This window comes from Chitinophaga pinensis, assembly GCF_007896845.1.
GTDB lineage: Bacteria > Bacteroidota > Bacteroidia > Chitinophagales > Chitinophagaceae > Chitinophaga > Chitinophaga pinensis_C.
Map to the genome: position 1 here is coordinate 173,015 of NZ_VOHS01000001.1, position 57,671 is coordinate 230,685.

43 protein-coding genes, 1 tRNA gene and 1 pseudogene (1 of these 45 cut by a window edge) are annotated in these 57,671 nt (G+C 42.9%); 17 read left to right on the forward strand and 28 right to left on the reverse strand.

Annotated elements, in window-relative coordinates; genetic code table 11:
• The 3 genes in view from FEF09_RS00730 to FEF09_RS00740 are tightly spaced (at most 58 nt apart) and all read left to right on the forward strand, a layout consistent with a single transcriptional unit that may run on beyond the window.
• Positions 1–2,187, forward strand: the 3' portion of a protein-coding gene (locus FEF09_RS00730; RefSeq protein ID WP_146302925.1) for a translocation/assembly module TamB. Its footprint begins 2,886 nt before the window's first position; the window shows 2,187 of its 5,073 coding nt (coding positions 2,887–5,073); the start codon falls outside the window, past its left edge; its stop codon occupies positions 2,185–2,187.
• 1 nt (position 2,188) lies between these two features.
• Positions 2,189–4,492, forward strand: a complete 2,304-nt coding sequence (locus tag FEF09_RS00735) for a BamA/TamA family outer membrane protein (protein ID WP_146302927.1) — start codon at positions 2,189–2,191, stop codon at positions 4,490–4,492.
• Between the two features lie 58 nt (positions 4,493–4,550).
• The gene (locus FEF09_RS00740) at positions 4,551–4,916 is read left to right on the forward strand and encodes a septal ring lytic transglycosylase RlpA family protein (protein WP_261387274.1); all 366 of its coding nucleotides are present in this window, start codon (positions 4,551–4,553) and stop codon (positions 4,914–4,916) included.
• A gap of 74 nt (positions 4,917–4,990) precedes the next feature.
• Here the strand turns inward: FEF09_RS00740 and FEF09_RS00745 are convergent, their stop codons facing one another.
• Both FEF09_RS00745 and FEF09_RS00750 read right to left on the reverse strand, forming a co-directional pair.
• On the reverse strand, positions 4,991–5,542 hold the full coding sequence (locus tag FEF09_RS00745) for a type 1 glutamine amidotransferase domain-containing protein (RefSeq protein ID WP_146302930.1): 552 nt from the start codon (positions 5,540–5,542) through the stop codon (positions 4,991–4,993).
• A 570-nt stretch (positions 5,543–6,112) separates the two neighbouring features.
• Positions 6,113–7,120 (reverse strand): hypothetical protein, encoded by a 1,008-nt coding sequence (locus tag FEF09_RS00750; protein WP_146302932.1) that lies wholly within the window; start codon positions 7,118–7,120, stop codon positions 6,113–6,115.
• A 243-nt stretch (positions 7,121–7,363) separates the two neighbouring features.
• Between FEF09_RS00750 and corA the strand changes: the two genes are divergently transcribed.
• Positions 7,364–8,488: a magnesium/cobalt transporter CorA gene (gene corA, locus FEF09_RS00755; protein WP_146302934.1), complete on the forward strand. Its 1,125-nt coding sequence runs from the start codon at positions 7,364–7,366 to the stop codon at positions 8,486–8,488.
• A gap of 3 nt (positions 8,489–8,491) precedes the next feature.
• Here corA and FEF09_RS00760 read toward each other — a convergent pair whose 3' ends face one another.
• On the reverse strand, positions 8,492–8,995 hold the full coding sequence (locus FEF09_RS00760) for a DUF2480 family protein (RefSeq protein ID WP_146302936.1): 504 nt from the start codon (positions 8,993–8,995) through the stop codon (positions 8,492–8,494).
• 144 nt (positions 8,996–9,139) lie between these two features.
• Positions 9,140–11,248 (reverse strand): peptidylprolyl isomerase, encoded by a 2,109-nt coding sequence (locus FEF09_RS00765; protein ID WP_146302938.1) that lies wholly within the window; start codon positions 11,246–11,248, stop codon positions 9,140–9,142.
• 770 nt (positions 11,249–12,018) lie between these two features.
• Here FEF09_RS00765 and nadA point away from each other — a divergent pair.
• The gene (gene nadA / locus FEF09_RS00770; RefSeq protein ID WP_146303377.1) at positions 12,019–13,023 is read left to right on the forward strand and encodes a quinolinate synthase NadA; all 1,005 of its coding nucleotides are present in this window, start codon (positions 12,019–12,021) and stop codon (positions 13,021–13,023) included.
• A gap of 2,613 nt (positions 13,024–15,636) precedes the next feature.
• On the opposite strand, the gene FEF09_RS00775 is transcribed toward nadA, so the two are convergent.
• Positions 15,637–15,876: a ferrous iron transport protein A gene (locus FEF09_RS00775; RefSeq protein WP_089810480.1), complete on the reverse strand. Its 240-nt coding sequence runs from the start codon at positions 15,874–15,876 to the stop codon at positions 15,637–15,639.
• Positions 15,877–16,061: 185 nt separating this feature from the next.
• Here FEF09_RS00775 and ybeY point away from each other — a divergent pair, with 185 nt between their 5' ends.
• From ybeY to FEF09_RS00795, 4 genes are all read left to right on the forward strand, one after another.
• Positions 16,062–16,484 carry an rRNA maturation RNase YbeY gene (gene ybeY, locus FEF09_RS00780; protein ID WP_146302940.1) on the forward strand — a complete coding sequence of 141 codons (423 nt, stop codon included), beginning with the start codon at positions 16,062–16,064 and terminating at the stop codon, positions 16,482–16,484.
• Between the two features lie 2,864 nt (positions 16,485–19,348).
• The gene (gene mnmG / locus FEF09_RS00785) at positions 19,349–21,217 is read left to right on the forward strand and encodes a tRNA uridine-5-carboxymethylaminomethyl(34) synthesis enzyme MnmG (protein ID WP_146302942.1); all 1,869 of its coding nucleotides are present in this window, start codon (positions 19,349–19,351) and stop codon (positions 21,215–21,217) included.
• Positions 21,218–21,856: 639 nt separating this feature from the next.
• Positions 21,857–22,987 (forward strand): lactonase family protein, encoded by a 1,131-nt coding sequence (locus FEF09_RS00790; protein WP_146302944.1) that lies wholly within the window; start codon positions 21,857–21,859, stop codon positions 22,985–22,987.
• Between the two features lie 67 nt (positions 22,988–23,054).
• Positions 23,055–23,396 (forward strand): hypothetical protein, encoded by a 342-nt coding sequence (locus FEF09_RS00795; protein ID WP_146302946.1) that lies wholly within the window; start codon positions 23,055–23,057, stop codon positions 23,394–23,396.
• A gap of 16 nt (positions 23,397–23,412) precedes the next feature.
• On the opposite strand, the gene cls is transcribed toward FEF09_RS00795, so the two are convergent.
• On the reverse strand, positions 23,413–24,891 hold the full coding sequence (gene cls / locus FEF09_RS00800; RefSeq protein ID WP_186774140.1) for a cardiolipin synthase: 1,479 nt from the start codon (positions 24,889–24,891) through the stop codon (positions 23,413–23,415).
• 116 nt (positions 24,892–25,007) lie between these two features.
• Here cls and FEF09_RS00805 point away from each other — a divergent pair, with 116 nt between their 5' ends.
• Positions 25,008–29,684: a DUF3320 domain-containing protein gene (locus tag FEF09_RS00805; RefSeq protein WP_146302950.1), complete on the forward strand. Its 4,677-nt coding sequence runs from the start codon at positions 25,008–25,010 to the stop codon at positions 29,682–29,684.
• On the opposite strand, the gene FEF09_RS00810 is transcribed toward FEF09_RS00805, so the two are convergent.
• Genes FEF09_RS00810 through FEF09_RS00845 form a run of 8 tightly spaced genes read right to left on the reverse strand, consistent with a single transcriptional unit; the run spans position 29,685 to position 39,655 of the window.
• A complete protein-coding gene (locus FEF09_RS00810; protein ID WP_146302952.1) occupies positions 29,685–30,815 on the reverse strand; it encodes a VWA domain-containing protein in 1,131 nt (376 codons plus the stop codon). It lies immediately after the preceding gene.
• 7 nt (positions 30,816–30,822) lie between these two features.
• Entirely contained in the window at positions 30,823–33,069 is a 2,247-nt protein-coding gene (locus tag FEF09_RS00815; protein WP_146302954.1) for a DUF5682 family protein, read from the reverse strand.
• Between the two features lie 9 nt (positions 33,070–33,078).
• On the reverse strand, positions 33,079–34,155 hold the full coding sequence (locus FEF09_RS00820; protein WP_146302956.1) for an ATP-binding protein: 1,077 nt from the start codon (positions 34,153–34,155) through the stop codon (positions 33,079–33,081).
• A gap of 42 nt (positions 34,156–34,197) precedes the next feature.
• Positions 34,198–35,646, reverse strand: coding sequence for a DUF5691 domain-containing protein (locus FEF09_RS00825; RefSeq protein WP_146302958.1), 1,449 nt, complete (start codon positions 35,644–35,646; stop codon positions 34,198–34,200).
• Positions 35,647–35,651: 5 nt separating this feature from the next.
• The gene (locus FEF09_RS00830; protein WP_146302960.1) at positions 35,652–36,956 is read right to left on the reverse strand and encodes an SWIM zinc finger family protein; all 1,305 of its coding nucleotides are present in this window, start codon (positions 36,954–36,956) and stop codon (positions 35,652–35,654) included.
• Positions 36,957–36,995: 39 nt separating this feature from the next.
• Entirely contained in the window at positions 36,996–37,337 is a 342-nt protein-coding gene (locus FEF09_RS00835; protein ID WP_146302963.1) for a hypothetical protein, read from the reverse strand.
• A gap of 52 nt (positions 37,338–37,389) precedes the next feature.
• A complete protein-coding gene (locus tag FEF09_RS00840) occupies positions 37,390–38,352 on the reverse strand; it encodes a carotenoid biosynthesis protein (protein WP_146302965.1) in 963 nt (320 codons plus the stop codon).
• A gap of 10 nt (positions 38,353–38,362) precedes the next feature.
• Positions 38,363–39,655: an MFS transporter gene (locus tag FEF09_RS00845; RefSeq protein ID WP_146302967.1), complete on the reverse strand. Its 1,293-nt coding sequence runs from the start codon at positions 39,653–39,655 to the stop codon at positions 38,363–38,365.
• A gap of 78 nt (positions 39,656–39,733) precedes the next feature.
• Between FEF09_RS00845 and rpiA the strand changes: the two genes are divergently transcribed.
• From rpiA to FEF09_RS00860, 3 genes are read left to right on the forward strand one after another with little or no spacing between them, the layout of a single operon-like run.
• Positions 39,734–40,408 carry a ribose-5-phosphate isomerase RpiA gene (gene rpiA / locus FEF09_RS00850; RefSeq protein ID WP_146302969.1) on the forward strand — a complete coding sequence of 225 codons (675 nt, stop codon included), beginning with the start codon at positions 39,734–39,736 and terminating at the stop codon, positions 40,406–40,408.
• A gap of 18 nt (positions 40,409–40,426) precedes the next feature.
• Entirely contained in the window at positions 40,427–40,993 is a 567-nt protein-coding gene (locus FEF09_RS00855) for a methyltransferase family protein (protein WP_146302971.1), read from the forward strand.
• A 45-nt stretch (positions 40,994–41,038) separates the two neighbouring features.
• Entirely contained in the window at positions 41,039–41,884 is an 846-nt protein-coding gene (locus FEF09_RS00860; RefSeq protein ID WP_146302973.1) for a sulfurtransferase, read from the forward strand.
• 73 nt (positions 41,885–41,957) lie between these two features.
• Here FEF09_RS00860 and FEF09_RS00865 read toward each other — a convergent pair whose 3' ends face one another.
• The 11 genes and pseudogenes from FEF09_RS00865 to recQ form a co-directional block, all read right to left on the reverse strand.
• Entirely contained in the window at positions 41,958–43,079 is a 1,122-nt protein-coding gene (locus FEF09_RS00865) for a zinc finger domain-containing protein (RefSeq protein WP_146302975.1), read from the reverse strand.
• Between the two features lie 6 nt (positions 43,080–43,085).
• Positions 43,086–44,192 carry an SPFH domain-containing protein gene (locus tag FEF09_RS00870; protein ID WP_146302977.1) on the reverse strand — a complete coding sequence of 369 codons (1,107 nt, stop codon included), beginning with the start codon at positions 44,190–44,192 and terminating at the stop codon, positions 43,086–43,088.
• 274 nt (positions 44,193–44,466) lie between these two features.
• Positions 44,467–45,993 (reverse strand): DUF885 domain-containing protein, encoded by a 1,527-nt coding sequence (locus tag FEF09_RS00875; protein ID WP_146302979.1) that lies wholly within the window; start codon positions 45,991–45,993, stop codon positions 44,467–44,469.
• A gap of 38 nt (positions 45,994–46,031) precedes the next feature.
• Complete coding sequence (locus FEF09_RS00880; RefSeq protein ID WP_146302981.1) at positions 46,032–46,247, reverse strand: hypothetical protein; 216 nt, start codon at positions 46,245–46,247, stop codon at positions 46,032–46,034.
• A 101-nt stretch (positions 46,248–46,348) separates the two neighbouring features.
• The gene (locus FEF09_RS00885) at positions 46,349–47,149 is read right to left on the reverse strand and encodes a helix-turn-helix domain-containing protein (protein ID WP_146302983.1); all 801 of its coding nucleotides are present in this window, start codon (positions 47,147–47,149) and stop codon (positions 46,349–46,351) included.
• 110 nt (positions 47,150–47,259) lie between these two features.
• The gene (locus FEF09_RS31330) at positions 47,260–47,526 is read right to left on the reverse strand and encodes a hypothetical protein (protein ID WP_222596902.1); all 267 of its coding nucleotides are present in this window, start codon (positions 47,524–47,526) and stop codon (positions 47,260–47,262) included.
• Entirely contained in the window at positions 47,526–48,116 is a 591-nt protein-coding gene (locus tag FEF09_RS00890; RefSeq protein ID WP_222596903.1) for a hypothetical protein, read from the reverse strand. The genes FEF09_RS31330 and FEF09_RS00890 overlap by 1 nt, the downstream gene beginning before the upstream one ends.
• 6 nt (positions 48,117–48,122) lie before the next feature.
• A complete protein-coding gene (locus tag FEF09_RS00895; RefSeq protein ID WP_146302985.1) occupies positions 48,123–49,007 on the reverse strand; it encodes a DUF488 family protein in 885 nt (294 codons plus the stop codon).
• A 383-nt stretch (positions 49,008–49,390) separates the two neighbouring features.
• Positions 49,391–49,463 (reverse strand) — tRNA-Phe (locus tag FEF09_RS00900).
• Between the two features lie 72 nt (positions 49,464–49,535).
• Positions 49,536–50,305, reverse strand: a pseudogene (locus FEF09_RS00905) (DUF3050 domain-containing protein).
• 20 nt (positions 50,306–50,325) lie between these two features.
• Positions 50,326–52,527, reverse strand: a complete 2,202-nt coding sequence (gene recQ / locus FEF09_RS00910; protein ID WP_146302987.1) for a DNA helicase RecQ — start codon at positions 52,525–52,527, stop codon at positions 50,326–50,328.
• 302 nt (positions 52,528–52,829) lie between these two features.
• Between recQ and FEF09_RS00915 the strand changes: the two genes are divergently transcribed.
• The 4 genes from FEF09_RS00915 to FEF09_RS00925 all read left to right on the forward strand — a co-directional run bounded on the left by FEF09_RS00915 (position 52,830) and on the right by FEF09_RS00925 (position 56,114).
• Entirely contained in the window at positions 52,830–53,804 is a 975-nt protein-coding gene (locus tag FEF09_RS00915; protein WP_146302989.1) for an SIS domain-containing protein, read from the forward strand.
• Between the two features lie 10 nt (positions 53,805–53,814).
• Positions 53,815–54,717 carry a mannose-1-phosphate guanylyltransferase gene (locus FEF09_RS00920; RefSeq protein WP_261387278.1) on the forward strand — a complete coding sequence of 301 codons (903 nt, stop codon included), beginning with the start codon at positions 53,815–53,817 and terminating at the stop codon, positions 54,715–54,717.
• On the forward strand, positions 54,708–54,896 hold the full coding sequence (locus FEF09_RS32625; RefSeq protein WP_261387279.1) for a hypothetical protein: 189 nt from the start codon (positions 54,708–54,710) through the stop codon (positions 54,894–54,896). Before FEF09_RS00920 ends, FEF09_RS32625 begins: the two co-directional genes overlap by 10 nt.
• A gap of 84 nt (positions 54,897–54,980) precedes the next feature.
• On the forward strand, positions 54,981–56,114 hold the full coding sequence (locus tag FEF09_RS00925; protein ID WP_261387280.1) for a methionine aminotransferase: 1,134 nt from the start codon (positions 54,981–54,983) through the stop codon (positions 56,112–56,114).
• A 124-nt stretch (positions 56,115–56,238) separates the two neighbouring features.
• On the opposite strand, the gene FEF09_RS00930 is transcribed toward FEF09_RS00925, so the two are convergent.
• Genes FEF09_RS00930 through FEF09_RS00940 form a run of 3 tightly spaced genes read right to left on the reverse strand, consistent with a single transcriptional unit; the run spans position 56,239 to position 57,580 of the window.
• Positions 56,239–56,838: an IS3 family transposase gene (locus FEF09_RS00930; protein ID WP_315898142.1), complete on the reverse strand. Its 600-nt coding sequence runs from the start codon at positions 56,836–56,838 to the stop codon at positions 56,239–56,241.
• Positions 56,835–57,149 (reverse strand): hypothetical protein, encoded by a 315-nt coding sequence (locus FEF09_RS00935; RefSeq protein WP_146302995.1) that lies wholly within the window; start codon positions 57,147–57,149, stop codon positions 56,835–56,837. Before FEF09_RS00935 ends, FEF09_RS00930 begins: the two co-directional genes overlap by 4 nt.
• Before the next feature lie 23 nt (positions 57,150–57,172).
• Complete coding sequence (locus FEF09_RS00940) at positions 57,173–57,580, reverse strand: hypothetical protein (RefSeq protein WP_146302997.1); 408 nt, start codon at positions 57,578–57,580, stop codon at positions 57,173–57,175.
• Between the last annotated feature and the right edge of the window lie 91 nt (positions 57,581–57,671).

Sequence of the window (57,671 nt, forward strand, 5' to 3'; positions counted from 1 at the left end):
AAAACAGACCTGCTGCTGAACAAACAGCAATGGAAAGTAGATGAGGGCAATCATATCCGACTGGTGAATGGCGGCCCTGATACTGCCCAGATGACGCTTTCTTATCAGAATCAGTCTATTCAGGTGCAGACACTGAGAGATAGCAGTCAGGGTACACTGCCTCCATTGAGAGCTACTATCAAAGATTTTAAATTGTCCACTATTACAGCATTGCTCTCCGCCGACACATTGCTGGCAAACGGTATCTTAAATGCAGAAGCAAATGTGAGCAACCTTGATAAATCTCCATTGGTGAAGAGCCAGTTGAAAATAGATTCACTGGTATTCAGAGGAACCTCTGTAGGTACTCTGGACGCTAATGTAGAAACCCCACAGCCCGGACAGTATAAACTGGCTGCAAATCTGACTGGTAATCAGAATGATGTGAATGTAGACGGCACCTACGATTCCACAATCAACGCCACTGTTAATATCAATAACCTGAACATGGCCTCTATCGAGGCATTTACCTTCGGAAATGTGAGCCGTATGCACGGTAGCGCAGATGGTAAGTTTACGGTTACCGGTACAACAGACAAGCCTAAAGTATTGGGCAACATTCACTTCAATAATGCAGGTGGTACGATCACTTATGTAGGCACACCGCTTACCCTGCCGGATGAAAATATCCTGCTGGATGACAGAGGCATACAATTCAACCAGTTTGTTGTAGCGGACAGCCTTGGTAATGAAATGGTTGTCAACGGTCGTGTCAATACCCGGGATTTTACCAAATACAATTTCAACCTTACCGTGAACTCCGACAATTTCATGGTGTTGGGCGAACAACAAGATCCTGATCAGTTATATTATGGTCCGGCGTTTATTGATACACGTATCTCCGTAAGAGGCAATATGGATCTTCCAAGAGTAGACGCGAACGTCAAACTCAAAGACAAGTCAAAAGTTACAATCACCCTGCCATCTGAAGAACCGGGCGTAGCTAACAGGGAAGGGGTGATGGTTTTTGTAGATAAATCTAATCCGGTAGATTCTGCGATGATCAGAATGGCGGATAGCCTTCGCTTCCAGAATCCTCGTCTGACAGGCATCAACCTTTCCGGTAATGCAGAGATTACACCGGAGTCAATTATTAAGATCATCATCGATCCGGTGAACGGCGATTATGTACAGGCACAGGGTACAGCAAGTATCAATGCCACTCTGGACGCCAGTCAGAAAATGAGTCTGACCGGACGTTATGAGATCTCAGAGGGTAAATACGAAATGTCCCTCAATCAGCTGATCAAACGTTCTTTCAGCATTGAAAAAGGAAGCACCATTACCTTCAGTGGTGACGCTATGGATGCTGATCTGAATATCACGGCCCGTTATACGGTTAATGCAACAGCCGCCGATCTCGTACAGGACCAGTTATCCAATCCAAATATGTCTGAGACTGACAGAAACCGGTACAGACAGAAGCTACCATTCTACGTATACCTCCGTATCAAGGGGCAGATGATGAAACCGGAAATCTCCTTCGAACTGGATATGCCGGAATCTGAACAGAATGCATTTAGTGGAAGTGTATACAACCGTCTCAAACAGATCAACCAGATACCATCTGAACTGAATAAACAGGTGATGGGCTTACTGGTACTCAACAGTTTCATTCCTGAAGATCCATTAGCCGGTGATGGTGGTGGTAGTGGAGACTTTGGTGTAAGCAATATGGCCCGCCAGAGTGTGAGCAAAATCCTGTCACAACAACTGAACAACCTTGCTGGTAACCTGATTAAAGGAGTGGATCTGAACTTTGATGTGGAATCAAGAGAAGACTATTCTTCCGGCTCCGCACAGGAAACAACCAACCTGAAAGTGGGCGCCTCCAAAAAACTGTTCAATGAACGCCTGTCTGTGTCTGTGGGTTCGAATGTGATGTTGCAAGGTGAAAATCAAGCTAATCCATCTTCACTCGTCGGGGATATTTCTATCGAATATAAACTCACAAAAGATGGTCGTTACCGTGTAAGAGTATATCAGCGTAATGACAACAGTACTGTGATAGAAGGACAGGTGGTAGAAACAGGCGTTGCCTTTGCTTTGATCATGGATTACGATGAGTTCCGGGAAATATTCCACAGAGCGAAATCGCAACAGAAAACCGAAAGACTCCGCAATAAGAAAACCGTGACCAAAAAATAAAATGATCAAAGGATACAACCATATATCATCCACTGTTATTGCAGCTCTGGTTGCCCTGTGCATCAGCGCCTGTAGCACGACTAAGTCCGTCCCCGAAAACGATCGCCTGTATACAGGCGCCACGATAAAATGGGAGGGAAAGAAGCCAAGAGACTATGGCACCCTATCCGCAGAAATGAGCGGTCAGACCAGACCAAAGACAAACCGGAAGTTTGCCGGTATGCCCTTCAGGCTCTGGTTCTATAATCTTGGAAAAGAGCCTAAAGGAAAAGGGCTGAACTATCTGTTGCGGAAAAAGTGGGGAGAACCGCCTGTATTATTAAGTAGTGCGAAACCAGATTATACATCCAATGTATTGGAACAGTATCTGGTTGATAATGGCTTCTTCCAGTCTGCGGTAGCTTCCGAGATCAAATACAGCGGAAAGAAAAAAGCATCTATTACTTATACCGTTACACCGAATCACCGGTACCGTATCAAGAGCGTGACTTACGAAACGGATAGCAGTGATCTGGGTAAAGCAGTGGCTGCAGCAAAGGAGGGAAGCTCCCTGAAATTGAACCGTCCGTACCGGCTGGATAGTGTCGTAGCAGAACGAAACCGTGTACATAATATATTAAAGGAGCAGGGCTACTATTACTTTACACCTGATCACCTGCTGGTAGAAGTGGATAGTACCAACAATGGCATGGTTGACCTCTATCTCAAGGTCAAAGACGAAACCCCTATAGCTGCACGAAAGCAATACAGGATGAAGAATATAACATTGTATCCTAACTACTCTCTGGATAATGACTCTCTCAGTCGCAGAGGTACCCCGGTACAATATCATCATATCAGGATCGTCGATTCTACTAAGAAATTCAGACCCAGTGTCTTTGACCGTTCCGTGTTCCTGAAACCGGATAGTCTGTACAGACTAAGTGATCACAGCACAACCCTGCGTCGTCTGACAGACCTTGGCACTTTTAAATTTGTTAAAGGGCAATTCCGTACGGTAAGAGGAGATAGTTCAAAGCTGAATGCCAGCTTCTTCCTGACACCTTACCCACGCAGAAGTTTATCCGCCGAGTTAAGAGGAACCTCAAAATCAAACAACTTTGCCGGTTCTGAAGTCAGGATCACTGCACGCAACCGTAACTGGCTGCATGCTGCCAATCTGTTGGAAATCACTTTGGCAGGTGGTCTGGAATGGCAGGTAGGCGGACGTACTACGGCCAACAATACAACACTGAGAGGTGGTAACTCTTACAATATCAAAGCAGAAGCAGCGGTAACGATTCCACGTTTCTGGCAACCTTTGTTCAATTTTAATGTAAAGACACCTTATGTGCCCCGCACCCGTATCAGCCTGAGTTATGAGCTGTTCAGCCGTAGCCAGCTGTATAACCTGAACGCCTATTCATTCCAGTTCCAGTATATCTGGCGGCAAACACAATATCTGGAACATAAGTGGTCGCCGGTAGCCATTACCTACGTACTGCCTACCAGTACTACAACAGGTTATGATAGTATATTATTGAATGATCCCAGCCAGCGGGCAGCTATTGAAAAACAGTTCATACTGGGAGGAAATTACAGTATCACTTTCAACAATCAGGCGGACAATCGTGTGCATAGTTTTTATCTGAATGGTGATCTGGATTATTCCGGTAATCTGGCAGGTTTGATCATACCAAAGAAAGACAGCGCTAAGACAATCATCGGTGCTCCTTTTGCACAATATGTGAGACTGACAGCCGATCTGCGTCATTACTGGAAACTGAACCGGAAACTCACATGGGTAAATCGCCTGTATGCCGGTTTTGGTATGCCATATGGTAACTCTACCACACTACCTTTTGTAAAACAATACTTTATTGGAGGTAGTAGCAGTCTTCGTGGCTTCCGTGCCAGAACATTGGGTCCGGGTTCATACAGAGATAGTACCAGTCAGTACCTCGCGAATGAAGCAGGGGATATCAGGTTGGAATATAACTCCGAGTTACGCGCAAAACTGACAGGCATTTTTAATGCAGCTGTATTCATAGATGCAGGTAATATCTGGCTCAAACAGGATGTACCGACTAAACCGGGCAGTAAGTTTAAGGCAAGCACTTTTGGTAATCAGATAGCGGTAGATGCAGGTGCCGGTCTTCGTGTAGATGCCTCTATTATAGTGGTAAGACTGGATCTCGCATTCCCCTTGCGTAAACCATGGCTGCCATCTGATGAAAGATGGGTCATAAAAGATATTAAGTTCGGCGATCCTGACTGGCGAAAAGAAAATCTCATTCTGAATATTGCGATTGGATATCCTTTCTGATTTCTTTACCTTGGGCGGGGATACCCCGCCCTTTTTTTTAAAATGACCTATGATGACAATGAAATATACACGCAACACAATGCTCCTGCTCAGTGCATTATTTTTATTAGCCTCCTGCAGCAGGAAGATCACAGAAACAGGCAAAGCATCTTATTATGCTGACAAGTTTGAAGGCCGCAAAACTGCCAGCGGAGAGGTATTCAAACAGGGTGGGCTGACAGCTGCACATCGCACTCTGCCATTTGGAACCAAAGTGACTGTTATCAATGTGGCTAATGGTCGCTCGGTAAAAGTTCGTATCAATGACCGTGGACCATTTGCTGAAGGTAGAGTGATAGATCTGTCAAAGAAAGCAGCAAAGCGTATCGGCATGCTTACAACAGGCGTAGCTCCTGTGGAGATAAAATACAAGAAGAAGAAATAACGAAGGCATTCATAAATGAGAAAGGCGACACCATCATCTGGTATCGCCTTTTTTTATTGGAAACCTAAAACATATCAGGCGTGTACGCCTTCACCTATTTCTTCCACCATCTTTCTGCAGAAGGCCGGTAAATCGTTCGGATTACGGCTGGTCACCAGTCCATTATCCACAACTACTTCCTGGTCAACCCAGTTAGCGCCTGCATTTGTCAGATCTGTTTTCAGGGAAGGGTAAGAAGTAACCGTTCTGCCTTTCAGTTCACCTGTTTCTATCAATGTCCATGGACCGTGACAGATAGCAGCAATCGGTTTACTATCATCAAAAAAGCCGGAAACAAAATTAACTGCGTCCTGATTTTCTCTCAGGTGATCAGGATTCATTACACCACCCGGCAGGACCAGCGCATCATAATCTTTCGCATTTGCCTGATTAACTGTTTTGTCAACAGGATAAGTATTACCCCAGTCTTTTTCAGCCCAGGCTTTCACTTCTCCATCATGTAGCGAAATTACATCTATCTGCGCACCCGCCTCTTGCAATGCCTCACGTGGCTGTGTAAATTCAACTTCTTCAAAGCCGTCAGCCACAAGAATGGCGACCTTCTTATTACTGAGTTTGTTTTCCATAATCTTTCCGTTTTATGGTTTTTTAGGTAATAATACTTGTTCGGACTACTATCTATCAACAACAAAAACGGTTCCTATTGGGAAATCCGCGCCAGCAAAGGAATTAACTCATATAGGTGTATGAACATCAACTTGCTCGTTGTGCATTTATTTACTCAGAGTAATGTTTAGATTACTCATTTAACTCACATTTATCGCCTGATTGTTCTATTTTTTTTGGAATTATTATACGGCTAATGTTACTTGCATCGCAATCAGTTTTACCTTATTCTCATTAAAAGACGCGACACTTGCTATAACGCATCTGAGAATGCATATTTAGATCAGAGGTTTACTGCAAATGGTTTTTGTGAATGTAAAGTAATGTGAGAGAAAGCTGAGTAATTGTTATATATCCAATCTCTATTAATTCCCTTTTTTGTACAACATAGTTAGCTTCGTAAGCATTTACGGAGTGTATTTTTTGCGCGGTCTGCTAACGCTGACCACAACATTATTACATCGTCTTCCATATCCTAGTCTTAAATAGCCAATCTGCTGCCGGTGAGTTCTTCGCCGGCAGTTTCTCTTTTATCTGTTATCAACAGCGACTGTATTCAGTGCACCATTCTGCTGCAGCAAATTGTACATATAACTGGCTCTGAATTGCTGTCCGTTTATTTCATACAACGGATCATTACTACCCATTGAATCCTGCACAGCATCTGCAGATACATACAATGGATGCACAGCATCTCTTGCAAAAATATTGGAAGCTGCAGGGTCCAGAACGTAGGTATCATCATCATAAGGAATAGACAACGCTTCTCTTGACAGTTTGAGATTGATCGACAGATGATTCATGTAATCGCTGATAAACAACTGTCTGTTGAAATGATTCCGGTCTCCGTGAGATAATTGCCGGGCGGCAGCCGTCATCAATTCTTCTGTATATTTTACCAATGAGGGATTATAGATATTCACACGATCTGCATACAGGTTCCACAGATGTCTGACCCCTTCTAATGAAGCCGCAGCTTCTTTCATACTTTCACATGCTTCCGGAGAATCAAAACCACTGATTCCCAGTGAGATGATTCTTACAAGTTCCAGACGCATTGCGTCAAATAATTGTGCATCTGTAGGAGCGGGGCGCTCATTTTCCTGTACAAGCGTATTCACAGCAGCTGCGAGTTTACGCGCTTCCACATAAGCCATTTGTGTATCTGCAATCTGTAATGAAGGATATAAAAGACGCTCTATCTGCTGAAAGGCTTTGCCTTCTTTATTGGCAGTAGTATCATCACTTTTGCCATTGATCAGTTGTACTGTAAATGGGTTAAAATATTCTGCAAGTACTTCTATCTCCTTATAAGCCAGTCGTGATTCACAGAAAGCCTGTTGTACAGTTGCTGATGACTGATGGGTAGCCAGTGCATTACATAGGTTATCCACTTTCGTTTTCAGTTTGTTGACGCCGGGTACATACCATGACAGCACATTTTGAGATGGAGCACCAGGTTTCTGTCTGCATTCGTAGATACTAAATACACAAATGGCAATCAATAAAGTGGCAATCACAATAATTAATACACGCATATACCTTTTATTTCACCAGTTATTTAAAGCATTCTAATTTTATCCATATAAACTGATGTCAGCATAATAGCATGGCATTACCGGTGGGCTGGCTAACAAGCGGAGCAGTTATCCCTGATAATCATTATTATGTGAACAGTTGTAGGTAGTCTTATTTTTTCTAAGATAAAGACAACTTGTTAAATCAGCGTTACGCCTATTTTAAGTTAACTTTAAAATAGCGCAGCATAAATCAGTCCATAAATGCCAAGGTCAAATAGAATACTACCCATCCAGCCTATTCAGGATGTATTAGAAACACTGAACCCTTTCAAGGTCAGGAAGCAACGGTTGATGAACTATAATCCGGTGACCGGTCCGCTGACCAGAAAACCGTCTGTTTGTGAGAAGATCACCATATTTAACTACAGTCATACACATTTCGAGGAGGTGACCTTAGCAGGGAACGAAGTGGACGAGATCTTCAAACATATTGATAGTAAGAATACGGTGTGGATCAATGTAGATGGTATTAACAAAGAGACCGTACACAGGATCTGTATTGAATTGGGCGTTCACATCCTGCTGGAGGACGATATTATGAGTGTGGGACAGCGGGCTAAGATGGATGAAATAGGAGATCACCTGTTTTGTTTACTTCCCATGATGTATTTCAACGCGGAGAACTGTACCGTTGATCAGGAACAGGTCAGCATTGTATTGGGAAAGAACTTCGTTATCTCATTTCAGGAGGAAGTCGAAAAAGATGTATTTAATCATGTGAGGGAGAAACTCCGGATCAATAACTCACGAATGCGGTCAGTAGGCGCAGATTATCTCTGCTATTCACTGATAGACACCATTGTAGACAGTTATTATCTCATTATAGAGAAATTGGGAGAAAGGATCGAGTTGATGGAAGACGCTGTACAACATCAGGCCAATACCCGTGCACAGGCCAGAATAAACTTCCTGCGCAAGGAGTTACTGCTGTTCAAACGGGCAATTGCACCTGTGAGAGAGTTGGTAAACGGGTTTCTGAAAAGTGACAGCGATTTATTGGAGGAGCGGACCACCAAGTATTTCAAAGACGTATACGATCATATTATTCAGGCGAATGATCTTGCGGAGAACTATCGTGATATGATACTGAACGTACAGGATTTGTATCATACCCAGCTCAACCTCAAGATGAACGAGATCATGAAGGTACTGGCAGTCGTTACAACCATCATGGCGCCCCTGACTTTCATAGCGGGGATCTATGGTATGAACTTCGACAATATGCCGGAGCTGCATACCAGAAATGGGTATTACTACACCATGGGTTTCATGCTGGTCATGTTGATTGGAATGATTCTGTTATTCAAGAAGAAGCGTTGGTTTTAAGAATTATTTCTTCTTATAGATAGGTACGGTAGAGCAGGGTTCGCCGTACATCAGGCTTTTTACCACAGGTTTCAGCAGACGGGTGATTTCCACATAGGCTGCTTCACCGGCACCTTTATCCCCACAGCCTTTGATTACGACACGTTTATCCACGTATTCGTTCACATCAATAGCACCCAGGCTTTTCATGAACTGCGTCTGGTGAATCTGCTTTTTATCACCGAAAGCGGCGAAATGAGCGACAGATTCAAGGTAGGTCATTACGAGCATATAAGCCCAGAAAGGTATAACGGCATCTGCAGAGCAGAAGATGGCGACATTTTTATTGCGGTATTGTTCCCAGTCGAGTTCCTGTAATGCGGTACGGAAGTCTTTCTCTTTCAGGATCATCTCCATAAATAGGTATGGTTTCAGATCAAACTCCACTATTTCTTCCTTTGGATAGTAATCTTCCAGATCCAGTGTAATGATTCCACTCTGTGCTACCTTATTTACAATCTCTTCCATAGTAAATCACTTTTTACAAATTTACTAAAAAATGGAGCTACGATCCGAAACTATATTGATGACTTTCGATGTATAAGGTCTATAAACAAAAAACCCCGGGCTTAGACCCGGGGCTTTTGTTATAATCAGTTATTTGAAGATTCCTTAAAAGAATTTGCTACGGTTGTCTTCGATTTTGCTCAGTTTTTTCAGCACTGTGAATAACTGGCCATCCAGTGAAGACAGCATGCTTTGTTCGTAAGCACGGCTAACGCTTGCAGGATCCTGACCACCCGGAGTTGCCTGATAGCTATCAACTTTCAGTACATACACACCAGCGTTACCTTCAATTGGAGCGCTAACTTTAGCAGTACCCCATGCTTTATTGAAAGCAGCACCTACAACGCGGGGTTCGAAGCCCATGCTGGCAACGAATGGCGTGCCGAAGCCAATACCATCAGCTTTCTGTTCTGGCTGACTGGTAGCTTTAGATACATCAGCCAGGGAAGCAGGAGATTTGATTTTTTCGATGATCTGAGCAGCTTTCTTCTGTTTTCTAACCTCAGCTTCAACTGAAGGTCTTACATCTTCCAGCGGAGCAGTACCTTCAGCACGAACGGCAGTCAGTACAGCTACAACATAAGTATTGTCGAAAGTGAATACGTTGCTTACAGCACCTTTATCAGAATCATAAGCCCAACGAACGAGTTCACGTGCCTGACCGATACCTGGGATTACGAAATCCATAGGGCGGAGGTTATCAGCGATACGTTTGTTAAGACCTTTTTCCTGAATAGTTTTTTCGAAAGTTTTAGCGTCACGGTTTTTAGAAGCGAATTCGTTTGCTTCAGCGTAAGCTCTGCTATCTGTTTCACGGCTGGGAGATACTGGTTTAGCGAGGTAAGCCAGTTTCACTGCAGAACCGATATTTTTCTGTTCCAGTACTTCAATCAGATGGTAACCAGCAGCAGTTTTTACTACGCCGATAGAACCTTTACCTTTTTCCAGTGCGAAATCTTTGAATTCTTTCAGGAAGTCGGTAGAAGGAGTTACATCATATTCACCACCGGTAGGTTTGCTTCTAACGTCATCAGTATACTGCTCAACCAGTGCTTTGAAGTCAGCACCACCTTTTACAGCAGCTTCGATACTGTCGATACGTACTTTAGCCAGTGAATCAGGTAAGCCACCGCCTTGTTGATTCTGGGTAGCAATTAATATATGACGTACTTTAACGCTATCCGGTAAAGTTTTACGATCGATCATCTTAGCATAAACGATCAGGTTATTATCATAATAAGGACCGAATACGGCGCCAACCGGCAAAGTAACCAGTGTATCTTTCTGCGGAACCATCAGTGCGCTTTTAGATACATAACTATCATAATAAGGCAGGTCTGAGTTACGGTTGATGAAAGCTGCGATATCGGTATTGCTGATAGTGTCCAGTTCCTGTTTTGCATCCACGAGGACTTTCAGGGTGGCAGCTGTATCAGCAGCAGAAGGGATCACGTTGAAAGCGAGGTAATCAACTTTACGGGATTCTTCTACTTTGAACAGTTCTTTATGACTGTTGATGAAGCTATTCAGATCGCTGTCAGATACTTTAATAGTGGAGTCAGCGATAGAGGCGTATGGTACAGATACATAAGATATAGATGCAGTCTGTCCGTTATCCTGGATTTGCTTTTCAGCTAACCATTTAGGATAATATACGGCCTGTTTGATCAGGGAAAGATATTTCTCAGATACTCTTGACTGAGCAATGTATTCTTCCAGCTGGAGGAGTCCTGCACGCATCTGACCGGTTTTATCCTGGCTGATGCTGGCAAGTACCTGCTGCATACGCGCGCGGTCAAACTGTCCGGTTTTCTCATCAGTGAACTGCTGAGTAATAATAGGACTAGGATTTTTGCCGGTGAACTGGTCTTTAATTTCTTCTTCGGTAACAGCCAGACCCAGTTTTTCGTACTGAGCGCTCAGGATGTTATCGCTGAGGAATTTAGTCCATGCTGATTCACGGGCCTGCTGAGTGATCTGTTCGTTCAGAGCGCCGTTAGACATGCGCATTCTGTCCTCAGCATTTTTAATCATCTGCTGATACTCGGTGAATTCGAGTTCCTTGCCATTTACTTTACCAACAGTTGTGGAGCGGCGAATAAGAGAGTTTTTGCCGAAAAAGGCGTCCTGCAACAGGAAACTAACAATAGCCAGGCAGATCACTACTACGATCACCACAGCATATTTATCCCTGATCTTCTGAATAACTGACATATATTATATAGTCTAAATTTTTTAAGGAAAGCAAAAATATAATAAAATAACTGTAACTACAAAAAGGTTTTTATTGACCGAAACCCAATACAGTAAAGGGTTTGCGCCATGTTATGGTGAATTTTGGTTCAGAGGTCATTCACAGGTTATCCACATTTGTCATGATTTTTGTACCAGGTTGTTTGTTGGACCCAGGAATTTTTTAATACGGCTACAGACCATTATTTCAGGAAAACGGCTGCTCAGGAAACATGTGTTTGGTTATTCACAATTCACAGGCAGGCAAAATCTTCATTCACATAAAATTGTGTAAAAAGATTCATGTAAAGCTAAAAAAGCAAATTCAACCTGTGATAACTTTTTAGTTGTAGTTTATCCACATTGGCTGTTAAAAAACTGGCAAAAGTTGTCCAATATCTTCTTAAAAACCCTCGTTCGGCTACCTGAAAACTAATTTTGTTATTTCGGAAGAAAATGGTCCGGTTCGCAAAAGTGGATTTTTGGGGATTGTTTTACCCCGCTATTAACATTTTCTTAATACAGGTCACGCTAAGAAATTATTCACGGAAAACGATATCCACGGGTGTGGATTAAAATAGGGTTTTTCAGGACTATGGCCAATCTCGACTGTTAATTTATTGTGGATAGCCGTGGCAAAAAGAATAACAACTACATTTGTACACGACGGTCAAAATTTGTTTTCACATATTCACAGCCCTAATAGTAGTGGGTTTTTCTTTTTTAAAAAAATAACTAGATATATAATTATGATGAGGGAGCTCGAAATTGCTAAAAGCGAACTTCAAAAAAAAGGGTACCTCGACCTGCCGGTTGATGTACGTCTTGATCTTTTTGCGGAAATCGAAAGATTGAAGAAAGAAAAAAATGCGATTGTCCTGGCGCACTATTACCAGGAACCAGATATTCAGGATGTGGCCGACTACATCGGGGATAGTCTGGGCTTAAGTCAGCAGGCTGCAAAAACGGATGCTGACATGATCGTTTTTGCCGGTGTACACTTTATGGCAGAAACGGCAAAAATTCTGAGTCCGCAGAAAAAGGTCTTACTTCCCGACCTGAAAGCGGGTTGTTCACTGGCCGACAGTGCTCCTCCGGAACTTTTCAGAAAATTCAAGGAAAAGCACCCTGATCACCTCGTAATTTCCTACATCAACTGTTCGGCGGGTATCAAAGCGCTCAGCGATATCATCTGTACGTCTTCTAACGCCGAAAAGATCATCGAGAGCGTTCCGAAGGATCAGCCGATCATTTTTGCCCCCGACAGGAATTTAGGGGCTTATTTGTCCAAAAAAACGGGAAGGGACATGTTGTTGTGGAACGGTGCCTGCATGGTACATGAGATCTTCTCTCTTGAAAAGATAACAAAATTGAAGATCCGTCATCCGAAAGCCAAGGTGATAGCGCATCCGGAATGTGAAGCAGCTGTTCTTGAAATTGCCGACTACATCGGATCGACTACAGGCCTGCTGAATTTTTCCAAAAAAGATGATGCGAAGGAATACATCGTGGTAACCGAAACCGGTATCCTTCATCAGATGCAAAAAGAGAATCCTTTCAAAACTTTCATTCCGGCTCCGCCGAATAATGCGTGTGCATGCAATGATTGTCCACACATGAAGTTGAATACTCTGGAAAAGTTGTACCTGTGCATGGAATACGAGGAACCGGAGATCACAATGAATGAACAATTGAGGATCGCGGCGAAAAAACCGATAGAAAGGATGTTGGAGATCTCCGCACACTACGGATTGTAGTTAAATAACTGAAAAACAACGGTTTATAACTTAATTTTGGTCTAATTTATCATATTATGGCCTGATTAGCATGCTAATCAGGCCTTTTTTATGCCCGTAAAGGGCTTATGGGCAGCTTGCTTCAGGTCGTTTCAGCCCCTTATACGAGCTATTATGTGCTATAGCATTCGTTTTTCCTACCGCTTATAGATCAAATATTCAGAAAAATACTGTACCCCCCTACGGTATTTTGCTTATCAGACGATTCTCAGCGCCTTCATTTCGGAAGGCCTTATCCCTGCAATAGATGTGTTCTTTAGGGGAACTGGTCGGTTTGGGAGGTTCTCAGCCGTTTTTGCGAAGGCTTTATAGCTTGGACGAAGTACAAAACTCTGTAGTACCCCACAGGATTTTCAAGTTGACTCCAATTATGCGGCTTTCATTTTTGAAGGGCTTATGGTTGCGATGAAATTCACATTATGTGAATTGCTATAAAACAATAAAATCTAAGCCCTTTATTTTGAAGGCTTTGAGCTTTTCATGAATGTGGATATCCTGTGGGTACCTACAGGTTTTTGGTTTTTATTGAATTGAGAGCGCCTTCATTTTTAAAGGCGCTGAGATTGCGACGAAAATGCAAAAACAAGTGTGTATAAGATCGATTTAATTCTGAGCCCTTTATTTTGAATGCCTCGTGGTTGCGATGAAGTAAAATTCCTGTAGGGGACCACGGATTTTTAGAATAGATTTAAAATATGGACCGTTTATTTTTGAACGGCTTATGGTTGAAACGAAATGCTGGAATCGGGGGATTGTAAGGATCGTCTGATTCTCAGCGCTTTCATGAAGCTGTTATAGCTGCGATGAGTTTAAAAACCTGTGGATACCCACAGGTTTTCATTTTTGATGGAAAACAGGAGGCTTTCAGAAATGAGTGGCTTATAGTGGAGACGAAATTTTGAGATTCGGGGATTTATAAGGGTCATCTAATTCTCAGGGCTTTCATGAATGCCTTATGAATGAAATGCTTTTTTAGTCCTGTGGGTATCTACGTGAATATCTTTTTTATGGAGAATATAGCGTCTTCGAAAATGAGTGCCTTGTAGTTTGAACGAATTTTGATTGTAGGGGAGATGGTAGGTACGATTTAATTCTCAAGGCCTTAGTGAAGGCGTTTAGGTTGAAGTGAATAAAAATTGCTGTGGGTAACTACGGATATTTAAATCAGAACGAAAATACGAGCTCTTAAATTTTGAACCGCTTATAATTGCAATGAAAAACAAGCAGTTGAACTGTATATCAGCGGTTTAAATCTCAGACGTTTTATGAATGGTCTGTAGTTTTGACGGACTTTTTTACCGTGGGTAACTACGGAGATGTCTTTTTTAGGAGAAATATGAGGGCTTCATTTCTTTGGTCTCACTTTTTGTGGATAAACTGGCCGATAATTATCTAAAAACTGATTTTCATGCTAAATAATTTTTTGAAGGCGCTGAGATTTCGTTATAAATAGCTCATACTGTAGGTCTCTACAGCTTTTCTTCGTTTATGAAAATTATAAGGCCTTCATTTTCCTGAATCGTCGGATTTTTTCGAAATTTTTTTGCTTTCTTATCTATTTTGTGAATTTATGTGGATAAGGAGGGCAAATTCGCGGGGTAAACATGGAAAAAGGGTCGATATCCACAAATTTGCTCTTTTTTTAAGCAAAATTTTTTCTTTTTAATGAGTTGGGATGTGGAAAACCGGTCCATTTTTTCAAAAATTTTCTTATTTTTTCTTTTTCGAAACTTTGGAGATAGCTTATGCACAAAAATTGTTTATGAACTTGTGGAGAAAGGGGAGTATTGCCGCTAAAATCTATAAAGAAATTTATTTTTTTACCCGAAAATGTTAATAACCGCGTAGTTTTTTTCCAATTTCTGAAAAATTCTTGGATGCAATGACCTCAAAAGTGATTTAACGCATACTTTATCCACAAAAATTTGTAGTTAACCAATAAAAGCAAGTTGTATTAAACTATTAAATCTCTAAAACTTAATTTTTCTTCTGAAAAATGTGAATAAGCGCCTTCGATTTCACGAAATTTCTTTTCTTCTACTATAAATTCTATTCATCCCCATCAGTTTTCCACAAAATTTTTCTACTTTCTCTGCAAATGCCCTCTGCGACGGAAATTTTTCTTTTTTTTGGAGTTAATCCACGTCTTGCTCCTATCTCTTTTTCTAATATCGGTCTGTTTTTTCGTTTGTTTATGTCTGTCTAAGCTTGTTCCAGAAGCGTCATTTAGAAACAAATGCCTTTTTAAGCCCTTTTTATCGGCTATTCGAGGCTACAATAACACTGGAATGAGATAGCGCGTAAAATGAAGAATACGGTGACATCATTGTTAATAGTCACGTGCTAATATTGGTTGATTGAATAGTATGTTAGTAGTCAGACTTTCTTAATGCTACGTTATACTTACGTTTAAAACGTAGCATTATCGTAGGATGAGTATAGTATAAGTATAGATAAAAGGGGGAGATGGTAATTGAGGTGTATAATTTTATAGGATACTAGAAGATAAAAAATCCGAATGATACGCTGTTTTACTAGCCTATTGAGCTGCCAAAGTATCATTCGGATTTTCTATTAGACCAATTCTTCGACCCATATATAGTCTGCTTCTGTTTTACGGAGGGAAAGATTATAACCGGCTACCATGATTGAAATCGGATCTCCTAGTGGGGCGATCTTTTCTATTTTCACTGTTTCACCGGGTACACAACCCATTTCCATTAACTTAAGGTGCAAATCATCTTTTTCAAAAGATGTGATAACGGCACTTTTTCCAATAGCAAGGGAAGACAATTTAATCACTCCTTTTTTCATCCGTTGTAATTTAATCTTTAATGCCTGAAGTGTTTCGATCTTAGCAGGTAACAAAATTGTATCTCTTACTAAGTGATGCAACAAAGGTACTGGCTGACACTCAATCGAACAAAGACGGGGGAGGTGTAATCCGAAATTTCACCATATTTTTACATTCTCAATCAATTACAAAATAAGTTCGAGGTATGGCAATCAATTTTACTGCACATGAGGTGAAAGTAAATCTTAAGAATAAGACGAAGCTAAAGGCGTTTATAAAAGCTTTATTTGCTGAGGAAGGTCAGGGGATGAAGAGTATGCAGTATGTTTTTTGTAGTGACGATTACCTTTTAGGAATTAATCAGCAGTTTCTGCAGCATGATACACTCACCGATATTGTCACCTTCGAAATGGGAGAGGATCCTGATGTCACAGAAGGCGAAATTTATATTAGCATCGATCGCGTTCGCGACAATGCGGAAAAATTCAAGGTGACAGAAGAACAGGAATTGCATCGGGTAATTTTTCATGGTGCTCTTCATCTTTGTGGTTACAAAGACAAAACTAAAGACCAATCTGCTAAGATGAGGGAGATGGAAAATCAGTGTCTCGAGAGATATTTTAGCTGAGAAATATTGAATGTTCCACGTGGAACATTTTGTAAAACCGGGTCGTTGAGATCCGGTTTTTTGTTTTTGAAGGGGACATTTGTGAAGGGTTGGCAACTAGATGAACAATTTTTCTAGTCCTATTACGTAGTGAGGTGATAGCTGTAAATCGGTGATATTATCGTTTAGTCTTTTATCAACATCGCAGGAATACGGGTGCTGTTGCGGCGGGCCCCTGGCATTCGGTTTAAGGTGGGACACGGGCTGATGCCCTTTAGTAGAGAATTGCTATTGGGCGTTGTCAAGCGTGGTTGGCTGGGTGGTGCTATTGAACCTTATCAATCGTATGAGGATCTACAAAGGGCTAAGGCCCATGTCTCCACCTTAAACCTGCTGCTCAAAAGCCGTCCTATATATTTTATCACTGACGAGACAATTATGTTGGACTGACGTGTTGCTGTTGGTCTGTATGCTTAAGGGATGATATAAATATTGAGATTGGATGTTTGTTGTCAGGGAGAGCTCATAGCATTCGGTTTAAAGTGGGACACGGGCTGATGCCCTTTAGTAGAGAATTGCTATTGGGCGTTTTCAAGCGTGGTTGGCTGGGTGGTGCTATTGAACCTTATCAATCGTACGAGGATCTACAAAGGGCTAAGGCCCGTGTCTCCACCTTAAACCTGTTGCTCAAAAGCCGCCCTATATATTTTATGACTGACGAGACAATTGTGTTGGACTGACGTGTTGCCGTTCGTCTGTATGCTCAAGGGATGATATGAATATTGAGATTGGATGTTTGATGTCAGGGAGAGCTCATAGCATTCGGTTTAAGGTGGGACACGGGCTGATGCCCTTTAGTAGAGAGGTGCTATTGGGCGTTTTCAAGCGTGGTTGGCTGGGTGGTGCTATTGAACCTTATCAATCGTACGAGGATCTACAAAGGGCTAAGGCCCGTGTCTCCACCTTAAACCTGTTGCTCAAAAGCCGCTCTATATATTTTATGATTCATGTGGCAATAGTGTGGACTGACGAGTTTATTAGAATTATAGTAACTGTTTGCCGTACGATTAAGAGTGGGATAGCTTGCTCCTTCTAAATGATCATTATAAGGTCTATACTTCATTCAGCGATTAGATATATAAAGGTTCCTGCCCAATAAATTATTGATCTAAGCTTTACGGTCTTTTGGTTAATAGAGATAACGCTCTAAGTTGGATATTAAGGTTTTCAGAAAATATTTGAAGGACTAAACTTATGAATGCAATTCTCGTATTCTATTACTGAGATCTATGTCTATGATAAAGACAATCATCCTGCCCACTTGATGATTAAAAAGTGATCTGAAATGATTTTATAGAACATAGATTTTCAGACCTAAAGAAGACCTGATAGGACAGAGGTAGTAATAGCTCTTTAAATAATGTACACCTGAATGTGTTTTATATAAATTCTAAAGAAGAGATCTAAAGCCTAGATACCTTCTTTAGTCAAAGTTGCAGCACATCTTTATTCAAAGTTTCAAAGCAGTGTCGACAAACTTCATCAGTAGGAATATATCCAAAGCACACTCGGGAACTGCCATGAAGGACAATTTGTGCGGCGGGTTTGAGAAGGAACTGTCGGGCCTTAGCCCTTCGACAATCCTACACGTTTGATAATGCTTCATAGCACCACCCAGCCACCATGCTTGACAACACCCAATAGTAATTCAAGAAGAAGGGCATCATCCCGATAGCCCTTCTCAAACCCATAGCAGTAAGTCACTGTTCTTACCAAAAGAGAACAACCGCGTTATAAGCACTATCCAATCTCAATGCCTTGTAACAACCAACAATGTTTTCAACAAACAACATCAGTAAGAACATATCCGAAGCTCACTCGGGAACTGCCATGAAGGACAATTTGTGCGGCGGGTTTGAGAAGGAGCTGTCGGGCCTTAGCCTTTCGACAAATCCTACACGCTTGATAATGCTTCAATAGCACCACCCAGCCAACCACGCTTGACAACGCCCAATGGCAATTCAAGGAGAAGGGCATCAGCCCGATAGCCCTTCTCAAATCCATAGCAGTAAGTCACAGTTTCTTACTAAAAGAGAACAACAGCATAATAGGGACCACCAATCTCAATGTCCTTAACAACCAGCAATGTTTTCAACAAACAATATCAGTAAAAACATATCCAAAGCACACTCGGGAACTACCATGAAGGACAATTTGTGCGGCTGGTTTGAGAAGGAGCTGTCGGGCCTTAGCCCTTCGACAAATCCCACACGTTTGATAATGCTTCATAGCACGACCCAGCCAACTACGCTTGACAACGCCCAATAGCAATTCAAGGAGAAGGGCATCAGCCCGACAGCCCTTCTCAAACCCACTGCAGTAAATCACTGCTTTTACTAAAACAGAACAACTGCATTTAGGAATATCATCCAATATGAATGTCTCTCAATAGCTCCAACAACTGTCACATAAAACAAGCATATAAACGCCCCTTAGATATACACCTAAATAAAATAATGTAATCTTACTCGTAGCTAACATCTACACATCCTAAAATAGGAGTGACCTACAACTGAGAAAATTAAGCCTTGAAGTCATTATACACCTGAAGCGATAACTAGAATTTTTCAATTGAAGTAAGTATTTTGACTCTTATCCGCACGATTTACTATTCCACTAAAAGAAACAATTACACCATCAAACATTAGGTTACCAATCCCGAAACATCGAATCATAAGGTATTAAATCATTCAGGCTTCTTAGCCAAACATGCACTAACTTACACTCACCAACCATTCATTTCACAATGAAATTTCAGATGTTCCACGTGGAACATTACATGTCCCCGCTTCTATGTACCTTTGCATTTCTATTTAAATAAAATTATGTTTCCATCATACGATGTAATTGTGGTAGGCGCCGGACATGCCGGTTGCGAGGCTGCAGCTGCCGCTGCAAACATGGGGTCAAAAGTCCTTTTGGTCACCATGAACATGCAAACGATAGCTCAGATGAGCTGCAACCCAGCAATGGGAGGAATCGCCAAAGGACAAATTGTAAGGGAGATTGATGCACTGGGAGGATACTCCGGAATCGTAACTGACCAGTCCATGATTCAATTCCGTATGCTGAACCGTTCCAAAGGACCAGCAATGTGGAGTCCGCGTACGCAGAACGACAGAATGTTGTTTGCCGCTAAGTGGAGAGAAGCATTGGAACAAACACCTAACGTTGACTTCTATCAGGATATGGTAAAAGGACTGCTGGTGAAAGATGGACGTTGCTATGGTGTAGTGACAGGATTAGGACACGAAATAAAAGCAAAATCTGTTGTGCTTACCAACGGGACATTCCTGAATGGAGTGATGCACATCGGAGATAAACAGTTCGGTGGAGGTCGCGTAGCAGAAAAAGCAGCTACCGGAATTACTGAACAATTAGTATCCCTCGGCTTCGAAAGCGACAGACTGAAGACAGGTACACCACCAAGAATCGATGCCAGAAGTCTGGATTATTCGAAAATGGAAGAACAACCTGGTGATGATGTGATCACCGGTTTTTCTTATCTGGACGTTGAGAAGATTAAACCCGAACAACAGAGAAGTTGCCATATCACCTATACAAGTGATAAGGTGCATGAAATGCTGAAGACAGGTTTCGACAGATCTCCTATGTTCCAGGGTAGAATTCAGGGTGTAGGACCAAGATACTGTCCAAGTATTGAAGATAAAATTAACCGTTTCGCTGAAAGAGACAGACACCAGCTGTTCGTAGAACCAGAAGGTTGGAACACCGTTGAAATCTATGTGAATGGATTTTCAACCTCCCTGCCGGAAGATGTACAATATAAAGCACTGCAATTAGTGCCCGGATTTGAGAACGTAAAAATGTTCCGTCCGGGTTATGCGATTGAGTACGATTACTTCCCACCAACCCAATTGCAATTCTCTCTGGAGACAAAACATATCCAGAATTTGTTTTTCGCCGGACAAATCAACGGAACTACCGGATATGAAGAAGCAGCATGTCAGGGTCTGATGGCAGGTATCAATGCTCACCTCAAAGCAAGTGGTCAGGCACCATTTGTATTGAAAAGAAGTGAAGCATATATCGGTGTACTGATCGATGACCTTATCAATAAAGGCACCGACGAACCATATAGAATGTTCACCTCAAGAGCAGAGTTCAGAACTTTGCTCAGACAGGATAACGCAGATTTACGTCTGACAGAACAGAGTTTTGAAATGGGACTCGCCAGACAAAACAGGTTAGATAAAGTGATTGTGAAGAAAGAAGGAGTGGAGAAGATCAAAGCTATTCTGAAAGAATTACCTGTTGATCCGGAAGAAATCAACCACCTGTTGGCCGAGAAAAATACTTCACCACTGCCTCAGCGTATGCGCGCTTATCAGATCCTGTTAAGACCTACCATGGATATCTTCTCCATGAAAAACAACGTAGCGAAGATCGGAAAAGCACTGGCCGAATTTGGAGACGAAACTTTGGAACAGGCAGAAATCCAGATTAAATATGAAGTATATATTGAGAAAGAAAATGACCTCGTGAAAAGAATGAGTCAGATGGAAGATCTGCTCATTCCTGATGGATTCGATTATACCAAATTGGTGTCCCTGAGCGCAGAAGCCAGACAGAAATTTAATAAGATTCGTCCGCGTACCCTCGGACAAGCCAGCAGAATCAGTGGCGTAAATCCTAGTGATGTACAAATCCTGATGGTCTATATGGGACGCTGATAACAATAATATTTAGCCAAAAAATAAAAATACATGCTTGTTAGGGGCATGTATTTTTTTTGTCTATATTCGTCAAAGACCGAATCCTTGGACCCTGAAAGAAGATGCATGAGATTGAACCTATGACTCGACCGGACCTATTTTTTTTCATCCACACGAAATTTCTAACGAAGCAGGCAGAAATTTATTTATAGTTCATTCCACTGATTTACCTGATTAGTGCATCTATGAATTTATTCACCACCCGATTTCCTGGAAAATTTACCTGAACATTTTTTAAACGGAACATTGTGCTTTTTGTTACACGTGTAACAAGACACATATGTCGTTATCATAAATTGTAGTTGATAGTAATTTATTCAAAATAAAAGTTAAGGTTAAATTAGAAGTATATACACCCGGACCTTGTCTATGGACTGGGCTTTTTCCTTAATTTTTATTAAAAAATTGATTTTCAATCATTTGATTGGTTATTTGCCTTGAAAAAGTGACTTTATAAGCTCCTTAAATTTGGACGATCGGGTAGTGGGTAATGATAATGTTCCATAAAGTGGGTGATTGGCTGAAATGGGCTTTAAAATGCGTTTTATACTTTATTGCATATTTAGTAATTTGTTTTTACATAAAAAGGCACAGTATATGCTCAATACCTTACTCACCTGCACCGCTTTATTAACTTCTATGATGTTGTCAGCACAAACAGATACGACTAAGGAAAAATATCTCCTGATTGGTACTTATACAAAAAGTGCAGATGAAGGGATCAATGTATATGCGTTTAACACAAGCACCGGAACATTACGTTATGTAAGTACCGCAAAAGGTGTGGATAATCCTTCCTATCTCGTGATTGCGCCAGATCAACAACATGTTTACTCCGTAAATGAAAATAATGAAGGCGGCGTAAGCGCCTTTGAATGGGATACCATCAATGGTAACCTCACCTTCCTGAATAAGCAGGCCTCCGGTGGAGCAGCACCTTGTTATATCACCACAGATGCAGATGGAAAGTATGTGATTGTAGGCAATTATAGCGGTGGTAGTCTTTCTGTATTGCCCGTACGCAACGACGGTAGAATTGATGCACCTGTGCAGACAATAGAACATACCGGTACAGGTCCCAATAAAGAAAGACAGGAGAAACCACACGTACACTGTACCGTATTTGGTCCTGATAAAAAGACATTATTCGTATCCGATCTTGGAATAGATCAGGTAGTCATTTATAATTATAAACAAGGCGACGTATTGCCACTGGTGCCTGCTGATACAGGTTATACTGCATTGAATCCCGGCGCGGGGCCAAGACATATTACTTTCCACCCAAATGGGAGATGGGCATATATTATTCATGAACTGGATGGTAAAGTAACAGCCTTTAATTACGTAAGAGGAAGACTTATTCCTTTTCAAACCTTGTCAACACTCCCTGTAGCATATAAAGGACCTGTCTCTGGCGCTGATATTCACATCTCTCCGGATGGCAAATTTTTATATGCTTCCAACAGGGATAAATTGAATAATATTGTTATCTACAGCATAGATCGTAAGAACGGTCAGCTGGTCAAAAAAGGTGAACAACCTTCTGGTGGAAAAGCACCGCGTAATTTTATGATAGATCCTGATGGAAACTATTTATTGGTCGCCAATCAGAACACTGATAACGTAGTTGTATTTAAAAGAAACAAACTGACAGGACTACTCAAACCAACCGGTCAGGAGATAAAAGTCCCCAAACCGGTTTGCTTAAAAATGATCGGGACGAATTAACATTTGCTGCTGAATAACGATATCTGATTGGCATAACTTTTTCATAAAAAACTAAAACGATAAGATCATGAAAAAGAAAGTCACTAAACCAACAGATAAGAAATCCGAACTGACAGAAGATGAAAAATTCCCGGGTTATCCTGCTTACCCTGCTAGTGAAGATATCACTTACAGAGGCGAACAGGAAGATCTCGATGTGGAAAAAGTAACCAGATCTTCACGTATAAATAATGAACTCGCAAGAGAACCTTTTGTTGATTCCGGTGAGATGGATGAAGGACTGGACGTGCCAGGTGCAGACCTTGATGATAGTAATGAAATGATAGGAGAAGAAGATGAAGAAAACAATTACTATAGCCTCGGTGGAGACAGGCATGAAGATCTCGAAGAAGATAACGATAACGCCTGATCACATACTATATATACTATAGTAACGGAGTCAATAATCTGCATGCGCCGTCTATAAACTTTTGCCACAGCGAACGATTCTTCCATGAACGACGATCGATGTGTACAGAGTCTTGCAGATCCTGTTCAAATGCTGCATTTAGTTTATGAACAAAAGTCTTGTCATAAACGACTACAGCAATTTCACTATTCAGATAAAAACTCCGATAGTCAAGGTTTACAGAACCAACAATTGCAAGATTATCATCTATTGCAATTGACTTCGCATGTATAAAACCTTTCTGATAAAAATACACTTTCACACCTGCATCAAGTAACGACTTGATGTAGGATTGTGCTGCATGTTGTACAAAAAATGAATCACCGCGGAAAGGCAAAATAAGCTGCACTGTTTTACCTGATAATGCAGCCATTTGCAATGCAGTTAATATCTGTTCATTAGGAATAAAATATGGATTGCTGATACGGATAGAACGACGCGCATTATTAATCGCCATCAGTATCGTCTGCATCGCCATCGGAAACTCAGAATCTGGTCCGCTGGCTACAATATCTGCAAAGCAATTTTCATTGAGATCTGAACGATGAAAATAAGGTGGACTAAATGGAAATGTTTGTTTGCTGCAATAACGATAACTCATCATAAACTGCAGCTGCAAAAGATTGACAACATCACCCTCTAATTTCAGATGTGTATCTCTCCAGAATACCGGATGTTTTGCATTATTCAGATAACGATCGTCTATATTGATACCACCGGTAAACCCTACTTCACCATCGATAATAATGATCTTTCTGTGATTGCGATAATTCGCATTCAGATAGAAATTAATCAGCACCGGCGAAAATGCAAAGACCTCAGCGCCGTTCTCTTCTAACAGATCCGGTATATCACCTATCTTGTCACTACCCAGATCATCATAGATAAATCGTACTTCTACACCTGCTCTCAGTTTCTCCAGTAATATCTCCGCTATTTCATTTCCTACATCATCTGAAGCAAAGATGTAATACTCGATATGTATATGATGTTTAGCTGCTCTCAGCGCTTCCATTACTGCAGGATACTTCTCTTCTCCATTCAGTAGTAACTGTATCCGGTTATCACAGGAAAGAACAGAATGCCGCGTATTCAACAACATGGCCGAGATCTCCTGTTTACTGGCTACCTGCTTCCGGAGTTGCAACTGCATCTGATCAATTTCTTTTCTCTGAGATTCCCAGTAACGTAACATAAGGGTTTCATCCTTGCTGCCCTTCAACGTAAACCGGCGTTTCTTGCGGAGATCTCTTCCCAGATAATAGTATACTACTAATCCCAGTATGGGGACAAATACCAGCAGCATGATATATGCCATCGCCTTAACGGGATTCCGGTTTTCCAGCAGAATAGTACCTACCACACCCAAAAAGGAAAGTGAAATCAGCACATACCCTATAATTTTCAATGCGATGTGCCAGTTTGTGCCCCAGAGAAAGTATAATGCCTGATACACGGAAATGATTAATAGTTATGTGAATAAAGGTAATAGTAATATTATTAGAATAAATTATCGTCAATAATCGTTCTTAACATAAATTATCATTTTTTTGTTCTTACAACGAACTGTACATGAAGGAATCAATCCTTATTAAGCTAGAGGCTTCCCGCCGGGAATTACTGGATCTGGGACTACGTAACCCCTTATTGAATTACCGTTTACCCGTAAGTCGTGGAGTACATATTGAACAGGAAAGCATCACCAATATTTATGAAGTACTGGTGAAGCAGAGCAAGGCAATGACCTTCCTCCCCAAAACTGATGTAAAAGAAAAGAAAGAAACAGCAGCAGAAGTAACAGAACCGGTGATATTACCGGAACCTGTCACCTTGCCCGAACCGGAAGAAGTCGTACACGATACCCGGCTACAGACAACTGAAACTGCTACAGCTTTGCAAAACAGACTACTGAATACCTATTACGCTGCACGTACCAGCCTCGAAGAACAGGGTGTCAATATTCTGTTCCTGACATTGGGTATGTTAAAGTGGTATGAAAAGGATAACGGAAAGGAAGCACGGTACGCGCCTTTAATATTAATACCTGTTTCTTTGGAACGCTCCAGCGCAAGAGAACGCTTTCGTTTACGCTATACCGGTAGTGATGTAGAAATGAATCTTAGTCTGCAGACCAAGATCAAAGCAGAATACGGTATTGTATTGCCGGACATGCCGGAGTCAGAAGAAATAGCTGTTACAGAATATATACAACAGATCGATGCCGCTATCAATGGAATGGATGGCTGGGAGGTAACCACAGATGCTGTCGAACTGGGTTTTTTCTCTTTCGGAAAACTAATGTTATATCATGATCTGGATAGCGACGGATGGCCAGCAGATGAACAACCGGCCAATCATCCTATTCTTCAGAGTTTATTTGGGGATGGATTCTCAGAAGGTGCTCCCGAAGTACCGGAAGATGCATTCATCGATACAGAAACTACCGCGCACGAATTACATCAGGTAGTAGATGCAGATGGATCTCAATTACTCGCTATGCTGGCAGTACAGGAGGGACGTAATCTGGTGATACAAGGTCCTCCGGGTACAGGTAAATCACAGACCATCACTAACCTTATTGCCAACGCAATCGGTGAAGGAAAAAAAGTGTTGTTTGTTGCAGAGAAAATGGCGGCACTTGAAGTCGTAAAACGCAGATTGGATAGTATACAACTTGGAGACGCCTGTCTTGAATTGCATAGTCATAAAGCCAATAAAAAAGAATTACATCAGGAGTTAAGAAAAACACTGGAATTACGTAAGCCTGCTATCCTGCAATTACAACAGGAAGTCACCTTGCTAAATGATTATCGTAAAGAACTAAACGATTATAGTATTGCTGTGAATACACCTGTTGGTGAAAGTGGAATTACTCCACAACAACTGATGGGGTATCTGTTACAGCTGAAAGAGCAATTTGTAGATATTACTTTACCGAGAATTGCAATACCGGATATAGATAGCTGGAATGCTTTAAGCATGCAACGCGCAGAAGCGATGGCTGTCAGGATTGAACATCGTCTGAAGGAGACAGGAATGCCATCTTCTTTATTGTTCTGGGGTATCGGATTGACTGTACTTGTTCCCGCTGAACAAGACAGACTTATTCCTGTTTTACAAAAAGCGCTGGATACAACAACATCTCTGCAACATGAAAGTGCGATTATCGCTGGTCAGGTTGGATTACCGATGCCGTTGAACAGAAAGAATAGTATGGACCTTTCTTTCTTTGTACAATTGGCATCTGTGCGTCCTGATATAAGCGGTGTGCAGTTAAGACATCCTGCCTGGTTACAACAGAAAGAAGATATCAAAGAATTACTGCAAACAGGAAAACGCTTACGTCAGATACATCAGGCATATGATGCTATACTTATTCCGGAAGCATGGGATCAGCAGGTGTTGGAAATAAGACAGAACCTGTTGGCATATGGAGATAAATGGTATAAATTTCTGAAAGGAGATTATAACAAAACCAATCGTCAGCTGGCTGCTCTATGTAAAGCAGGAGCACCTGATACTTTGCCCGAAAAACTGGCTTGCGTAGATGCAATACTCGAAGCAAGAAGATTGGACAAACAGTTACAGGAACAGGAAACATTGGCGAAAGAATTATTCCAGCAACGTTGGCAGAAAGGTCAATCTAACTGGGAAGCACTCGAAACCATTACTAATTATATAACGGAAGTACATAAACAAATCAGTTACGGTACATGTACAGCTGTTATCCTTGATTATCTCGAAAAGAATGAGCCGGTTGAAATAGCAAAACGTTATTATGATACCTTGCTGAGAACATTGCAACAACAAGGCGCTGCTATTGATGCAGTGATTGCTGCTTTTGCTTTGAACGAACAACGTCGCTTCAGAGATGTTACGCCACTTCTGCAACGTCCCTATGAAGAACAGATTGTAATGATGCAATCATGGATAGATGGATTACCCGATATACATCATGCGATCTCGTGGAATAATCTGGCGGATACTGCAAAAACAGAAGGCCTGTCAGTATTGACAGAAGCAGTAGCATACTGGCCGGAAGCAGTGACGGCATTAAAAGGTGCATTGCAAAAAACATGGTTTGAATACCTGTGGGAAAAAGCACTCATGACACATGCTTCAATCAGGAAGTTTGAAAGATCAAGTCATGAAGCAGCTGTCAAACAATTTGTAAAATTAGATACACTCAATCTCCAGTATAACAGAGCACGTGCCGCGTTAAAACACTATGAGGGGATCCCTCCATTGGAGGCCGGCGGACAAGTAAACGTATTGCGTACCGAGTTTAATAAAAAGGCGAGACATATGCCTATCCGTAAATTGGTACAGGCAGCCGGACTGGCAATACAGGCCATCAAACCGGTGTTTATGATGAGTCCTCTTTCTATTGCTAATTTCCTTCCACCTGGTTCTTTACAGTTTGATCTGGTCATCTTTGACGAAGCGAGTCAGGTAAGACCTGTTGATGCATTAGGTGCGTTGCTGAGAGGAAAGCAGTTAGTAGTGGTGGGCGATAGTAAACAGTTGCCACCAAGTAGTTTCTTTGATTCACTGATGAAGGAAGTAGACGATGAAGAAAACGTAACTGCAGATATGCCGAGCATACTGGGTATGTGTGACGCACAGGGAGCTCCACAAAGAATGTTGCGTTGGCATTATCGTAGCCGTCACGAATCATTGATTACGATGTCGAATCATGAGTTTTATGAAAATAAACTGGTGATCTTTCCAAGCCCCGGTGCTGCGCATAAGATGGGATTAGTTTATCATCATCTGAAAGAGGCAACATACGATCGTGGTAAAACAAGAACCAATCAACAGGAAGCAGAGGCTATTACTTCAGCCGTGATCGAACATGCAAAACAACATCCTGAAATGAGTTTAGGTGTTGTTGCTTTCAGTACCGCACAGATGCAGGCGATACAACAATCGCTTGAAGCGGCCAGAAAGAAATTGCCGGAGTTGGAATCATTCTTCAAAGCACACCCACACGAACCATTCTTTGTGAAAAATCTGGAGAATGTACAGGGAGATGAGCGTGATGTAATATTTATCAGTATAGGTTATGGTCGTACGCCGGAAGGAACAATCAGTCTTGCATTCGGACCACTTAACAATGAAGGAGGAGAGAAACGGCTGAACGTATTGATCACGCGTGCAAAACAACGATGCGAAGTATTTACGAATCTGACTTCAGATGATATCGATCTGAATAAAACAGAAAGCGAAGGTGTACGTGCTCTGAAGAACTTCCTGTATTTCGCGCAACATGGTTCTATGCATCGATCTTATGCAGATGGATTGCCTGCAAATATTCCTTTTGAAACATTGGTTGCAGAACAACTGACAGCTGCAGGTTATAACGTGAAAAAACAGATTGGCAGCAAAGGATTCTATATTGATCTGGCGATTATTGATCCGGAACATCCGGGCAAATATATCATGGGGATTATGTGTGATGGTGCTGCCTATCATTCTGCCCGTTCTGCAAAAGACAGAGATAGATTACGTCAGCAGGTACTGGAAAATATGGGATGGAATATCTATACTGTATGGAGCACCGATTGGTTCCGTCATCCCGTACGCGAATTGAAAAGACTGATTGCAGCAATTGAAGAGTTGCGTGCAAATGAAGGAGAACCTCAGGAAGCGATTGTACCGGAAGACTATACTATGCTAAGAGAGGAAGAAGAGGAGGGAGCAGATGTGCCATTATACGAAATGGCTGTATTACCAGAGGAAATAGCGTTAAAAGATTTGCATCAACATCCGTCAGATAAACTGAGATCATGGCTGGAAATGATTGTACGCGTGGAGAGTCCGGTGCATGTGGAAGAAGCTACGCGAAGAATACTGGATGCTGCGGATGTATCCCGGGTGGGTAACAGGATTCGTGAGGTATTAAAACAGGCGATAGCAGATGCTGTAGGCAATGATACGGTTGTTGTGAAAGACGAATTCCTCTGGGATGCGGAGATGGAGAAACCGTTGGTGCGCAGCAGAGCGAATCTTCCTTCCGCATCACGAAAGATGACTTATATAGCACCGGAAGAATTAGGAGCAGTTGTTGAGAAAACAGTACAGGATGCAGTTGCAATTACTGTAACAGCAGCAATACCTGTTATTGCAAAAACATTAGGCTTTGCACGTGTAACGGAAGATCTGCGTACAGATTTGCAGGAGGCGGTAGAAAAAGCCCTGGCAGATGGTATCATCTACCAGGACGATGAGTGGTTAAAAGTAAAGTAGTTATTTCTTTAGTATAAAATCTTCTCTGGCTGCCCAGTTGTTGATATCCTGTTTACTCAGGGCGGCAGCCATCAGATCAGGAAATTTATCGGGCGTACAGGCAAACACCGGAATACCCAGATTGGACAGAAATTGTGCATTACCGTGATCATAAGCGGGAGCACCATCATCGTTCAAAGCAAGTAATACGATGACCTGTACGCCCGCTGCTGTTAATTCAGTAGCGCGTTTACGCATCTTATCATCACTTCCTCCTTCAAACAGATCGGTGATCAGTACCAATACCGTATCTGTCGGACGGGTAATGATCTGCTGACAATAGGAGAGTGCCGCCTGTATATCTGTTCCTCCACCAAGTTGTACACCAAATAAAAGATCAACAGGATCTTTCAGCTCTTCTGTAAGATCGGCAACAGCAGTATCAAAGACGACCATACGTGTTTTAATAGCAGGTATGGAAGCCATTACAGAGCCGAAGATACCCGAATAGACAACAGATGAACCCATCGACCCACTCTGGTCAAGACAAAGCACTACGTCTTTCAATGAAGTCGTTCTACGGCCGTATCCAATACGTGTTTCAGGGATGATCGTTTTATACTCCGGTTGATAATGCCGCAGGTTCTTAAGAATAGTTGCGTGCCAGTTGATCTCGTTGTGACGAGGCCTTCTGTTACGGATACTCCTGTGCAGACTTCCGGTAATAGCCTGTAAAGTGGGCTGTGTCAGTTTTTTCAGGAGTTCGTCTACAACACGTTTCACAACTTGCCTCGCCGTGTCACGGGTCTTATCTGGAATAGCATGTTTTAATGTAAGTAATGTAGCCACCAGATGTACATCCGGTTCTACATTTTCCAGCATTTCCTTTTCAAACAACATCTGTGTGATATTCAGGCGTTGTAAAGCATCACGTTGCATAATCTGCACAACAGATGCAGGAAAGAAGGTACGGATATCGCCCAGCCAGCGGCTGACATTAGGAGAGGAAGCACCAAGGCCTCCTTTCTTTTCGCTGTCATACAAAGCTTCCAGTGTTTTATCCATCTGGAGCTCTGTGCCGCTGAGTGAATAACCAGTACCGTCAGATTCATTTCCGCCAAGTACCAGCCGCCATTTATTTAAATCATCCATATCTGTATTATTTAACGCCCAACATTTGCAGCACGACAGGAACGCCTCTCAGTGCTCTTATAGCATCAATGTTCTCCATTGTTTGCTGAGATACACCGGTAGTACCACTGATACCACCTTTTGCTTTTTCTCCGAGTTTTCTTCTTTCTGCTTTCGTAAAGCCGGAGAAGGTTCTGCGTAACAACGGGAGTAGTTGTTTAAATGCATCTTCTTCCAGTTGATGCATCCAGTTATATACTACTGTCCAGAGATCATTGTCTACCAACAGTAATGTACCGCTGCCTTTCAGAAATCCTTCCAGCCAGGCAGCAGCAGTAACAGGTGGCGTAGCAGCAGACATTGCATAACTGAATACTCTTACCAGATCATTGCCGGATAATTGTCTGTGATCGGCCAGCAATCTTGTAGCATAACCACCGATAACGGGAGCGGAGCTGTCATTGCCGGCGATGTGAGAGATTGTTTGTTGCCATTGTGTCGTCAGTTCAGGATCCTGTAAGATGAGTAAAGCATCATTCATATTGTAGATCAGCTCCAGCAATTCAGCTGCTGCATCATCCGCAATACCAATACAGGCGGCAGGCAAACTAATACAGATACGCGTGATCATACCGGCAACAATATTGTCAACCAATGTCGCATCTGTTTTTCGCACGTTACCATAACGGCTGATCTGCACCAGACCGGGAATAACGGTCATCAGTTGCATCACATCACCAGTAGCAGCCGCCAGATTGTTCACCTGTTGTACGAGTGCTTCTACGGCATTATGCAGTTCTGCGGGAATAGCAGTTTCAAGCAGCGTACAAACTTCCTTCAGAGAGGTAGCAGTTTTTGCCTGATGTTGTACATATTGAGAGGCCGCTTCTTCCACTGTATTTCCCCAGCTTCCCTTTTCAATAATATCAATAGAGAATCCGGGATCCCATTGTAAACGCCATTGCTCCTTAAAAGTACCTTTACCCGAAGGTCCATAACGATGTCCCCAACGGATGTCCAGCATCTCCATACGGTGTAGCAGGATACTACGTTCAAGATCTGTGTCCTTACGGAGATCGAGTACATAGTCTTTATAGTCAGCAGTTTGCGGTAACCGTAATTTCTTTTGTAGCTTTTCGATGTCTGTCTGTAAAGGTGGTCGCGGTATATCTGTAGGAACTTCTCCAATCTTATCACTGACGATCAGTTCCTGATCAATCAATTGAAGCAGGATATCTTCTCCGTTACAAAGTACGCTGAGCGTCGCTTCATTCAGTTCTTCCAGTCCCGCTTTGGGCAATCCTCTCAGGCCTGTAAGCGCATTTGCCAGTCGCACGGCTTCCATTACGTGTGCTACGGAAATATCTTTCTGCTGTTCACGGAATAGTCTGGCTACTCTTGACATCCAACGGGTACCATCATCATCCGGATAGCGCCAGTTATGTTCATACCATCCGGGAGAATTGATACCGGCGCCATATCCGCTGTTGTAACTGAGACGGTTATATGTCCAGGGTATCCAGGTAGTAGCTACTTTAACCTTAGGCAGCCCTTTTAGCAGTTCATTATCATCTTTAGCCTTACCCATGTTCAGGAGGGCAGGAGTGTGCCAGGCACCGCATACAACAGCGATTTCTGTATACATTTCTCTTTCTGCCTGACGAATGGTTTTACGCATATGCGCTTCACGCAGTTGCTCTTCACGATCATAAGGCAGGTGAAGATCCTGACGGAGTGCCTGCATACCTTCTGCAACAGCGGTAAATACGGCATCGGGGTCCTGTCTGTATTCGAACATATGTTCCCACCATTTCTCTTCATCCGCAAAACCTGCTGCACCTGCGAGATAGGCAACCGGATTTCTTCTCACGATATGTGTATCGGGAATATATGGCGCCAGACTATTATTAAGTGAAGGAGCTTCTTCTGCATCTGCCTTCGGTTCTTTCGCAGCTTTCAGTTCAAACTGATGTGCCATAGGAAGATCCATAAAGCGTACAGGAATATTATTCCTGCGGGCATACAGAATGGCCTGCCATTCAGGAGAGAACTCTGCAAAGGGATAAAAGACAGCTTTCTGCGGGGCATCAGGCTGATAAGCCAGAATGGCCACAGGAGGCTTAAGCAGATCGTTGTTTACCCATTCGAGAATGCCGTCAGCTTCCGGCGGACCTTCCACCAAAACAATATCCGGTTTAACTTTTTCAAGATATTCCTTCACATGTCTGGCAGAGCCGGGTCCGTGATGTCGAATGCCCAGTATGTGTATTGACATATGAATTGTTTATAGATCGCGGCAGGCGCGGTAAATATCTTTCCAGTCTTCTCTGGTTTTTACGACAGTCTCGAGGTATTCCAGCCATACAAGTTTATCCTGTACAGGATCTTTTAGCACAGCACCGATAATACCCGCAGCCAGATCTGCTGCTTTCAGCTGACCATCGCCAAAGTAAGCCGCCATGGCCAGACCGTTATTCACCACAGAAATGGCTTCTGCTGTACTCAGCGTACCGGATGGAACTTTGATCTTTGTTTTGCCATCAGCAGTTACACCATTTCTTAATTCACGGAAGATGGTTACAATGCGACGGATCTCTTCCAATGCCGGTTTCTCAGCCGGCAGATCCATTACTTTCTCATAACTTTCCACACGACGACGCACGATATCTATCTCTTCTTCCATGGAATCAGGTACGGGCAGAATAACCGTATTAAAACGGCGTTTCAGGGCACTGGAAAGATCGTTTACACCCTTATCCCTGTTATTGGCTGTTGCAATGATATTGAACCCTTTTTGTGCCATTACAGCGGTATTCAATTCCGGCACCGGAAGTGTTTTTTCAGATAATATGGTGATCAGCGTATCCTGTACATCCGCACTGATACGGGTGAGTTCTTCAATTCTGACAATCTTACCCGTTTGCATACCACGCATAACAGGGGTTTCTACCAATGCTTTTTCAGAAGGTCCTTCCGCCAGTAATCTGGCATAGTTCCAGCCATAGCGGATGGCTTCTTCTCCGGTACCTGCAGTACCTTGTACAATCATGGTAGAATCTCCGCTGATAGCAGCCGCAAGGTGTTCGCTCACCCAGCTTTTGGCTGTACCGGGAAGTCCGTATAATAACAGTGCCCTGTCTGTCGTAAGAGTAGCCACCGCGATCTCTATCAATCTGCGGTTACCGATATATTTTGGCTGTATTTCAAATCCGTTTTTCAGGGTGCCGCCCATCAGGTAAGTCACAACAGATTGAGGTGACAATACCCAGTTATAGGGACGTTTTTCACTGTCCTGTTTTTTCAGCTCTTCCAGTTCTTCAAGGAACAATTGTTCTGCATGTTGACGTAATACGTTGGACATCTTTATATGCTTGAAAAGGTGATTGTTATGTGTTGAATGATTTTATTTGAAGGCGTTTGTTATCTGCACTTTGCAGGAAATCAGTTTTCTTATATGATCGCTGGTATTCCTCCAGGTACCCTGATAGGCGGGTTCTTCCGGTGTCAGTTTATCCAGTTCTTCTACGATCGCCGGAGGTAGCTGTAACACATGTTTGTCAAAGAAATTACGGGTATACTGATAAGGATTGCGGGCCATCCATTTCAGTACTTCAGCGGTAAGACTAAGTCCCCATTCTTCTGTGCGGTTGCTGAGGTAATTGATTACATCCTGCGGATAAGTAGCAAACAGGCGCAATGCGTATTCCTCTTGTTCGGCAGCAGGTAATAAAGGAATAACATCAGGATAAAAAGTGGTACTGGTAGCTAATAATAAACGGAGCCACGCAGCATCTTTAAAACGGCCTGCAGCAAGTATCAATGCAGGAATAAACCGTTTACCCAGATCATCGTTCTGGAAGATGTCGATCACTTCTTCCTTGTCAACTTTGAAGTGTGATTCCCACCAAACCGGAGGCACACTGCCAGCCAGCTGAAAAAGGATATAAGCTTCTTCACTGAGATGCTTTTCATTGCTCAGTGTAGCGATACCTGAATCAATAATGATCTTATCCAGCGGTAATTGCAGAGATATTTGAAGTGATTGTTTTGCGCCACGTGAAACAGCCTGTTGTAGTACCTGCCAGTAAGCCTGTACGATAAATGAAGAGGGGATCTGTTTCAGCAGTGCCCATATTTCATCCTTTACTTTCTGATTTTTCTCCTGCAATGATTCCAGCCAGCGAAGGTCATCTTCACTGATGTTCGTGCGCATGATTTTCAGGAATTCTGTTCTGGCAGAAGTATTCTCCTGTGTCCATGTCTGCATCAGCCAATCCCGTCCTATACCGGGAAAAGATTGACGCATTTCCTGAAGCACCTGTCTGCGGTCTTCAGCACTGCCTGTCTGCCAGCGATCTTCATTACTGAGCGAAAAAGGGAATTGCCAGTCCGCATTCATATTGCTGAGCCATTGACCACGTTTCCCACAAACTGCCATCGTCAGGTGACGGATACGTTTTTGAGAAACCGCAGTTTCCAGTAATACCGGAATATATTCCGGTACCACGATCTGGCCTTTATCATAGCAGGCTTCCAGCCAATAGGTAACCAATGGCAGCAGATCCATATCGAGTGCATCCTGTAGCGCATATATAGCTGCTTTATTACAATAAGGTTGCTCTTCAGGTGGAGCTGCCTGCAAAGGAACGCCGCTGTTATGTTCAGCACTGACACCACTCTGGCGATAATTTAGTACGATCGCTGCTATGTGCAGAAACTGTGTTTCAGCATCGAGTGATCTGTCCTCCATGATAGTAGTGGCAACAGTCGCAAGGTCTGTTGGAAGCTCCGCAGGAGACAACTGTTTTTTGCCGGTACCCAGAAGGGCCGTGTTAATGATATTATTCCACATGTCCCTTATAACAATTTATAGACGCCGTTGTGCCAGACGCCGAGGGGTTCATATTCCTGTTCCTTACCCAGCAGTGCCATATCCAATGGTTGGCCGCCACTGAGGGAGAGCAGTTTCCAGATATTACGGAAGCCGTCTTTTACAGGCATGATCTGATCGTTGCTGTCTTTGAGCCACCATTTCATATTATGCTGGACAGGTGTCAGCTGTTGTACAATATAAGGGCGTTCGCTGCGGACAGGCATCTTTTCTGTCAGTGAAGTTTCAGCTGCTGTAAGTTCCTGCCAGCCGGGAAGACCATAGGTGTCCTGCAGATTGTTGTTGGTAACAGGTTCTTTGATCAATGCCCTTAGCGGGCTCTCTGATGGAAAGAATACCAGTTCCGCTTCTATAGACATACCTGCTGTCAACAGTAGCTGTGGTCTGGACATGCCTCTTGCATAGAACTGGAGTACCAGTGCAGGCTGATAGGAATGCAGACCATAAAGCCAGTATTTTTCGGTAGTAAGGTTATCTTCTTCGGTGACTTGTTTGTTGAGTATCAGCCAGGTATCTTTTATGCCGGTCTCTTGTCGCAAAGCTTCCTGACTTTGTGTGAATCCGACAAGCGTGCGGAGTTCCTGTTGTAACAATGGAGAAAGGGCTTCTCCCTGTCTGAAACCCTGAATAACGAGGTAGATACGGAGCAATTGTTCCATGAAGGAATGTTGCCAGCCTTCACTATAGAAGTTGATCTCAGAGAGGCCACGTACCATGGCTGCTAATCCGGGTGCCTGTGCATCCACCATACGGCGGGCCATTGTTTCCCAGTAGGAGGCGCCTTTTTCCGGCAACTGCAGCAGGCCATTACGGATGATATCTTTCATCCAGAGCAGCAGCTCATGAATACCATCTTCTACTTTCTGCTGACGGGCCTGTTGCCGTTTATCACGGGCAACTTCGTCTACCTGTTTTTCTTCTTTGTCCTGTTTTTTGATTTCTTTGCCGGCTCTTTTTTCCAGCCATTCACTGACCCATGAAGGAGGAGTATTGTCGGTGAAGGTACCAGACTCACGGGCATATAGCAACATGAGGCCAATACCATGTTTGCACGGAAATTTGCGGCTCGGACAACTACATTTGAAAGCGGTTCCGGCGAGGTCTATCTGGGTTTGATACGGTTTGCTGCCACTCCCCTGGCATTCTCCCCACAAGGCTTGTTCATTCGCCCCTTTACTCACCCATTTTGCTGCACCAGCCAGTGCCTTTCCGGCTTTTCTGGAAGCTTCGTCCGGTGCTAAGGAAAGCACCTGTTCTTCTGTTAGGAGCAATGGATATAAGATTTAAAAAGTATTGTATTACAAACAATGTTACGCCAGCAATACCTTGTATATTCTGGAATATAACATCACGAGATAGGTGATCAGGATAACTGAATTCAAAACGAGTAACCAGTTTACATCAACCTGCTGGTATTTATTCTTCTTACAAAGAATGGCCAGCCAAAGGAAACCGATTAAAAGAATGCCCGGAAATACCAGTGTCCATTTATTCGTGATGATAAGATGTGCATTAGCGATACGGTCATTCCATCCCTGATCATTCCCCGCTACCAGCGGCAGGATGCCCATGAACAGCACGATAACAAATATTCTCACAGCCGTTTTAGCTGCCGTTTTGCTGATTTTCTGACGTTTACTTTCCTGTTGCATTGTTTCATTAATTTTTAATAGCCACTTGATTGCTAAGTTCGGGATTAAACTATTACGATCCTATTGCTGCTTTACGAACGGGAAGTAAATGTATCCACCAGTGTATTACTATGCCAATCAACAGATTCAGTACACAGAAAAAGGTCATCCAGGCATTTTCTGTCGCAAACCCGCCGATGAACAGCCACACAAAAAAGTAAAGATGGAACCATGCAGGGACCAGCCAGGTAATATAGGGGAGTGCCGGAGGAAGTATCGTTTTTCTTTTGCTGAAACCCCATATGGTCAATATGGGAAGTAAGATCAGGAGAAAGATCAGTTTTTCCCGGCTTCTGATATGAAATTGATCATTCAGCCAGGTGGCCATCGGAAAAAGGGTAATCCATAGCGCGACCTGTGAAATGAGGATTGACAATAAAGGGGTAAGCGTCTGCCAGAGCTTCAAAACTATGTTATTGCGAAAACGCACTTTTTCCAGTGTCCGTGCAAAAGTCGAATAGAAAAACACCACACACAGCCATCCGAAGAAATTGCCGTAAGGCACACCAAACCATTGGGCGGTAAGGGGATCAGGAAACTCAGGTCTGTTGGCCCAATCCCAATGCCACATGTGCAAACGGTAAGCAACAACATCCATACTGAGATCTATACTGAGTGCCAGCAAAGCATCAAACGCAGCAGCTGCTATCAGGGGTAGTCCCCGGCTGTCAGAAATCAATCTGGAAGTGTAAATGATAATACCCCAGCCCATACCGATACAAACAGGGATATTGTCAGGTGCATGTCCCAGCATGAGCCAGAACTGGCCATATTTATAACCGGCATTGGATACGACGTTCACATATTCCAGTAAAAGGCCGAAACCAAAGCCACCCAGCATATAGGCGACATGGCCTGTACCTCTTTTCCATGCATATAACAGGGTCAGAAAGAACAGTACTAACATACAGGATTCTGTCAGGGGATAACAGATTGCCGGAGGAATGCCATAGGGCATATTGGGGTAAGGGAACATAGCAGGTATTTTATAGTTGTTCTTTGTCCATAAACGACGTGTGTTTGGTATCTCTCACAACAGCATAAACGATCAGTGAAATAAAGATACAACCCGTAATGTACCAGTAGTACAGTGACTCATGTCCCGCATTCTTAAAATATAGAGCAATGTACTCTGCTGTACCACCAAACAGAGCCACCGTCAATGCGTAAGGAAGTCCGACACCTAATGCCCGGATCTCAGCAGGAAACATTTCCGCCTTTACCACAGCATTGATAGAGGTATAGCCACTCACAATGATCAGCGCTGAAAGGATGAGGAAAAAAGCCACCCATTCTGAAGCTGCATGACTGATTGCGGTAAGGATAGGCACGGTTAACAGGGTACCCAGTATACCAAAACCAAGTAGTAAAGGTTTACGGCCGATTTTGTCACTCAGCATACCAAAGAGCGGTTGCAGACAGGCATATATCAGCATGAGAAAAAAGGTGAGCAGGGTAGACCTTTCTTTGGTAAGGTGTACTGTATTCACCAGAAATTTCTGCATATAGGTGGTATAGGTATAAAACGCCAGTGTTCCTCCCATAGTGAGTCCGACTACAGTCAGGACCGCCCGGGGATGTTCTTTCAGGAGAATAAGCACAGAGCCTCTTTTTTTATTTTCGTTTTCAGCAGCGACGGTCTCCTGCATATGCTGACGGATAACGAGGGCAAAGAGTGACAGGAGGGCGCCTATTACAAAAGGAATACGCCATCCCCATTCATGCAGTTGCTCCGGGCTCAGAAACACCTTCTGCAGCAAAAGCTGAATACCAAGTGCAATGAGCTGTCCGCCGATAAGCGTCACATATTGAAAGCTGGAATAAAAGCCTCTTTTATCAGGTGTGGATATCTCGCTTAAATAGGTGGCAGAAGTACCATATTCTCCCCCTACGCTCAGCCCCTGTAGTAACCTGGCTGTCAGCAACATCACGGGAGATAATATACCGGCAGTGGTATATGTGGGTGCCAGAGCGATCATCATACTACCCAGTGACATGAGTAGTACGGAAAGCGTCATGGACACTTTCCGGCCCCTGCGGTCGGCAATTGTTCCAAAGAGCCATCCACCGATAGGACGCATCAGGAAACCTACAGCAAAGATGGCAGCGGTATCAAGTAACTGGGCAGTAGGATTGCTTTTTGGGAAAAAAGCAGGTGCAAAGTACAGAGCGAATGCGGCATAGGCATACCAGTCGTACCATTCAACGAGATTACCGATGGAGCCTGTAAAGATCGCTTTAATGCGGTGAGCGGTGTCGCTTTTTTGATTTGTATTCATTATTGATAGGAGCGTGGCTTCCAAAAATAATACAATCGGGGCAATAGTCTTATATTGCTAAACAATTAAAGGATAATCATGGACACGATCACAAAAGCAAAGAAAGCAGCCGGAGAGAAGGCTGCATCGTTGGTACAGCCCGGTATGTTAGTAGGATTGGGAACCGGGTCAACTGCTTACTGGGCGATAGAAAAGATTGGTCAGATGGTAAAGGAAGGATTGAATATCCGCGCGGTAGCTACCTCCATTGCCTCCGAGCAACAGGCAATAGCCCTGGGTATACCCATTACCTCTTTCAGCGAGATCCAGCAGCTGGACATAGATATTGATGGTGCAGATGAAATCAGTGAAGATTTACAGATCATCAAAGGTGGTGGCGGCGCCTTACTGCGTGAAAAGATCGTCGCACACGCCAGCAGAAGAAAAGTGATAGTGGCCGATGAAAGAAAATATGTAAAAACACTGGGTAAATTCCCCCTGCCGGTAGAAATTATTCCATTTGGATGGGAACTCGTATTCAAAAGTATACAGTCCCTGCAAGGTGCTCCTACCTTGAGGACCAGAGAAGATAAACCTTACATCACAGATAATGGAAACTATATCCTCGACTGTATGTTTGGTGCAATAGAAAATCCTGAACAGCTGCATCATCAGCTGAAAGCAATGACCGGAGTGGTGGAAACAGGTTTGTTCATCAACCTGAAACCAACCGTGATCATCGCTTATGAAAATGGCGAAGTAAAAACACTTTAATACCTGATATTCCTTCCTATGTATGAAACCCTCCATCAGATCATTGCTGTCATCTGGGTCTTGTCAGAAGTGCTGCTGAACCGGCTCGTAAGATCTTCTCAGTCAGATAAGACACAGGCAGACAAACAATCTCTGCGGTTTATCTGGATCACTATTATGATCGCATTACCGCTGGCGCATATACTGTCGCGACAGCTGCATATGCTGCCTATCAGTACCTCTCCTGTGATTGTACAGGCAGGTCTGATAATGATTGTAGCAGGCATGATCTACCGTTTTATTGCCATCTACACATTGGGACGGTTCTTTACGGTAGATGTGGCTATCCGCAGTGATCACAGAATAGTCAGAAAAGGCATGTACAAATACATGCGTCATCCGTCTTATCTGGGTTCTCTGTTGTCTTTTCTGGGAAATGGATTTGCCCTGAATAGCTGGATAGGACTGGTCATCAGTTTTGTACCTGTATTGCTCACTTTTCTGTACAGGATGAAGGTGGAAGAGGAATTACTGATCAGTAACTTCGGACAGGAATATATAGACTATAAAAAGGAAACCTGGAGATTAATACCGTTCGTGTACTGATACCGGTGACACGGACGTATCTGTTAACACATAAAGGGACACAGTATGAGCTATACTAACTTTGTAAAACCTGCAGAGGCGCATGCGCTCCTGAACAAACCGGATGTAGTTTTCATTGATTGCAGCTTTGCTTTGAATGATAAAGAGTGGGGCCGTAAAGAATATGAGAAAGCACATATACCCGGTGCGCTGTATGCTGATCTGGACAAAGATCTTTCCGGACCTGTCATCGCCGGTAAAACCGGCAGGCATCCTTTACCAGAAAAGAAAGCACTTGAAGCGACAATAGCATCATGGGGTATTACACCTGATACACAGGTAATCGCATACGACGCAGGTGCAGGCTTTATGGCGGCCGCGAGATTGTGGTGGTTGCTGAAATGGGCCGGCCATGAACAGGCTGCTGTACTGGATGGCGGGAAGAAGGTATGGACTGAAAAAGCATACCCGCTGGAAGTCGGAGTGGTTACACCAGTCGCCGGGACATTTACTGCCCGCTATGACGATACATTATTGGCAGATGCTGCAGCCGTGCTGAAAGCAACCAATGAACATGGCAGTTGTGTAATCGACTCAAGAACGGCCGACAGATATGCCGGTCAGAATGAAACGATTGATCCGGTAGCAGGACACATTCCTGAAGCGATTTCCAGGCCATTTAACGCCAATATCACACCAGAAGGACTGGTTGCAGGACATGATGTGGTAAGGGGCTATTTTGCGGCTGATTTTGCGAAAGATGATGTGATCTTCTATTGTGGATCAGGAGTTACTGCGGCATTTAACGTGTTGCTGGCTAATTATGCCGGTTATGCGATGCCGAAGTTATATGCAGGTTCCTGGAGTGAATGGATCACGGATGATGCCAGACCAGTAGCTGTCGGAGCATAATATAAACATACATGAAATAATAAAGGCGTCAACAGTGATAAGCTGTTGACGCCTTTTGTTATACGATAAAAGACTATTGTTTGCTCAGATACAGAATGAAGATCACAACAGCGATGATCGCTATTACCAGCAGCGCAATCTTGGTGCCGCTGTATGGTCTTTCACCCACAACCTCACCGGTAGAAGCATTCACTGTAAAGTGATAGATCTTGTTATTGTACTTGTAGGCGCTGATCCACACAGGTAGCAGCAGATACTTTAAAGCAATATTACGATAGGTATCATAATACTCTTCGATTCGCTGTTCGTCTCCTCCGATATCACGGCGGATGGTCTGCTCGATGATATTGCGCATGATCAGCTTTGCCTGCTCCAGACCATCTTCAGGAGATACCTGATAGAGCTCAGAACGGAAACCACTGACATACTGTTCATTATAGTGAACGAGTGCCTGCATATGCCATGGCTCTAAGCGCTCCGCTACTTTGCGTGGAAGTGAGGCACTGGCAATTACAAAAATATCATTGAACTCATTATACACAGTGCCGCTCACACTATGCCATCTTGTATGGCGTACCTGTCTGGAGCGTTGTTCTTCCCGGCCATTGACTGTTTCGGTGTAGTATTCAGTTTCATAGTAATAATCACCACGACGACCGTCATATTCAGTCTTTGCATCCGCATCATAAGTCCAGTGTGGCAGGTACATACCTCTCAGCTGACTGGCATGCCCTGTCACCAGCTGAGCCAGATCAGAAGGAGCAAACCAGAGCTTTTTCATCCAGGTCTGAAAGTTGGTAGCTGCCTGTTGCTGTGTGATGGCAAAAGGAAGGATATAATGTGGCCGGACAATTTGTTTACTTTCCGCATCGCTGATAACGAGGGGACTTGCACAGAAGGTACAGTTCTCTGAGTTGACTTCCGCCAGCAGGGTAGTGGAGGCCCCGCAGTTTTTGCAGGATACCACCTTTGCCGTGCGTTGTGCACTCAGACTGTTAGTGCTGTGTATAAATGAATCATAATCTACGGATACAACAGGACCTGTATTTTCCTGTACGATCTCGTTAGTTGAGCCGCAATAAGTACACTTCAGCTGATGGGTACCAGGTGCATAATGAAGGGTGGCCCCACAGCTGTTGCATTGCAACGACGTATTCAGAGCGGCGGATTGCTCCGCCTGGGAATATGGATCCATGAACGATTACGGAATAGGTAAAGGTGGTGGTGTATTGTTAAATAAACCGGCCAGATCAGGCATCGTATTGGCTGCTGCCCAGTTGGTCATGCCTTTTTTCCACATCTGGCTTTGCTGGTTGATTGTACCCGCAGCTACCAGTTGTGTCAGCTGGTCCATTGTATAAGGGCCCGCCTGCTGACCATTGATCGCGGCATAGTATTGCACAGCAGCTGGTAATGGCGGCGGCGCTTCATTACTTCCCTGTACGGTATTTGGCTGGAACACATTGCCCATCTGACTACCCATTGCCATACCTAAACCTGCTCCCATACCAGCGCCAGCCAAACCTCCGTTAGGATTCTGTGCAGCCTGTTCCATAGCATTGGCCGCCTGGAATTGTGCATAAGCACCCAGATTACCAACGATACCCATACTGGTACGTTTGTCCATTGCAGCTTCCACTTCCGGAGGAAGGGAGATATTTTCGATCAGGAACTTGGTCAGTTCCAGACCCATTGCATTGAATTCCGGCTGTATTTTATTGGTAATCAGTGCAGATACCTCATCGTAATTGGCTGCCAGATCCAGTACCGGGATCTTTGCCTGTGCGATCGCATCCATACCACGGGTGATGGCAAGATTACGCAGCTGCTCATTCACACCCTCTACTGTGAATTCCGGATTGGTAGCAGCAATCTCTTTAATGAACAATCCAGCATCCTGTACACGGAATGCGAAACTGCCGAACGCACGCAGACGTACCGGACCAAATTCTGCATCACGCAGCATAACAGGATTACGGGTTCCCCACTTCTGATTGATGAACTGGCGGGTACTTACGAAGTACACGTCTGCCTTGAATGGACTGTTAAATCCATATACCCAGCCTTTCAAGGTGGTAAGAATAGGCATGTTTTGCGTAGTCAGCGTGTACATGCCCGGTTTGAAAATGTCGGCTACAACGCCTTCATTCAGAAACACCGCCAACTGTGATTCACGCACAGTCAGCTTTGCATTCATCTTGATCTCATTCTGATAGCGGGGAAATTTCCATACTATGATTTCATTAGAGGTATCGACCCAGTCTATGATGTCGATAAATTCGTTGCGGAGTTTGTCAAATAGTCCCATATAAGACGGATTTACGGTAGTATGAAAATAGAATAAAGGTGTAATATATTGTATAGGAAGGCGGTAAAAAATATCATGGCACTATAATTTTTTCATGGACCAGACGCCATGCAGTCCGGCAGGTGTCTTTCAGCGCGCCGTTGGTCACTTCATAATGGTGTATTGTCCTGCCCATTTTCCGGAATAAAGATCGCTCATAGGCTGAAAGGGGTTTAATACAAAAAAAAAGCAGTCACTAATGTAACTGCTTTTTCTATTACTCAGATAAAAATGATTATTGTTTTGCGGCCCATTCCTGCAGGTAGTGTTCCAGTACTTTCAGGGGCATATCCCCCTGTTGAAGCAGAGCATCATTGAACCTGATGAGACTAAATCTGCTACCCAGTTTTTTTCTGCATACTTCACGTAATCTGATGATTTCCAGTTCTCCCGTTTTATAAGTAAGCGCCTGCCCCGGCAAGGCCATGTAGCGTTCTACGGAATTAACAGCATCTTCTTCGCTGATAGATTCATGTGCTAATATATAAGAGATGGCTTCCTCTCTGGTCATTCTGCCGGTATGGATACCAACATCTGTTACCAGTCTTATTGCACGATGAATTTCATTATTCAATGCACCAATCTGCTGATCAATCGTCGTGTAACATCCCAGCTGCCTGCCAAATGATTCACAATACAAAGCCCATCCTTCTGTAAAGGCACTGAAACTGATGGATCTTCTGAACGTTGGGAGTGTTTTGTTTTCCTGTTGTAAGGATATCTGATAATGATGTCCCGGAATGGCCTCATGCAGGAAGGTGGCTTCCATGCCGAGAAAGGTAACATTGATTTTCTTCGGATCAGGCACCGGCACATAGAATATCCCCGGACGACTTCCATCCATGGCGCCGATTGAGTAAGAGGGGCCGTTTTGTGCTGCTTCGCGGAAAGCTTCCACACGTCTGATTTCAAATGTGGCTTTTGGTACTACGCTCAGCATGGTATGAAGCCGTGGTTGTACTTTCTTATAGATATCCCGGTATGCCTGCAGTACTTCGTCTGCTGTTTTAAACGGCATAAACTGTGGGGCGGTTCTGACAAAGACAAAGAACTCCTGTAAGCTTCCTTTAAAACCAATCTGTTTTTTCAATTCCTCCATCTCAGCATTGATCCTTGTTACCTCTTTTATGCCTGTTTCATACAGCTGTTCCGGTGTCAGATCCGTAGTAGTAAAATAGCGTACGTAGTAGTTGTACATCGCGTTACCGCCGGGAATACCCGAGAGTCCTGCGCTGTCTGTTGCATGTGGAAGATATTCCTGTTGCAGGTAGTCTGCAAGGCGTTGATAAGTAGGTAATAATTGTGTGGTCAGACTTTGTAAGAAAGATCGTTTTAATCGCTCACGATCCGCGCCGGTGATGCTGGCTGGTATTTTATTCAGGGGTTGGAAAAAGATGCTTTTTGCAGAGTCTTTTTCAGCCAGCGAGATCATTTGCGGAATCATCTTTATAACCAATGCTTTAGGTAATACCATACCTGTAGCGATGCCTTTTCTCATGTTACTGATAGCAGTATCTGTCCAGCGTGCAAAAGCACTGATACGTTGCTGCCAGTTTTCATAATCTTTGATCGTTGCAAATGGTTGTGCAGATTCTCCTGAACCTAGTTGTCCGATTAAAAGTGGGATAGAAGAAAACTGATTCATCGGAAGATATTCCGTATGATGTTTCAATCGCTGGAGATCCATGTCTAGTATTTCTTTCAGTACGTCAAAAGAAATACGATCTGCTGTATTCAGTGATTGTCTTGAAAAGGAAGTCAACAGTTTCAGATACTTTTTATCGAACTGTTCTTTCTCCGCTAAATAAGTAACAGATCCATCATTGCCAGCTGGTTATCATATTCATGATAGCCGGTGAAGGTAGCTGTGATCGGATCGAGCCGCAGTGTTTCCTGATAATAGTTTTCAAATAAGCGCTGTAATTGGGCATGCTGTGACTGACCATGAGCGACATTAACAGACAGGCAGCCATATAATGTGAAGAAGCTGGCGGTTTTTAAAAAGAGTTGTTTCATTGTGCATACGTGGACAGTTTATGTACACTGTCATTTTGTTGATGCAAATGTAGCCGCTTGTCTTGCCGCAAAATTGTATTGTGTTAGCGCCGGAGCGCCGGTCAGATCTTTCTGTATTCTTTTGGAAGCATTCCGGTGATCTGCCGGAAAGTTTTTGTGAAATGTGCCTGATCAGTAAATCCGCTCATGTATGCAATTTCAGTCAGTGAATATTTTTGTGAACGGATCAATGCTAATGCGCGGTCTACTTTAATCTTTCTGAAATATTCTCCCAGTGTGCAGGAAAAGTATTTTGTAAAATACTTGGATAATGTAACAGGGTGGATGTCAACTGCTGCTGCGAGTTCTTTCAATGATAGCGGCTCATTCCAGACATCATTCATGACGTTGAGTATTTGTCTGGTCCATGCAGGATAATGCTTCTCTATGACCGGATTAACATCCATTAAACTAATGCTCAGTTGATCTATGGAAAGAAGGCTGCAATCATCGTTATAATAATGTTCTTTCAGAATATGCAGCAAACCACCTGTGTTCAGTACAGTATTGCTCTCATACATCAGTGATTCCGGAGGAATAGTGATGTTGTATGTTGTAAAGAAAGTGTCTGCAATTTCAAGATTGAAAATACGGGTACCGGGACGGTAATGTACGTTCTGATGCACAATACCGGGGTAGTAGTATAAACCTGCACCGGGGATCTGATGATCTGCTTTTCTGCCCCTTATTTCCTGACTGCCACCGGAAAGGATATGCGAGAAATGAGGGTTCTCATGATAGTGCCAGTCGGAGGTAAAGTTTTCAGGGAAAACAGTTTCGCTGGTCGTGATATGACCTATGGTATGTTCCTTCACTTTTGATCCGACGTAGCAGCCCCTGGAGAATGCAACAGCATTGTTCATGGTCATCAGGTTTAGATAGAATAAAGCTAATAGTTTCTAATTACAAAAGAGGAAGATCTATTATTATACTTTGGGATGTGCAAACGTTTAATAATTATTTCATTTAAAGACTAAAATAAGGACGTTTGTATATCATTCTTTGGCGATTCCTTTCCATGAAGTTCTTTCTTTGGATAGAAGACTCCGATAATCACAAACGGGTTTGTAGCACGCCGTATATGCCATTGCTTAGTTGTACCCATAAAGAAGTGAAGATCTTTCTCCTTAAACTCATCCTCGTATTTGGCCTTTACTTTTTGAAGCGCTTCTTCTTCATTTCCATTGGTTGATTTCAAACAATTCCAATACAATGCTCCAATTTCCCAATCCTCGATCATTAATTTCCTTTCCTTACCGGTTTCATCGGTAAAATATAGCTGAATTTATATGGAAGTTTAGGAATTACAATTTCCGGGTCTTTATCAGGAAGGAATAGATCACCCTGTTTACGTAATTCTTTCCATTCGTTTTTCCACTCCCTCTCTGTTGGCTCCCAATATAATTTGATAATATTTGTAGGTTTGAATACGGCGAGAGATATATTTTTAGGCGCTCTTGAATCCCCGATAAGTGTATCCATATTTGTATAAACCTTGCGGAGACAAATTTCTTTGCGAGCCTGCCAATTATTTTTAGTATCCAGACGTTCGCCTAATATTTGCAGGTCGTGGAAATCATAATTTACAGGAGAATAGCTTTCTGGTCTAAAATCGTCTGCTCTTTTTCTAAGGGCTAATTCTATCCATGTATACTTAACGCTTTTGACTTGGCCACTTCCCTTAAGATCCCCTAGAAAGCTTAGAGGAACAGGATAAATTCTAATCATTTCCCCGGTTTCAAGCATACCGGCAGTACAAACTAATTCGTCGTGGCTTCTTGATGGAAGAGGATACGTGGTAACAGTTATAAGGACTTTTTTTCGGGACATACAATGCTAAATGTGTTTTACTTCATACTTGAAGCCCGGTAGCATTTTTATTGCATTTGCTAAATGGCTTCTGTGACATTGACAATGGTTTGCCTCGAAGCAAGTTAACGCAATTCGCTTATATTCCTGTAAGATTTTTAGAATATCTATTTGAGTATCAATTGTTTTGGGGATATTGTTCTCACAATAATCCTCAAATAATCTATCATAGTCTGCTTGAGTATTCAGAGCTTGTCTTTTATCCGACACAATACCGACTTCAGGAAAATGCATATACATTATACCCAGGCTTTCACTGTAGCGTTTAAGAAGGCTTTTACTAAAGCCAAATTTCATACTTAAAGGATTATTCCTGACATCAACCAGAACCTTGACATCATTTCTTAATAATCGATTTAAATAATCTTCTAAACTTCCTCCTTCGTAACCAATGGTATATAGGATCGTTTGATCAGATGAACCTTTTTGCTTTTCTACTTTATCCAGCTCGTCTTTTGATAGAATGGAAGGAGCCTTAATACTATTAATAGCCCAATAGGGGAAATTTCTATACGTGTGCTTCATCAATGCGGCACTATCCATTCCTCCATAAAGTACTTTTATACTTTTGAGCATAGAAAGATCAGTAGCCTTCAATAGCTTCAAATAACTAACGGTATCAGTTTTTTGAAAACTTGTTATAGTTTCGGCCAATAACCCTTTTTTTGCCATTGCAGTCATATCAGCATTTGCAGAGTACGAATAGCAACCATACTTATAAGGAATAAAATCATAGTCGGCTTTTTCCTGTTTCTGACAAAACAAGAATAAAAGTTTCTGAAGGCGAATTTTTTCAAGTTCGCCTTCAAAAAGCTCTAACAAAGCGAGAATAATTTTACGTCTATAAAACATGTTATAAAGATAGATGTTGTGTAGCGTTCCTCCTAATTGGAAAAGCAACACGAGTTAACCAGTATTCAACTAAATATCAAGATTGATTTTGAGATAAAATTCCTGACTCTATTTTAGATATTTACCGATAGTAAGCAGCGTTGTACAGAAGATCTTTGAATAGCATTAGCTTAAAATTAATTTTATGCACATCAGTGTATGTAGTAAAATACTCTTTGAAATATTAAACCAACATATGGCTCTTTACGGGTAGTTAACTTATCATCGCTATCGTAGATCTCTGTTTAGGGGGAGAATGACTAGAACAAGGATAGGATGTATTTAAACCATGAGCATATTGTCTAAAAACAAAAAAGCCTCCGGTATTTACCAGAGGCTTTGTGTGGTGTGAGGCGGGATCGAACCGCCGACACAAGGATTTTCAGTCCTTTGCTCTACCAACTGAGCTACCGCACCATTGCTTTTTTGTTATCCTTCTCTCGTGAAGGGATTGCAAAGATAAGCAAATTAAAAATTAACTTCCAAATTTTATTCAACAAAACTTTTAATTTCTTCTAAGATCCCGTTCCACAGCGCGTTTCGCTGTTCCAGAGCAGCTCTTGAAGCATGTGCTGCCTCCTCCCATTTCTGCGGATCGTTGCCACAAAGCTCCTGTACCATCTCCATGCCGAGGTGACTATGATGATCGCCATCTACTTCAATATGTCTTTCGAGATAATATTTAAACAAGCTGATTTGTCCGGGGAATTGTTTGTCCAGATCGTTCACCAGTGCAAGGAACATATCGGGATCAGATCTTCACGACCGAATGTGAAAACAGCTGCCTGTACATGCACAGGTTCGTTTGCAATCAGATCGAAGGTATGTTTTACAAAACCACGTACTGCAGGTGGCAGCCCATTGATCACAGCGGTGAGGGATTTACCTCTCTCCAGTTGCTGCAGGCATTCTTTGATACCGGATGTATCGGCGCCTACCTGTTCCATTGCCTGAAGATACAGTTCAAAATGACTAAGGCGGGTACCATCAGGAGCAACATCGCTTTCTTCACCGGTTACGATTTCATTGATCAGGAAACGGGTAGCAGCGCTACCTTTCGGGATCCAGGGAATATCAGTACAGGTAAGATTTCTCTGAAGCGATTTCAGGAGTGACATAAAATCCCATACAGCAAACACATGATACTGCATAAATGCACGGATATCATCCATGCGCTGCATCTCAGGATATAAAGGATGTTGTATGATACGCTCTCTTACAGGAGCAATAATGCGCTTAATGTGTGGTATGCCAGTCATTACGTGTTAAATATTGTCCATTAGTTACCATATACCACCAGAAACTTGATACGCATCAGTTTCAGCTGTTCAAGGGTATAATCGCTTTCAATGAGTTCTTCTCTGGCAAGAGCCAGACTGGATGTTTCACAGCCTTTAAAGTACTCCATAATCTCGTCCTGCGCGTAGTCATCCAGTTCTTCATCCAGACAGTAGTCCAGATTCAGTTTGGTACCACTTGCGACGATCGTTTCCATTTCATCCAGCAGTTGCGGAATAGTAAGTTCCTTGTTGCGGGCGATAGTTTCCAGTGGCATCTTTTTATCAATGTTCTGGATGATGAATACTTTTAATCCGCTTTTGTTAACAACGCTCTTCATGACGAAGTCGTCAGGTTTCACGATGTCATTTTCTTCCACATACTTAGCGATCACGTCTACGAATTGTTTTCCGTAGCGGATAGCCTTTCCTTTACTCACGCCCTGGATTTTCTCCAGTTCCTGAACAGTAGTAGGATATTGTGTGGCCATGTCTTCCAGCGATGTTTCGAGGAAGATCACAAAAGGAGGGAGGTTCTTTTCTTTTGCAACTTTCTTACGCAGGTCTTTCAGCATTTCGAACAGTGCAGTATCAGCAGATGCCTGTGATTCCGCAGCTACTTCATCTTCATCTCCGCCTTCTTCTTCAAACTGGTGATTGAGAGACACCATGATAGAATAAGGTTCCTGCAGGAAAGCGTGTCCTTTCTCCGTGATTTTCAGCAGGCCGTACTCTTCGATATCTTTTTCGATGAGATCTTCCAGCATCATCTGACGGATGAGGGAGTTCCAGAAATGGGCGTCATGCTCTTTACCTTCTCCGAACACTTCCAGTTGGTTGTGTTGATAGGTAGTGATCTGAGGATTGACTTTTCCGGTGATAATATTGACAACGTATTCTGTACCAAAGCGTTCTTCCAGTGATCGGATGGCTTTGAGTACGATGACTACGCGGTTTTTAACTTCAATTTTCTCTTTCGGATTGCGACAGTTATCACAGGCATTGTTACACTGGGATTCTTCGTATTTCTCTCCGAAGTAGTGCAAGATCACTTTTCTGCGACAGGCGGAACTTTCTGCATATGCTACCGTTTCATTGATCAGCTGGGCGCCCATTTCTCTCTCACTCAATGGTTTATCACGCATGAGGTGCTCCAGTTTCTGTACGTCTTTATAAGAGTAGAAGCAGACACAGATTCCTTCGAGTCCGTCGCGGCCGGCGCGACCTGTTTCCTGATAATAGTTTTCCAGGCTCTTCGGAATGTTGTAGTGTATAACAAAGCGTACATCCGGCTTATCGATACCCATACCAAAGGCAATGGTTGCGACGATCACATCCACATCTTCGTGCAGGAACATATCCTGACGTTGTGCACGGGTACCGGCATCCAGTCCGGCATGGTATGCGACTGCCTTGATATTATTGGCAACCAGCATATCTGCCAGTTCTTCAGTAGTTTTACGATTAAGCGTATAAATAATACCGCTCTTTCCTTTATGCTGATGAATGAACTTGACAATTTCGCGGATAGTCTGGTCTTTCTTGCGCTTAGGACGGATCTCGTAATAGAGGTTCGACCTGTTAAATGAAGAAAGGAATACCTCCGGATCACGCAGTTCCAGATTTTTTACGATGTCGCTCTGTACTTTCGGTGTTGCGGTAGCGGTCAGGGCAATGATAGGCAGATTGTCATTGATCTGATCTATCATCTCCTTTAGACGGCGATATTCCGGACGGAAATCATGTCCCCATTCAGAAATACAGTGAGCTTCGTCTACAGCTATAAAGGATATCTCTAATTCACGGAAAAAGTCCAGATTTTCCTGTTTTGTCAGCGTTTCCGGTGCTACATAAAGCATCTTGGTCTTGCCAGACAGCAGGTCTGTTCTTACTTTTTTTATCTGTGCCTTAGACAGGGTAGAATTTAAGAAATGCGCCACATTGTCTTTACTGCTGTATGAACGTACCAGGTCTACCTGATTTTTCATTAAAGCAATAAGTGGAGAAACTATCAGTGCACAACCGGGACTCATCAGAGCCGGTAATTGATAACATAAAGATTTGCCTCCGCCGGTAGGCATTATTACAAAAGTATCTTTACCGGCAAGAATGCTCTTGATGATGATTTCCTGGTTCCCTTTAAAGGAATCAAACCCAAAGTGTTCCCGTAATGCATCTATCAAACTTACCTTTACAACAGCCATTGCATTCAAAATTTAAAACAAATAAACTCTAAAGAAAGTAACAAATTATGGATATTGTTTATGTGTTTTTTAGGGGACACGAAGTTAATTAAAAATGCGCTGACCGGCAATTAATTTATGTGTTATAGGGAGTTATGACTCGGCAGAATCCCCGCTCAGCTTGCCTTTCCCGCTGCCCCTCAGCGGAAGCCATGATCTGATGCCCGTTTTCCCGAAAAGATCAAAGAACGCAGGCTTTATTATAAATTTACAGAATATCATGGGCTTAATCTGCTGAATCCTAGTTAACTTTGTGGCTGCCCATGAAAAATAGAACGGTTATTAATATTGCTGAAGTGGCGAAAAGGACGCTGTCCCTCGAGGCAACAGCGATCTCTGACCTGAAGCAATACATCAATGGTGATTTTGAAAAGGCGGTAGAGTGGATCGCGGAGTGTGCCGGACGACTGGTAGTCTCCGGAATAGGGAAAAGCGCCATTATCGGTCAGAAAATTGTTGCCACGCTGAATTCCACGGGAACCCCCGCTATTTTCATGCACGCAGCAGATGCTATCCACGGAGATCTGGGTATGATCCAGCAGGACGATATCATATTGTGTATTTCTAAGAGCGGTAATTCTCCTGAAATAAAAGTACTGGTTCCTCTTGTGAAGAACTTTGGCAACAGACTAATTGCCATGGTCGGAAATACGGAGTCTTTTCTGGCTCGTGAGGCCAATCTTGTACTGAATACATCAGTAGAACAGGAAGCCTGTCCAAATAATCTGGCACCTACGACCAGCACAACTGCCCAATTGGCAATGGGCGATGCTTTGGCCGTATGTTTGATAGAATGGCATGGGTTTACTGCTGCCGATTTTGCTAAAGTCCATCCGGGAGGTACGCTGGGTAAAAAGTTGTATCTCAAGGTAGGAGACCTTAGTCGCCTGCATCAGGCGCCACAGGTGGCAAAAAACAGCGCTTTAAAAGAGGTGATTGTAGCCATCTCTTCCGGTATGCTGGGCGTTACCGCTGTATTGGATGCAGCAGGTTTACTCAGCGGTATTATCACCGATGGAGATCTTCGCCGCATGCTTGAAAAAGGCATTCCGGGTGAAAGCGTCACTGCGGAAGTTATCATGTCCACTCATCCGAAAACGATCCAGGAAGACGAACTTGCGATCAATGCACTCGAGATGATGCGTCAACATGACATAACACAACTCTTGGTTTTGAAAGACAAACGCTATATAGGTATCATTCATTTACATGATTTAATAAGGGAAGGAATTATATAAGATGACATCTGTGAACAGGCATTTTTATGTGGCCATTATGGCCGGGGGAATAGGTAGCCGATTCTGGCCCTATAGCCGCACTGATTACCCCAAACAGTTCCTGGACATCCTGAATACCGGGAAGACATTACTGCAATGGACCTATGAACGGTTCGCTCAGTTTATTCCGGAGGAAAACATTTTTGTCGTTACACATCATCATTATGTAACCAAAGTAAAGGAACAATTGCCGGACCTGCTGACAGATAATATCGTTAGTGAGCCGTCCCGTAAGAATACTGCTCCCTGCATTGCCTATATTTCCCACAAGATCAATAAACAGGATCCCAAGGCTAATATTATCTGCGCGCCGGCTGATCACCTGATCATGGACGCTATCGCGTTTGCCAGCACCTGCCTGAACGCACTTATGTTCGTACAGAAACACAGCGCACTGGTAACCCTTGGTATAAAACCAACCCGTCCTGACACTGGATATGGATATATCCAGTTTGAAACACAACAGGTGTCTGATAATGTATACCCGGTTAAGACATTTACCGAAAAACCAAATCTGGAGCTGGCAAAGACCTTCCTGCAAAGCGGAGACTTCCTCTGGAATGCAGGTATCTTTGTGTGGAACGTGAAAACGATCCTCGCTGCCTTTAACAAATATCTTCCGGAGATCGACGAACTCTTCGTACAGAATGATGCCGTGCTGAATACGCCGGAAGAAAGGAAAGCAATTGAGAGCATTTATCCGCAGTGTACCAATATCTCTATTGATTACGCTATCATGGAAAAAGCAGACAACGTTTATGTCATCCCTTCCAACTTCGGCTGGAGCGACCTTGGTACATGGGCTTCTGCCTATGAAAACCTCGACAGAGACGATCTGGGGAATGCTGTTCAGGGTAAAACATCATGCTCGTAGATGCTAAAAACTGTATGATCAAAGCGCCACAGGAAAAGCTGCTGGTGATACAGGGACTGGATGAATTCATCGTGGTAGACACCTCCGACGTCCTGCTGATCTGCAAAAAAGAAAATGAACAGCAGATCAAGGAATATGTTGCAGAAGTAAAGCGAAACAAAGGAGATAAGTTCCTTTAAGAATAAAAGCACTGATCAGATGATCAATTACGGATTACATGTTTTAATTTCAGACATCTATTCGTAATTGATCATTTGTATTTTATGTCAAAACTACCCAACGTAGGCACCACTATATTCTCAGTGATGTCCGCCCTGGCGGCACAACATAAAGCCATTAACCTCTCTCAGGGATTTCCCGATTTTGATTGTGATGAGCAGCTGAAAAGAATGGTCAGCGAAGCAATGCAGGAAGGGCATAACCAATATGCACCCATGCCTGGTATCATGCCTCTGCGTGAAGTGATCGCTGCCAAAATACATAATCTGTATGGGCAGCAGGTAAATCCGGATACAGAAATCACGATCACACCCGGTGGTACATATGCGATTTTCACAGCGATCGCGACCTGTATTAGCCCCGGTGATGAAGTCATCATTTTCGAACCGGCATATGATAGTTACATCCCTAATGTACTTGTCAATGGAGGGGTACCTGTACTGATCCCGCTTTCTTATCCTGATTATACAATTGACTGGTCGCTGGTACGCAGTAAGATTACCCCGCGTACTAAAATGATCATGATCAATACACCGCATAATCCTACCGCCAGCATTATGACGGCAGCAGATATCGCACAGTTACAGGAGATCGTAAAGGAGCATAATTTACTCGTACTATCCGATGAGGTGTATGAACACCTTGTCTTCGATGGTGCACAACACCTCAGTATACTCCGTTATCCGGAATTACTGAAAAACAGCTTTGTCACCTTCTCTTTCGGTAAAGTGTTTCACAATACCGGCTGGAAAATGGGCTATTGCATTGCACCTGCCCATCTCATGGCAGAATACCGTAAAGTGCACCAGTATTTATGCTTTTCAGTGAATACCCCGATGCAGTATGGCCTGTCCCGCTATCTGCAGACGCCGGAACATTACCTGACCCTGCCGGTATTTTATCAGCAGAAAAGAGATTATTTTCTGGAATTGACGAAAGACACCCGCTTTACTCCACTGTCTTCAAAAGGCAGTTATTTTCAGCTGATGCGTTACGATCGTATATCTGATGAAGGAGATAAGGAATTTGCAAGCCGTATTACCAAAGAGTTCGGTGTTGCCTGCATTCCTGTGTCAGCATTCTATGAAAACGGGAAGGATGATCATGTGGTGAGGTTCTGTTTCGCGAAAAAAACGGAAACACTGGAACAGGCAGCCGAAAGACTCAGAAAGATCTGACAGATGTAATCTGATCTCCGGTCTGATTGTCTTGTCCTGATATAGGTTTACGGTTTGGGTGAGATAATCCGTTTGAATTTTACAATATTAAAATATAATCCTGGAAAAGTTTTTTTTGCTGATTTTAGTCCTGGATCTGGTTTACAGTATCAACTGTTAATCCTGATTCGGGACTCTTTTTCTTTTTATTTCGCCATCTTCTCACTAATTCTCCTTGTTTTGCATGTGCCTGATTTGGAGTCAGGTAATCACAACTGGTATGAGGCCTCTGGTCATTGTAGATATGGATAGACTCTGCTACCACAGCTACCACAGTCTCATAGTTTTTAAATAACCTGTCCAGGGCAAATTCTGTCTTTAATATACCATTTACACGCTCAGCAATAGCATTTTCATAAGGATTACCTTTTTCGGCCATACTAACTTTTATTTTACTATCATGAAGTAGCTTAATATAGCCATTACTACAATACTGAGAACCCCTGTCAGAGTGATGAATCAGGCTATGATTTCCAGGCGTGTTTATGGACGCCAAAGCCATTTTCAAAGCTTCAGCAGGCCCTTCGGCAGCCAGTGATAAATGCAGGCAATGACCAACTATTTTTCTTGAATAAGCATCCGTTATCAGGCTCAAATAACAGAACTTGGAACCCACCAAACGTAGATACGTGATATCACTGACCCATACCTGGTTGGCCCGGTCCAGATTCAACTCTTTAATCAGATTTGGGTACTTTTTGAAGGGATGATTAGAATCAGTAGTCTGTACTTTTTTCGTTTTCTTTTACGGAGGAGCATTCCATTTTCAGCCAACAGATTAAAAAAACGATCCCTACCTAATTTGATTTTATGATGTTGAAGAGTTTGTGATAATATTCGATGCAGTTTTTTAGTACCCAATTGTTTTTGTGAAGCTCTGATTTGTACCGCTTTTTCAAGAACGATAGCCATTTCAAGAGCAGATTGATGATTAATATTTTTTTGCTTATAAAAAGCTTGTCTGCTTTTACCAAACAGTCCGCAAATATTACCCAAATGTTTATCAGGATAATGTTCCTTTACTCTGCAGACGGTTTGGTACCAGGCTTTTTTTGGATCTCAATATTAAATTGATCTTCAGCCACTTCAATCATTGTCTGAAAAGCAAATGCCTTCATATTGGCATGATCCAGCTTTCTACGCAGCTCTTCATTTTGCTTTTTTAAGGCCTCAAATTCTTTTTTTTCCTGTTCTGTCATAGCGGTACCTTTTATAGGTTTTTCCAAAGTAGTTTGCCTAAGTTCGGAAGAAAAAAGGGAGTACCAATAAGCTACTTGTGATTTTGTAATCTTATAACGAGCAGCCACCTGGCTCATGCTTTGGTCCCCAGCCATATATTCGGCTACAACTTTATTCATGAATGACTGCTCATATTGAAATTGCATTCCTAGACGACCCTTACGTCCCTCATTGTTTGAATTTTGCATGTTTTACACTTTTTAAGGTGTAAACCTATTTCAGGATCATACAGATATTACTTAGATAATGCTTATCCTACGTTCATCCTACGTTCATGAA

Excerpts from the sequence above, each read along its gene's own strand:
- FEF09_RS00735 (WP_146302927.1), top strand. The coding sequence starts at position 2,189 with ATGATCAAAGGATACAACCATATATCATCCACTGTTATTGCAGCTCTG.
- FEF09_RS00740 (WP_261387274.1), top strand. The coding sequence starts at position 4,551 with ATGAAATATACACGCAACACAATGCTCCTGCTCAGTGCATTATTTTTA.
- FEF09_RS00745 (WP_146302930.1), bottom strand. The coding sequence starts at position 5,542 with ATGGAAAACAAACTCAGTAATAAGAAGGTCGCCATTCTTGTGGCTGAC.
- FEF09_RS00750 (WP_146302932.1), bottom strand. The coding sequence starts at position 7,120 with ATGCGTGTATTAATTATTGTGATTGCCACTTTATTGATTGCCATTTGT.
- corA (WP_146302934.1), top strand. The coding sequence starts at position 7,364 with ATGCCAAGGTCAAATAGAATACTACCCATCCAGCCTATTCAGGATGTA.
- FEF09_RS00760 (WP_146302936.1), bottom strand. The coding sequence starts at position 8,995 with ATGGAAGAGATTGTAAATAAGGTAGCACAGAGTGGAATCATTACACTG.
- FEF09_RS00765 (WP_146302938.1), bottom strand. The coding sequence starts at position 11,248 with ATGTCAGTTATTCAGAAGATCAGGGATAAATATGCTGTGGTGATCGTA.
- nadA (WP_146303377.1), top strand. The coding sequence starts at position 12,019 with ATGAGGGAGCTCGAAATTGCTAAAAGCGAACTTCAAAAAAAAGGGTAC.
- FEF09_RS00775 (WP_089810480.1), bottom strand. The coding sequence starts at position 15,876 with ATGAAAAAAGGAGTGATTAAATTGTCTTCCCTTGCTATTGGAAAAAGT.
- ybeY (WP_146302940.1), top strand. The coding sequence starts at position 16,062 with ATGGCAATCAATTTTACTGCACATGAGGTGAAAGTAAATCTTAAGAAT.
- mnmG (WP_146302942.1), top strand. The coding sequence starts at position 19,349 with ATGTTTCCATCATACGATGTAATTGTGGTAGGCGCCGGACATGCCGGT.
- FEF09_RS00790 (WP_146302944.1), top strand. The coding sequence starts at position 21,857 with ATGCTCAATACCTTACTCACCTGCACCGCTTTATTAACTTCTATGATG.
- FEF09_RS00795 (WP_146302946.1), top strand. The coding sequence starts at position 23,055 with ATGAAAAAGAAAGTCACTAAACCAACAGATAAGAAATCCGAACTGACA.
- FEF09_RS00805 (WP_146302950.1), top strand. The coding sequence starts at position 25,008 with ATGAAGGAATCAATCCTTATTAAGCTAGAGGCTTCCCGCCGGGAATTA.
- FEF09_RS00810 (WP_146302952.1), bottom strand. The coding sequence starts at position 30,815 with ATGGATGATTTAAATAAATGGCGGCTGGTACTTGGCGGAAATGAATCT.
- FEF09_RS00815 (WP_146302954.1), bottom strand. The coding sequence starts at position 33,069 with ATGTCAATACACATACTGGGCATTCGACATCACGGACCCGGCTCTGCC.
- FEF09_RS00820 (WP_146302956.1), bottom strand. The coding sequence starts at position 34,155 with ATGTCCAACGTATTACGTCAACATGCAGAACAATTGTTCCTTGAAGAA.
- FEF09_RS00825 (WP_146302958.1), bottom strand. The coding sequence starts at position 35,646 with ATGTGGAATAATATCATTAACACGGCCCTTCTGGGTACCGGCAAAAAA.
- FEF09_RS00835 (WP_146302963.1), bottom strand. The coding sequence starts at position 37,337 with ATGCAACAGGAAAGTAAACGTCAGAAAATCAGCAAAACGGCAGCTAAA.
- FEF09_RS00840 (WP_146302965.1), bottom strand. The coding sequence starts at position 38,352 with ATGTTCCCTTACCCCAATATGCCCTATGGCATTCCTCCGGCAATCTGT.
- FEF09_RS00845 (WP_146302967.1), bottom strand. The coding sequence starts at position 39,655 with ATGAATACAAATCAAAAAAGCGACACCGCTCACCGCATTAAAGCGATC.
- rpiA (WP_146302969.1), top strand. The coding sequence starts at position 39,734 with ATGGACACGATCACAAAAGCAAAGAAAGCAGCCGGAGAGAAGGCTGCA.
- FEF09_RS00855 (WP_146302971.1), top strand. The coding sequence starts at position 40,427 with ATGTATGAAACCCTCCATCAGATCATTGCTGTCATCTGGGTCTTGTCA.
- FEF09_RS00860 (WP_146302973.1), top strand. The coding sequence starts at position 41,039 with ATGAGCTATACTAACTTTGTAAAACCTGCAGAGGCGCATGCGCTCCTG.
- FEF09_RS00865 (WP_146302975.1), bottom strand. The coding sequence starts at position 43,079 with ATGGATCCATATTCCCAGGCGGAGCAATCCGCCGCTCTGAATACGTCG.
- FEF09_RS00870 (WP_146302977.1), bottom strand. The coding sequence starts at position 44,192 with ATGGGACTATTTGACAAACTCCGCAACGAATTTATCGACATCATAGAC.
- FEF09_RS00880 (WP_146302981.1), bottom strand. The coding sequence starts at position 46,247 with ATGAAACAACTCTTTTTAAAAACCGCCAGCTTCTTCACATTATATGGC.
- FEF09_RS00885 (WP_146302983.1), bottom strand. The coding sequence starts at position 47,149 with ATGAACAATGCTGTTGCATTCTCCAGGGGCTGCTACGTCGGATCAAAA.
- FEF09_RS31330 (WP_222596902.1), bottom strand. The coding sequence starts at position 47,526 with ATGATCGAGGATTGGGAAATTGGAGCATTGTATTGGAATTGTTTGAAA.
- FEF09_RS00890 (WP_222596903.1), bottom strand. The coding sequence starts at position 48,116 with ATGTCCCGAAAAAAAGTCCTTATAACTGTTACCACGTATCCTCTTCCA.
- FEF09_RS00895 (WP_146302985.1), bottom strand. The coding sequence starts at position 49,007 with ATGTTTTATAGACGTAAAATTATTCTCGCTTTGTTAGAGCTTTTTGAA.
- recQ (WP_146302987.1), bottom strand. The coding sequence starts at position 52,527 with ATGGCTGTTGTAAAGGTAAGTTTGATAGATGCATTACGGGAACACTTT.
- FEF09_RS00915 (WP_146302989.1), top strand. The coding sequence starts at position 52,830 with ATGAAAAATAGAACGGTTATTAATATTGCTGAAGTGGCGAAAAGGACG.
- FEF09_RS32625 (WP_261387279.1), top strand. The coding sequence starts at position 54,708 with ATGCTCGTAGATGCTAAAAACTGTATGATCAAAGCGCCACAGGAAAAG.
- FEF09_RS00925 (WP_261387280.1), top strand. The coding sequence starts at position 54,981 with ATGTCAAAACTACCCAACGTAGGCACCACTATATTCTCAGTGATGTCC.
- FEF09_RS00940 (WP_146302997.1), bottom strand. The coding sequence starts at position 57,580 with ATGCAAAATTCAAACAATGAGGGACGTAAGGGTCGTCTAGGAATGCAA.